Annotated in this window: 49 protein-coding genes and 2 pseudogenes (2 of these 51 cut by a window edge); 32 read left to right on the top strand and 19 right to left on the bottom strand. The window is 35.2% G+C overall.

Annotated features, from left to right (window positions below):
* From C1A40_RS17045 to C1A40_RS16985, 13 genes are all read left to right on the top strand, one after another.
* Positions 1-1,141: the end of a glycosyl hydrolase family 95 catalytic domain-containing protein gene (locus tag C1A40_RS17045; protein ID WP_102996942.1), read on the top strand. It extends 1,784 nt beyond the left edge of the window; the window shows 1,141 of its 2,925 coding nt (coding positions 1,785-2,925); the start codon falls outside the window, past its left edge; it ends in the stop codon at positions 1,139-1,141.
* A 31-nt stretch (positions 1,142-1,172) separates the two neighbouring features.
* Entirely contained in the window at positions 1,173-2,876 is a 1,704-nt protein-coding gene (locus C1A40_RS17040; RefSeq protein WP_102996941.1) for a glycoside hydrolase family 28 protein, read from the top strand.
* Between the two features lie 21 nt (positions 2,877-2,897).
* Positions 2,898-4,220 (top strand): acetylxylan esterase, encoded by a 1,323-nt coding sequence (locus tag C1A40_RS17035; RefSeq protein ID WP_102996940.1) that lies wholly within the window; start codon positions 2,898-2,900, stop codon positions 4,218-4,220.
* 50 nt (positions 4,221-4,270) lie between these two features.
* Complete coding sequence (locus tag C1A40_RS17030; protein WP_102996939.1) at positions 4,271-7,003, top strand: pectinesterase family protein; 2,733 nt, start codon at positions 4,271-4,273, stop codon at positions 7,001-7,003.
* A 98-nt stretch (positions 7,004-7,101) separates the two neighbouring features.
* The gene (locus tag C1A40_RS17025) at positions 7,102-8,358 is read left to right on the top strand and encodes a rhamnogalacturonan acetylesterase (RefSeq protein ID WP_199287724.1); all 1,257 of its coding nucleotides are present in this window, start codon (positions 7,102-7,104) and stop codon (positions 8,356-8,358) included.
* On the top strand, positions 8,327-8,704 hold the full coding sequence (locus tag C1A40_RS17020) for a T9SS type A sorting domain-containing protein (RefSeq protein WP_158651403.1): 378 nt from the start codon (positions 8,327-8,329) through the stop codon (positions 8,702-8,704). Before C1A40_RS17025 ends, C1A40_RS17020 begins: the two co-directional genes overlap by 32 nt.
* A 248-nt stretch (positions 8,705-8,952) precedes the next feature.
* The gene (locus C1A40_RS17015) at positions 8,953-13,008 is read left to right on the top strand and encodes a pectinesterase family protein (RefSeq protein ID WP_102996937.1); all 4,056 of its coding nucleotides are present in this window, start codon (positions 8,953-8,955) and stop codon (positions 13,006-13,008) included.
* Positions 13,009-13,350: 342 nt separating this feature from the next.
* A complete protein-coding gene (locus C1A40_RS17010; protein ID WP_102996936.1) occupies positions 13,351-13,947 on the top strand; it encodes a C40 family peptidase in 597 nt (198 codons plus the stop codon).
* 27 nt (positions 13,948-13,974) lie between these two features.
* Entirely contained in the window at positions 13,975-14,889 is a 915-nt protein-coding gene (locus C1A40_RS17005; protein ID WP_102996935.1) for a hypothetical protein, read from the top strand.
* An 11-nt stretch (positions 14,890-14,900) separates the two neighbouring features.
* Complete coding sequence (locus tag C1A40_RS17000) at positions 14,901-15,767, top strand: TssN family type VI secretion system protein (protein ID WP_158651402.1); 867 nt, start codon at positions 14,901-14,903, stop codon at positions 15,765-15,767.
* Between the two features lie 29 nt (positions 15,768-15,796).
* On the top strand, positions 15,797-16,189 hold the full coding sequence (gene tssD, locus C1A40_RS16995; protein WP_067146181.1) for a type VI secretion system tube protein TssD: 393 nt from the start codon (positions 15,797-15,799) through the stop codon (positions 16,187-16,189).
* Positions 16,190-16,239: 50 nt separating this feature from the next.
* Complete coding sequence (locus C1A40_RS16990; protein WP_102996933.1) at positions 16,240-17,292, top strand: hypothetical protein; 1,053 nt, start codon at positions 16,240-16,242, stop codon at positions 17,290-17,292.
* Positions 17,292-17,708: a hypothetical protein gene (locus tag C1A40_RS16985; RefSeq protein WP_102996932.1), complete on the top strand. Its 417-nt coding sequence runs from the start codon at positions 17,292-17,294 to the stop codon at positions 17,706-17,708. The genes C1A40_RS16990 and C1A40_RS16985 overlap by 1 nt, the downstream gene beginning before the upstream one ends.
* A gap of 438 nt (positions 17,709-18,146) precedes the next feature.
* On the opposite strand, the gene C1A40_RS16975 is transcribed toward C1A40_RS16985, so the two are convergent.
* A complete protein-coding gene (locus tag C1A40_RS16975; protein ID WP_102994338.1) occupies positions 18,147-19,346 on the bottom strand; it encodes an IS4 family transposase in 1,200 nt (399 codons plus the stop codon).
* A 7-nt stretch (positions 19,347-19,353) separates the two neighbouring features.
* Here C1A40_RS16975 and C1A40_RS16970 point away from each other — a divergent pair, with 7 nt between their 5' ends.
* Entirely contained in the window at positions 19,354-19,611 is a 258-nt protein-coding gene (locus tag C1A40_RS16970; RefSeq protein WP_102996930.1) for a hypothetical protein, read from the top strand.
* A gap of 441 nt (positions 19,612-20,052) precedes the next feature.
* On the opposite strand, the gene C1A40_RS16965 is transcribed toward C1A40_RS16970, so the two are convergent.
* From C1A40_RS16965 to C1A40_RS16955, 3 genes are read right to left on the bottom strand one after another with little or no spacing between them, the layout of a single operon-like run.
* Positions 20,053-21,711: an MBOAT family O-acyltransferase gene (locus tag C1A40_RS16965; RefSeq protein ID WP_102996929.1), complete on the bottom strand. Its 1,659-nt coding sequence runs from the start codon at positions 21,709-21,711 to the stop codon at positions 20,053-20,055.
* Complete coding sequence (locus tag C1A40_RS16960; protein ID WP_102996928.1) at positions 21,704-23,002, bottom strand: GDSL-type esterase/lipase family protein; 1,299 nt, start codon at positions 23,000-23,002, stop codon at positions 21,704-21,706. Before C1A40_RS16960 ends, C1A40_RS16965 begins: the two co-directional genes overlap by 8 nt.
* Positions 22,999-24,477, bottom strand: a complete 1,479-nt coding sequence (locus C1A40_RS16955; RefSeq protein WP_102996927.1) for an SGNH/GDSL hydrolase family protein — start codon at positions 24,475-24,477, stop codon at positions 22,999-23,001. The genes C1A40_RS16960 and C1A40_RS16955 overlap by 4 nt, the downstream gene beginning before the upstream one ends.
* 240 nt (positions 24,478-24,717) lie before the next feature.
* Between C1A40_RS16955 and C1A40_RS16950 the strand changes: the two genes are divergently transcribed.
* Together C1A40_RS16950 and C1A40_RS16945 are read left to right on the top strand one after the other, a co-directional pair.
* Positions 24,718-25,389 (top strand): phosphoglycolate phosphatase, encoded by a 672-nt coding sequence (locus tag C1A40_RS16950; RefSeq protein WP_102996926.1) that lies wholly within the window; start codon positions 24,718-24,720, stop codon positions 25,387-25,389.
* 2 nt (positions 25,390-25,391) lie between these two features.
* Positions 25,392-26,825 carry an FAD-dependent oxidoreductase gene (locus tag C1A40_RS16945; protein WP_102996925.1) on the top strand — a complete coding sequence of 478 codons (1,434 nt, stop codon included), beginning with the start codon at positions 25,392-25,394 and terminating at the stop codon, positions 26,823-26,825.
* Between the two features lie 28 nt (positions 26,826-26,853).
* On the opposite strand, the pseudogene C1A40_RS16940 reads toward C1A40_RS16945, so the two are convergent.
* From C1A40_RS16940 to C1A40_RS16930, 3 genes and pseudogenes are all read right to left on the bottom strand, one after another.
* Positions 26,854-27,465 (bottom strand): annotated as a pseudogene (locus C1A40_RS16940) (BamA/TamA family outer membrane protein); the annotation flags it as partial.
* Positions 27,466-27,498: 33 nt separating this feature from the next.
* Entirely contained in the window at positions 27,499-28,377 is an 879-nt protein-coding gene (locus tag C1A40_RS16935; RefSeq protein WP_102994439.1) for an IS982 family transposase, read from the bottom strand.
* A 67-nt stretch (positions 28,378-28,444) separates the two neighbouring features.
* Positions 28,445-28,828, bottom strand: a complete 384-nt coding sequence (locus tag C1A40_RS16930; RefSeq protein ID WP_199287723.1) for a hypothetical protein — start codon at positions 28,826-28,828, stop codon at positions 28,445-28,447.
* A 63-nt stretch (positions 28,829-28,891) separates the two neighbouring features.
* Here C1A40_RS16930 and C1A40_RS16925 point away from each other — a divergent pair, with 63 nt between their 5' ends.
* The 3 genes from C1A40_RS16925 (at position 28,892) to C1A40_RS16915 (ending at position 31,719) form a co-directional block, all read left to right on the top strand.
* Positions 28,892-29,116 carry a hypothetical protein gene (locus tag C1A40_RS16925; RefSeq protein ID WP_102996924.1) on the top strand — a complete coding sequence of 75 codons (225 nt, stop codon included), beginning with the start codon at positions 28,892-28,894 and terminating at the stop codon, positions 29,114-29,116.
* 14 nt (positions 29,117-29,130) lie between these two features.
* Positions 29,131-31,035: a molecular chaperone DnaK gene (gene dnaK, locus C1A40_RS16920; RefSeq protein WP_102996923.1), complete on the top strand. Its 1,905-nt coding sequence runs from the start codon at positions 29,131-29,133 to the stop codon at positions 31,033-31,035.
* 174 nt (positions 31,036-31,209) lie between these two features.
* A complete protein-coding gene (locus C1A40_RS16915) occupies positions 31,210-31,719 on the top strand; it encodes a lipocalin family protein (RefSeq protein ID WP_102996922.1) in 510 nt (169 codons plus the stop codon).
* Between the two features lie 185 nt (positions 31,720-31,904).
* Here C1A40_RS16915 and C1A40_RS16910 read toward each other — a convergent pair whose 3' ends face one another.
* Positions 31,905-32,435: a hypothetical protein gene (locus tag C1A40_RS16910; RefSeq protein WP_102996921.1), complete on the bottom strand. Its 531-nt coding sequence runs from the start codon at positions 32,433-32,435 to the stop codon at positions 31,905-31,907.
* Positions 32,436-32,584: 149 nt separating this feature from the next.
* Positions 32,585-33,277 (bottom strand): Crp/Fnr family transcriptional regulator, encoded by a 693-nt coding sequence (locus C1A40_RS16905; protein ID WP_102996920.1) that lies wholly within the window; start codon positions 33,275-33,277, stop codon positions 32,585-32,587.
* Positions 33,278-33,507: 230 nt separating this feature from the next.
* On the opposite strand from C1A40_RS16905, the gene C1A40_RS16900 reads away from it, so the two are divergent.
* The gene (locus C1A40_RS16900) at positions 33,508-34,737 is read left to right on the top strand and encodes a class I SAM-dependent rRNA methyltransferase (protein ID WP_102997253.1); all 1,230 of its coding nucleotides are present in this window, start codon (positions 33,508-33,510) and stop codon (positions 34,735-34,737) included.
* Between the two features lie 10 nt (positions 34,738-34,747).
* Here the strand turns inward: C1A40_RS16900 and C1A40_RS16895 are convergent, their stop codons facing one another.
* Positions 34,748-35,251, bottom strand: coding sequence for a hypothetical protein (locus tag C1A40_RS16895; RefSeq protein WP_158651400.1), 504 nt, complete (start codon positions 35,249-35,251; stop codon positions 34,748-34,750).
* Positions 35,252-35,406: 155 nt separating this feature from the next.
* On the opposite strand from C1A40_RS16895, the gene C1A40_RS16890 reads away from it, so the two are divergent.
* From C1A40_RS16890 to C1A40_RS16855, 8 genes are all read left to right on the top strand, one after another.
* Positions 35,407-36,354 carry an NAD(P)H-dependent flavin oxidoreductase gene (locus C1A40_RS16890; protein WP_102997252.1) on the top strand — a complete coding sequence of 316 codons (948 nt, stop codon included), beginning with the start codon at positions 35,407-35,409 and terminating at the stop codon, positions 36,352-36,354.
* 114 nt (positions 36,355-36,468) lie between these two features.
* Entirely contained in the window at positions 36,469-37,140 is a 672-nt protein-coding gene (locus C1A40_RS16885) for a hypothetical protein (protein WP_102996918.1), read from the top strand.
* A gap of 94 nt (positions 37,141-37,234) precedes the next feature.
* Positions 37,235-37,660, top strand: coding sequence for a PaaI family thioesterase (locus C1A40_RS16880; protein WP_102996917.1), 426 nt, complete (start codon positions 37,235-37,237; stop codon positions 37,658-37,660).
* A gap of 5 nt (positions 37,661-37,665) precedes the next feature.
* Positions 37,666-38,781: a chorismate-binding protein gene (locus tag C1A40_RS16875; protein ID WP_102996916.1), complete on the top strand. Its 1,116-nt coding sequence runs from the start codon at positions 37,666-37,668 to the stop codon at positions 38,779-38,781.
* Positions 38,782-38,828: 47 nt separating this feature from the next.
* Positions 38,829-40,634, top strand: a complete 1,806-nt coding sequence (menD, locus tag C1A40_RS16870; RefSeq protein ID WP_102996915.1) for a 2-succinyl-5-enolpyruvyl-6-hydroxy-3-cyclohexene-1-carboxylate synthase — start codon at positions 38,829-38,831, stop codon at positions 40,632-40,634.
* Between the two features lie 240 nt (positions 40,635-40,874).
* The gene (locus C1A40_RS16865) at positions 40,875-41,705 is read left to right on the top strand and encodes a CvfB family protein (RefSeq protein ID WP_102996914.1); all 831 of its coding nucleotides are present in this window, start codon (positions 40,875-40,877) and stop codon (positions 41,703-41,705) included.
* A gap of 610 nt (positions 41,706-42,315) precedes the next feature.
* Positions 42,316-43,719, top strand: coding sequence for a tRNA uridine-5-carboxymethylaminomethyl(34) synthesis GTPase MnmE (gene mnmE / locus C1A40_RS16860; RefSeq protein ID WP_102996913.1), 1,404 nt, complete (start codon positions 42,316-42,318; stop codon positions 43,717-43,719).
* An 18-nt stretch (positions 43,720-43,737) separates the two neighbouring features.
* Positions 43,738-44,061, top strand: coding sequence for a hypothetical protein (locus C1A40_RS16855; protein WP_102996912.1), 324 nt, complete (start codon positions 43,738-43,740; stop codon positions 44,059-44,061).
* Between the two features lie 65 nt (positions 44,062-44,126).
* Here the strand turns inward: C1A40_RS16855 and C1A40_RS16850 are convergent, their stop codons facing one another.
* Positions 44,127-45,326: an IS4 family transposase gene (locus C1A40_RS16850; protein WP_102994338.1), complete on the bottom strand. Its 1,200-nt coding sequence runs from the start codon at positions 45,324-45,326 to the stop codon at positions 44,127-44,129.
* 670 nt (positions 45,327-45,996) lie between these two features.
* Here C1A40_RS16850 and istA point away from each other — a divergent pair.
* The 3 genes from istA to C1A40_RS16835 all read left to right on the top strand — a co-directional run bounded on the left by istA (position 45,997) and on the right by C1A40_RS16835 (position 49,626).
* Positions 45,997-47,424: an IS21 family transposase gene (gene istA, locus C1A40_RS16845; RefSeq protein WP_241910443.1), complete on the top strand. Its 1,428-nt coding sequence runs from the start codon at positions 45,997-45,999 to the stop codon at positions 47,422-47,424.
* A gap of 163 nt (positions 47,425-47,587) precedes the next feature.
* Complete coding sequence (istB, locus tag C1A40_RS16840; RefSeq protein WP_102995327.1) at positions 47,588-48,328, top strand: IS21-like element helper ATPase IstB; 741 nt, start codon at positions 47,588-47,590, stop codon at positions 48,326-48,328.
* A 104-nt stretch (positions 48,329-48,432) separates the two neighbouring features.
* The gene (locus C1A40_RS16835) at positions 48,433-49,626 is read left to right on the top strand and encodes an IS256 family transposase (RefSeq protein WP_102994202.1); all 1,194 of its coding nucleotides are present in this window, start codon (positions 48,433-48,435) and stop codon (positions 49,624-49,626) included.
* 70 nt (positions 49,627-49,696) lie between these two features.
* Here the strand turns inward: C1A40_RS16835 and C1A40_RS16830 are convergent, their stop codons facing one another.
* Positions 49,697-50,332, bottom strand: a complete 636-nt coding sequence (locus tag C1A40_RS16830; protein ID WP_102996911.1) for a hypothetical protein — start codon at positions 50,330-50,332, stop codon at positions 49,697-49,699.
* A 239-nt stretch (positions 50,333-50,571) separates the two neighbouring features.
* On the opposite strand from C1A40_RS16830, the pseudogene C1A40_RS16825 reads away from it, so the two are divergent.
* Positions 50,572-50,775, top strand: a pseudogene (locus tag C1A40_RS16825) (IS982 family transposase); the annotation flags it as partial.
* 50 nt (positions 50,776-50,825) lie between these two features.
* On the opposite strand, the gene C1A40_RS16820 reads toward C1A40_RS16825, so the two are convergent.
* From C1A40_RS16820 to C1A40_RS16790, 7 genes are all read right to left on the bottom strand, one after another.
* Positions 50,826-52,022, bottom strand: a complete 1,197-nt coding sequence (locus C1A40_RS16820) for an IS256 family transposase (protein ID WP_102996909.1) — start codon at positions 52,020-52,022, stop codon at positions 50,826-50,828.
* A gap of 488 nt (positions 52,023-52,510) precedes the next feature.
* Entirely contained in the window at positions 52,511-53,068 is a 558-nt protein-coding gene (locus tag C1A40_RS16815) for an REP-associated tyrosine transposase (RefSeq protein WP_102996908.1), read from the bottom strand.
* 151 nt (positions 53,069-53,219) lie between these two features.
* A complete protein-coding gene (locus C1A40_RS16810) occupies positions 53,220-53,969 on the bottom strand; it encodes an IS1595 family transposase (RefSeq protein WP_158651399.1) in 750 nt (249 codons plus the stop codon).
* 224 nt (positions 53,970-54,193) lie between these two features.
* Entirely contained in the window at positions 54,194-55,033 is an 840-nt protein-coding gene (locus C1A40_RS16805; protein ID WP_102996906.1) for an ion transporter, read from the bottom strand.
* 34 nt (positions 55,034-55,067) lie between these two features.
* On the bottom strand, positions 55,068-56,435 hold the full coding sequence (locus tag C1A40_RS16800) for an exonuclease domain-containing protein (protein WP_102996905.1): 1,368 nt from the start codon (positions 56,433-56,435) through the stop codon (positions 55,068-55,070).
* A gap of 99 nt (positions 56,436-56,534) precedes the next feature.
* Positions 56,535-57,194: a YggS family pyridoxal phosphate-dependent enzyme gene (locus C1A40_RS16795; protein WP_102996904.1), complete on the bottom strand. Its 660-nt coding sequence runs from the start codon at positions 57,192-57,194 to the stop codon at positions 56,535-56,537.
* Between the two features lie 175 nt (positions 57,195-57,369).
* Positions 57,370-57,671: the end of a 3-hydroxyacyl-CoA dehydrogenase family protein gene (locus C1A40_RS16790; protein ID WP_102996903.1), read on the bottom strand. Its footprint extends 589 nt past the window's final position; the window shows 302 of its 891 coding nt (coding positions 590-891); the start codon falls outside the window, past its right edge; the stop codon is at positions 57,370-57,372.

The following is a 57,671-nucleotide window of genomic DNA, read 5'->3' as shown; positions in this document are numbered from 1 at the left end:
GCATAGACATATTTCGCATTTATATGGTTTGTATCCAGCTTCGCAAATTTCACCATTCAAAAACCTAGAATTATTTAAAGCGGCAGAGCAAACTTTAGAATATAGAGGCGATAAATCTACTGGATGGTCCATGGGGTGGAAGGTGAACTTTTGGGCACGGATGCTTGACGGAAACAGAGCGTATAAACTTATTAAAACCCAATTAACCTTGGTAGAAGACGGTACGATATCTGGCGGGACATATCCTAATTTATTTGATGCACATCCGCCATTTCAAATAGATGGAAATTTTGGTTGCACGGCGGGAATAGCCGAAATGCTACTTCAGTCGCACGATGATGCTTTGTTTTTACTACCTGCTTTACCAGAATCATGGAAAGAAGGAAGTGTAAAAGGACTTGTGGCCATAGGTGGCTTTGAGGTCGATTTACATTGGGAAGCAAACACATTAGAGACAGTGAAAATTTACTCAAAAAAAGGTGGGAATTTAAGAATACGTACCAATCAAATTTTGTTGGATAAAAACGGGGTGGAATTGCAAAAAGCTACAGGGGAAAACACCAACATGTTTTATCAAAATCCAAAAATAAAAGAGCCAATAGTTTCTAACCATACCAATAATGAGGAGGTTATTGTAACTACATTCAATGTGTACGATGTGTCAACTCAGGCTAATAGTGCATATAATTTCACAACTAAAAAAAATAAAATGAAAAGTAAGTTGATAAAGTTTGGATTGTTGCTATTCGTAGGCGCGTTTTTTATAGCCTACGGTTTGAAAGAAAAACTAGTAACAACAATTTTTTTAATTGGGGATTCCACGATGGCCGATTACTACAATAACTACGAACCAGGTAAAGACTATATGAAAACCAGGTATCCCGTTACAGGATGGGGCCAGGTATTCCAACAATTTGTAGTCGCTGATGAAATGAATGTAGCGTTAATCGATTTAAATAAGGCATCACGAGACCTTTTTACACAAAAAGGACAGGATTATGTAACCAATAATTACTTTATGAATTTACCTGCTGGTAAGTACGAGGCTTATCCAGAGGGACAAAAAGATAATACACATTTTCAGCCTAAGGGAGCCGTTGAGGTTGCTCGAATAGTATTTAATAATCTTCAAAACCTATAAAAAAAGTTAATTGAAAAAATCTTGCAAATACATGAAGTATATCAAAAAAATAACATGGGCTATTTTCGGTGTTTTGTATATCATAAACACAGGGAGCTTTAATGCTCAAAGTCAAAATGTACAATTAGATAATATTTATAATGACATAGAATTTAAAATGCCTAAAGTAAAGGAGGTTTCCTTTCCTGACTATGAAGTGAATATCATCGATTTTGGCGCCATAGGTAATGGACTTTTTAAAAATACCTTGGCATTTGAAAAATCTATTTCTCAAGTTTCTCAAAAAGGAGGAGGAAAAGTTATAGTGCCTCGAGGTATTTGGCTTACCGGGCCAATTACACTTCAAAGTAATATTAATTTGTATCTAGAAAGTGGTGCAATTATACTATTTAGTAAAGATTTTGATGATTATCCTTTAAAAAAAGTCAGTTTTGAAGGTTTAAATACAGTACGATGTATTTCACCTATTAATGCCAATAATGCGCAGAATATTGCTATAACAGGCAACGGGATTATAGACGGTAATGGTGACGCTTGGAGACCAGTTAAAAAAATGAAAATGACCGATAACCAATGGAATAGCCTAAAAAAATCTGGAGGTGTTTTATCTGATGATGGCAAACTGTGGTTTCCTTCTGAAAGCTCCAAACAAGGTTATGAAAACACCACCGACTTTAACGTTCCAAATGCTGAAAACAATGAAGACCTTATCGCTGTAAAGGATTTCCTTAGACCTGTAATGGTTAGCCTTGTTCAATGTAAAAAAGTGCTTTTAGATGGGCCAACTTTTCAAAATTCACCCGCATGGAATATTCATCCCTTAATGTGCGAAGATCTAATTTTTAGAAATTTAACGGTTAGAAACCCTTGGTATTCACAAAATGGAGATGGATTAGATTTAGACTCTTGTAAAAATGCATTGATTTACAATAACACCTTTGATGTTGGTGATGATGCTATCTGCATAAAGTCAGGAAAAAATAAGGATGGTAGAGACCGTAAATTCCCTACAGAAAATGTAATAGTAAAAAATAATGTCGTGTATCATGGTCATGGTGGTGTTGTTGTAGGAAGTGAAATGTCTAGTGGTGTTAAAAATGTGCATGTTTCAAATTGTTCATTTATTGGTACTGACACAGGACTCCGATTTAAAAGTACAAGAGGAAGAGGAGGCGTTGTAGAGAATGTCTTTATTTCAAATATTGATATGATTGATATTAAAGCGGATGCCATAAGGTTTAATCTTTATTATGGCGGAAAAAGTCCTGTTTCAGATGGGCTAACTACAAATAAAGAGGTTAATTCAACTGAGGAAGTTTTAGTTGAAGTTACCGAAGAAACGCCTTCATTTAAAAATATTTTCATGAACAATATTCATGTTTCTGGAGCTGAAAAAGCAGGTTTTTTCATGGGGTTACCAGAAATGAACTTAAAAAACATCAACTTAAGTAATGCTGTGTTAAAGGCAAATAAGGGGGTGGAAATTGTGGATGTAGATGGACTGAAGCTTAAAAATGTTCAAATATTAACGCCTGAAAAAAAAGCGATAACAATTTACAACGGAAAAAATGTAAACCTAGATTCTGTCTCATTTCAGAATAACCAACAAACACAAATTGAATTATTTGGAAGTAAAACTAAAGCAATACGCTTTCAAAATGTAAATTTTGATAATTCAAATTTAGAATTGAAATCGAGTAAAGAGGTAATTAAAAGAGAAGTGTTTATAAATTAATTAAATGAGATTAGTAGAAATATGAAATTTTATGGAACCATATTTAAGAAATTGATTCTTTTAACTGTTTTTCTTATTAACTCTATTGTAAGTTTTGCTCAAAATAACCCCAGTCATGACGATATTTTATGGGTTGCAGAACCGAATCATAAGGATTGGCTTTATAAGTTAGGAGAGGAAGCCAATATTACTATACGTGTTTATCGTTACGGAGTTTTGCTTGATGCAGCTGTTGTAAATTATAGTATTGGTGAAGATATGATGCCTGAAGAAAAACAAGGTAAAGTTACTTTAAATCATGGTGTAGCCACTGTTCCAATAGGTACAATGAATACCCCTGGGTTTAGAGATTGTAAACTTAGTTTAAATTATAAAAATAAACGATATAGTTATCATATTAAAGTTGGTTTTGAGCCAGAAAAGCTAACACCTTATACTAAGTTTCCGAACGATTTTAAAAGCTTTTGGGATGATGCATTAAAAAAGGCTTCTACTTGTCCTATGGTTGTAGAAAGGGAATTCGTTTCAGAATTTTCAAATGATAAAATAAATTGCTATTTACTTAAAATTCAGTCTGTACAAAAGGGACATTTTTTCTATGCATATCTAACGCTACCCAAAAAACAAGGGAAATTTCCTATTGTAATTTCACCTCCAGGAGCAGGTATAAAACCTATGAATCCTTCAAAGGATTTGTTCTATGCAGAAAATGGGTTTATCCGTTTGGATATGGAAATTCATGGTATTCGCCCAAATTTGGATGCGCATACTTATAGTGAGATCAGTAAGGCTTTTGGAAATAAAAATAATAGCTATTTAGTAAATGGTTTAGATGATAAGGAGCATTATTATATGAAGGGCGTTTACCTATCATGTATAAGGGCTGTGGATTATTTAGTGACATTGCCGGAATGGGATGGTAAAAATTTAATAGCTCAAGGTGGTAGCCAAGGAGGGGCATTAGCTCTAATTACAACGGGATTAGATAAACGTGTTACGGCATGTGCGGCCAATCATCCCGCACTCTCCGATATGGCAAGATATAAAATAAATAAGGCAGGGGGATACCCGCACTTGTTTACCACATTTGAAGGTATGGATACACCGGAAAAATTAGAAACTCTAGAATATTTTGATGTGGTTAATTTTGCTAAACTTATAAAAGTTCCAGTTTTTATGACCTGGGGATTTAATGATAATGTATGTCCTCCAACCACAAGTTATATTGTTTATAATACAATACAATCCCCTAAGGAAGCTTTAATTACGCCAGTTAATGAACATTGGATTTCACTAGAAACTAGATATAATATTATGGACTGGATTAAAACGACATTAAAATAACCAATGAATAGATAAATTAATTATTAAACCCAAATATTAAACCAAGTATTATGAAACATTTAAACTTTTATCTTTTTTTTATTGTAGGACTCCTGTGGAGTTCCTTGGGTACAGCCCAAAATTTTAGCCCAGACATTGTAGTGGATGTTAACGGAACAGGCGATTTTACAACGCTTCAAGCCGCTTTTGATGCAGCACCTTCTAACAGTAGTTCTGAAATTATTATTTATGTAAAAAGGGGATTGTATGATCAAGAAAAATTGATTATTCCGCCTTCTAAAACGAATATTACTTTAATTGGAGAAAGCAGAGAGGAAACTGTTATTAGCTATGATATTTATAACTGTAATGATGGAGATGATGGCCTTTGTCCTGATGATAAGGTAGCCCTTTGGAGTAGTAATAGCGAGTTAGTTAGAACAGCAGCAACACTCACTATTCAAGCAAACGATTTTAAAGCAGAAAACATCACTATCGAAAACACTGCTGGTCCTGTTGGACAAGCCCAAGCCCTTACTTTACAGGCCGATAGAAATGTGTTTGTTAATTGTAATATTACAGCATACCAGGATACTATTTACTTTTGGACGGCTGAAACCAACCGAGCCTACTTTAAATCTTGTATGATTTTAGGGCGTACGGATTATATTTATGGTCGAGGAATTGGTTTCTTTGATGAATGCGAAATTAGAAGTTATGGTGGCGCTTGGATTACGGCACCTTCAACAACTATTAACCAAAGTTATGGTTTCGTATTTTATAAATGTGATTTGACTTATCAAGATAATAGCCCTAGACCAGGAGATGATGGTGCTTTAATTAAATTTGGTCGTCCTTGGCATGAATATCCTAAAGTGGCATGGTTATACTGTAACATGCCTGCTGAAATTGATCCTTTAGGTTGGGGGGATAAATGGAACATGGATTATGCAGATACAAGTACCGACTTACATTTATACGAATGGATTAACACAGGAGCTGGTGCCGATATGAGCGGTAGAGCCAATTGGGCTGGTCTTCGTGCCATGACCGACCAAAATGAAGCCAATTTATATGAGCCAGAAATCGTATTAGCTGGTACTGATAATTGGGATCCTACAGCAATTGCACCCGCAGTTACTGTTTACACTTGGGATGGTGGCGCTGCTAACAACGACTGGTTAGAGGCTAATAACTGGAACCCAGATGGTGTACCTGTAGCTTCGGAGGTTGCAAATGTTGATGGTAATGTCATAATAAATGCAAATGGAGGCGATTTTGCTGCAGATTTAAACTTAACAAATGGAGCAACTTTAGAGGTTACAGCTAATAGTACTACCACCTTATTAACTCTAAGTCAGTCAGTAATTACAGCTTCTGCAGATGCAACTTTGGCAGGAACAATAAAGTCAAAAGGGAATTTTGATTTTAATCTTACTCATAACCTTAATCTTGAAGGCTCAATACAAGGTGTTCACCAAATCACGAAAAAAGGATCTGGAATTGTTCAGTTAAATGGTGATAGTGAAGATTATACAGGTGAAATTGTTGTAGAAGAAGGCGATTTGCAAGCTAAAGTTTCTGGTTCTTTAGGTAATACCAAGAATATTACTGTAAAAACCACAGGACAATTAACCATTGATGTAAGTAACGCACTAAAAGTAAATACACCAATTTTTACTGAAGGTAATGCCAAAATTGTTATTAATCAAGATATCACCATTAGCGAATGGTATATTGATAATGTTGTACAAGGTGTTGGACAGTATGACGCCACTACGCATCCGTCTATTATTAGTGGTTCAGGTAAAATAATCATTGGCAGACCAAGTGAATTTATTTTTATAGGTGGAGCTAACGGAAAGTGGGATAATCCAGTGCATTACTCACCGGCACTTCTGCCAGAACTAGGAGAAAAAGTTATTGTAGATGGTAAAACTATTGAAGCTCAAAGCGCTCCTTTTTCTGGAGACATGTATGTGCAGAACGCTGGAAGTATTCGTTTGAGAAGATCGGACTCTAAAAGCTTAGGACCTGTTAGAATGTTTCAAGGTACAAATATCACTTATGCAACAGGTGGAACGGGATTTTATTTTGAAGCTCCTATCATTTTGGAAGGAGATATTTCATTGTTAATGAATGGTTCTAACGCTGCAGGTCATGTTATGGATTTACCTGGTACATTTTCCGGAGATCATAAAATAATCGTTCAAAACACCAGAGATGTTGCAAATACTGCAACAGTAAAATTAGGTGGCGATAATAGTGGGTTTACAGGAACTTGGGATTTAAAAGTGGCTGCTTTTAATGCAGCAGGTGTAGCAGCGATTGACGGAACCGTAGAAAATGCCTTTGGAAACGCTTTAATTGATCTCGATGCTAATAATCAAGCCATTTTTAATCATGCTAAATGTGCTGGTGATAAGCTAGTAATGAATATAGCAGGAAATGCTTCTGCTGTTTTGAATGTTGCTGTGCTGGTTAATCAATTTACTTTAAACGGAACCGATTTAGGGGATGGAACTTATGATGCCTCGACACATCCAGGGCTTCTTTCTGGAAGTGGTTCCATAACTGTAGATACTAGTTTGAGTATTGATAAGAAAGTGTTTTTAGAAAAAGATACTTTAAGAGTTCATGGTGTTCTTCAGAACATGGAAATTTTTAATATGTCTGGACAACAGTTACGTAAAATAACAAAACCTGTTCAAGAAATCGATTTACAATGGCTAAAGTCGGGGTTTTATATTGTCAGTTATAAGATTGATGGAAAAAATGGCACACTTAAAGTGTGTAAAAAGTAAGGAGATACTAACCACGTTTCCTTTGGCTTAATTAATCCTGGGCAAGTCTTCGGATGTGCTCAGGATTTTCCTGCCTAAATAAACTAAACTAAATAAAAATGAGAAAGTTAGCTTACAAAATGCTTATTGGTGCTTTTGTTGCTTTTTGTAATATACATGGTGCAACGGCTCAAATTACATTACATACGATTGGCGATTCTACCATGGCCAATTATGATGAGAACACTTCTGATATAAGAGGTTGGGGGATGATGTTTCAGCAATTTTTTACTTCTGATGTAGTGGTTAATAATCGTGCGAAAAGTGGATCAAGTAGTAAAAGTTTTTACTTGGAAGCCCCTTATTGGACAACTGTAAAAAAACAGATTAGTTCAGGCGATTACGTGATTATTCAATTTGCCCATAACGATGAGAAAAATGGTGGTTTAGACGGGGGAACTGATCCTAACAACCCATTAAACGGAACAGATTATAGAGGAACTTCAGCTCAAGGTACTTACAAAGAATATCTTATAAAATATATCGATGAGACCCGAGCCTTAGGAGCCACTCCTATTTTAGCTACAGCCATTTGTAGAAAATATTTTAGCGGTGGAACCATTACCAGAAAGGGGCGACATGATTTGGGTGAAAACTTTAGTATGCCAGAATCCGATCATTCTTATGATTATAGCTTTGCTATGAAGGAAGTGGCTGTTGCAAAAAATGTTCAACTTATCGATTTAACAACCTTAACAAAGGGGTTGCTAGAATCTTATGGAGATGCCGCTAGTACAACACAACTTTTTGTGTCTTCTGATTCCACCCACCCTTCAGCTCTTGGCGCTACATTAATAGCTCGATTATGTGCTCAAGACATGACCAACCAAAATATTTTAGCGTCATATATTAATACGGCAACAGACTTACTCATTAATCCTACCATATGTGACTTTGGAGATGCGTATTCTGGACAAACTTTGACTAAGGAAGTTACTATAACAGGATTTGATTTAGATCCTTCCGATGGAGATTTTACACTTTCAGTTAGCGATGGTTTCTTAATTGCACCTAGTAAATCTGATTCATTTTCTTCAAGTATAACTTTGAATTATTCTAATGGAAATCTGGAGTTTAAAAAATTCTATGTTTCAGTTTCACAATCCACCGGTGGAAGCAAAAACGGAACGCTTACAGCAACTAATGGTATAATAACAAAGGAAATTCCACTTAAATCAAATTTTATTGAATTAACAGGTGGAACAGAGGTTAATCTTTTGTGGGAATTATCGACTGATAAAAGTTATGTTCTTGATGGTCCAGCTTTAGCTCTTGATCAATCTTTTGTTGGTATGTACACGCAGATCTTATGGTGAAACTCTTAAATTACGTGTTTACCCTTGGTATAGTGGAGAAGCTACGGGAAAGACAATTTGTCTTGCTGATGTCAATATACACGGAGTTGCAACTCCGCTTTCGCTTTCTATTGATGATTTAGATTCTAACAAAATACAATGGGTTCTTAAAGATGATTTAATTAATATAAAAAACCTACCTATAAATAGCCTTGTAACTATTTATGATTTAACAGGCAGAGTTATGCATAAATCTCAAAATGTTTCAAGTACTTTAATGGTAAAAGCACCAAATACTACAGGAATTTATATAGGAAGAATTGAATCAAAATTAGGAGTGAAATCAATTAAGTTTTTTGTGCCATAATTGTTGGTATTTTATACGATTGTCTAAAAACAAATTAAACTTATTCTAAAAACAAGAATATTACATCAACCATTTTGTGTAAATCAAAAATGAGAAATAGTATGTATTAACCTTATTTTTAAACCAAATTGAATCAGGGATTAATACAGTGTAAACAAATAATTAATGATAGTTAAATTAAACATCTTATGAAAAATTTAAACGTATTAATCCTTTTTATTCTAGGGTTATAGTCTAGTTATCAGGGCATGTCTCAGAACTTTACCCCAGATATTGTTGTTGACCTTAACGGAACGGGAGATTATACTTCAATCCAAGCCGCGATAAATGCTGTTCCTGCAGGAACACCAACAACCATATATTTAAAAAATGGTCATTATAATAATGAAAAATTAATTGTTCCAGCAAACAAAACTAACATCACTTTAATCGGTGAGAGCAGGTCGCAAACTATAATTTCTTACGATACTTATAATTGTAATGATGGTGGCGATGGCATGTGTCCAGACCATAAAGTAGCACTTTGGGCCAGTAATAGTGATTTAGTTCGCACTGCCGCTACATTAACCATTAAAGCGAATGATTTTAGAGCTGAAAATTTAACCATAGCCAATACTGCAGGCCCTGTAGGGCAAGCGCAGGCATTAACGTTACAAGCCGATCGTAATGTTTTCGTTAATTGTGATATTACGGGATATCAAGATACTATATACTTTTGGATGGCAGAAACGTCACGTGCGTATTTTGAATCATGTATGATTCTAGGTCGTACAGATTATATTTATGGTCGAGGTATCGGTTATTTTAATGAATGTGAAATACGAAGTTATGGTGGTGCATGGATAACAGCACCTTCTTCTACCATTAACCAAGATTATGGTTTCGTTTTTTATAAGTGTAACTTAACATATCAAAATAATAGTCCGAGAAATGGAGATGATGGTGCTTTAATTAAATTTGGACGACCTTGGCACGAATATCCTAAAGTAGCCTGGTTGTATTGTAATATGCCTTCTCAAATAGATCCTTTAGGCTGGGGGGATAAATGGAATATGACTTATGCCGATACCAGTACAGAACTTCATCTATACGAATGGATGAATACAGGGCCTGGAGCAAATATGAGTGGTAGAGCCAATTGGGCTGGGTTGAGATCTATAAACGGACAAAACGAAGCGGCACAGTATGAATCAGAAATTGTCTTGGCTGGTCAAGATAATTGGAATCCAGCAGCCACTGTTCCTTCTAGGAGCGCTTATAATACTATTGAAGCAGAGAGTTTCAGCTCTCAGTATGGTATTGCAACCGAAAATTCGGGTGAAGGCGGAGAAAATGTTGGGTTTATTCAAACAGGAGATTGGTTGGGTTTTTCTAATGTTGATTTTGGAAATGGCGCTGCCCTTTTTAATGCAAGAGCTGCGACCACTAACTCTGGTAACATTAAGGTGGTAATAGATAATCCTACTTCTGGTACGGTTATAGGAGCTCTAAGCATATCGAATACTGGAGGCTGGCAAACTTATGCTAATTTTTCAACAAATGTTAACCTAATAACAGGAGTACATGATGTATACCTCGTTTTTGAAGGTGGTAGCGGTTACTTATTTAATATAAATCATTTTCATTTTACAGAGTTGCAAGCACCAGCAGAACTAATTAAGCATGGTGCAGGATCATCAAGTCAAACGATAAGCATAAATGAAAGTATTACTAATTTTTATTATAATTGGGAAAATGCTACAACAGTTAGTGTTACTGGCTTGCCAACAGGGATTCAAGTAGATGTCGATAATTCAAATCAAGAGGTATCCTTTAGCGGATCACCAACACAAAGTGGTGTTTTTAATTATACTATTACTACTCAAGGCGGCTCACCTAATGCTGTAAAATCAGGAAGGTTTACCGTAAATGATAACGTTAATATCCAAGCACCAGCTTTTCCAGGAGCAGAAGGTTTCGGGCGATTTACCACTGGTGGTAGAGGTGGTCAAGTTATTTACGTAACCAATTTGAATGATTCTGGATCAGGGAGTTTACGTGCCGCAATTGAAGCATCTGGACCAAGAATTGTCATGTTTAAAGTTTCTGGTATTATAGCTTTAAATTCCGATTTAAGAATAAACAATAACGATATAACCATTGCAGGACAATCGGCTCCAGGTGATGGAATTTGTCTTAAAAATTATTCCTTTATGATAAGCGCAGATAATGTCATTATGAGATATATTAGAAGTCGAATGGGGGATGAATCACAAACAACTAATGATGCACTTTGGGGTAGAAATAACAAAAATATTATTATAGATCATTGCTCATTGAGCTGGAGTACCGACGAGTGTTCTTCGTTTTATGATAATACAAATTTTACTATGCACTGGTGTATACTTTCTGAAAGTTTAAGAAATTCTGTTCATAATAAAGGCAATCATGGCTACGGAGGTATTTGGGGTGGTAAAAAAGCAAGTTTTCATCATAATTTAATAGCACATCACGATAGTAGAAACCCACGAATGAATGGGAGTCGATATTCAAATCAACCAAATTTAGAACTTGTTGATTTTAGAAATAATGTTATATATAACTGGGGGTCAAATAGCGGTTATGCTGGCGAAGGCGGTTCTTATAATTTTGTGAACAATTACTATAAGCCAGGACCAGCAACCAAGTCTAATGTGAATAAACGAATTTTTTCACCAAACGCCGATGGCGGTACAAATAGTCAGGCTGCAGGGGTTTGGGGCATGTTTTATGTAAATGGAAATTACATGTGTGGGAGTTCTTCTGTGACATCCGACAACTGGGAAGGGATTCACCCCAACCCATCCACTAAAAACAAGAACGAGTTAAAGTCACTAACCTCATTTGATTCGGGAGATATTACCACACATTCGGCAGTTTCAGCTTTTAGCAAAGTGCTTGCACATACAGGAGCTAGTTTTAAACGTGATGCTGTAGATGCTAGAATTGTGAATGAAACTAATTCTGGGACGTATACTTATGAATGGTCTAATGGAAGTACAAATGGAATTATTGATACGCAATCTGATGTTGGCGGATGGCCTAATTACAACTCTAATTCAGCCCCCGAGGATTCTGATGGTGATGGGATGCCAAACGTTTGGGAGGCTGCCAATGGATTAGATAGTAATAATGCTTCAGATGGTTCTGCCTACACTTTAAGTGCCATTTACACTAATGTGGAGGTTTATTTAAATAACATGGTTGCTTCAATTACAGAAAGTCAAAATCAAAATGGCGCCCCTAATTATACCGATCCCTCAGATGGATCTTCTTGTATAGCAACAGTTCTAGAAGGTTATACTCAAATTGATGGAGAAGCCTGGCAACAAGTAAATGTGGCAACTGTAAATGAAGGAAGTGCGGTTAAATTTGGACCACACCCTACTTCGGGAGGTACATGGATTTGGAATGGACCAAATGGGTATTCGGCCAATACACGAGAAATTAATCTTAATAATTTACAGGTTTCTCAATCGGGAACTTACACAGCGGTTTATACCAATGATTGCGGTACTCAAAGTACTGAAGACTTTATTATTAATGTTTTAGAGCCAGTTTCAGAAATATCAATAAACGAAAATACCACAGGTTTTTGTTTTGTAGAAGGCACAATTGATAGTAATCATATCGGTTTTCAAGGAGATGGTTTTATGAATTCAACGAATGAAATAGGGGCTGGTATTGAGTGGTTAATAACAACTCCAAATGCAGGGGAATATATTTTACGTTGGAGATATGCTAATGGAAGTGATGCAAGTAGAGGGGCTCAAGTTATGGTAGATGGTAATATTGTAGAGACCACAGATTTTAGTGTAACAGATTCGTGGACAAGTTGGGCTGAGAATTCAAGCGCTACTGTTTCAGTGCCTTTTTCAGCTGGTGTTCATACTATTAGGCTAGAAGCTTTAACCGAGTCGGGATTAGCAAATATTGACAAAATGGAAGTTGAAGGTTATAACCCTCAAGCCACGATTTGTACAAACCTATCTTCTGCATATAAAAACAGTTCTTCTGGATCTAAGGCTCAAAGTCAAATGGATGATTTGGATGAGAATGAAACGATTCAACCGAAATTTTATCCCAACCCTGTAGCAGGCATTCTTAATGTAGAAGCCCAATCTGGATCGGTTTCAATCTATAATATTATGGGACAGAAAGTATTTGAGAATAAAAATTTTATCAAAAAATTAGAGATCAATTTTTCAGAGTTTAACTCAGGTTTGTATTTAGTCATTTTAACTACCGATCAAAAGCAAATTTCGCAAAGAATAATTAAAAATTAGTATAAAGTTTGGTTAATGATAATAAAGTATGGTCTTTTTAAATAATGTTTAATCGTTCCTTTCTGAGATCTATTAATGGTTTTGTTGATACCTTTTGTAGGCTCATAAAAAAGCAAGCTTTCTATGGCTTGCTTTTTTTATGATTTAGTGTTAAAAAAAATACTTTTAAGTATATTTTTTATAGAAAAATTACTACAAAAAATTAAGGTTGATTTATTAAAATATTGTAGATTTGGCAAAATTAGTAAGAAAAAACTTAATTAAATCATACGAAATACATTGTAAAATTTAGTATTTATTGATTTTGATAAGTTTAAATACATGATGTTTACAATAATATAGATGATAAGAATATGTGCTAAATTAATTGTTGGTATTTTGTTTTTATACCTTCCATTAAGCTGTAAGAGTTCCAAAACCACAAATAATAATGATGATATTGTGGTGACTTACAAACCTATTATTCCAGAAAAGACCTTCTTGCCTGTTCAAATTGAATATGCCAAAATTCTCAATACAGTTCCCGATTCATTGCAAAATGTAAAATTATACCAATTTATTGATGAGTGGAAGGATACCAAATATCTTCTTGGAGGCGAAACTAAAGATGGCATTGATTGCTCGTCATTCTCACAGCTTTTGTATATGGTTGTTTTTGAAAAGTATATCGAGCGCACGGCACATAAGCAATTTGAATCTGAATACATTAGCAAATTTAGAGGTAAAGAGTTTTTAGAAGAAGGCGATTTGTTGTTTTTCAATAGAGAAGGCGAACAAACGATAAGTCACGTGGGTGTCTACTTGATGAATAATAAGTTTGTTAACGCGACATCCTATAAGGGTAAAAGTGGTATTGCAGGAGTTAAAATTTGTGACATTACCGAGCCGTTTTGGGAGAAACGTTATGTAGCCGGGGGTAAACGAAATGATTTGCAATAGCTGAGCGCGTTAACGAAATGTCATGTCATGAAAAAGGACCTACAAGCCATACATAACGAACTCAAAGATATTCACTACAATGTAAAAGCGGAAGTGTTGGTTGCTGAAATTGAAGATAAAATTACCGTCACATCAGATCACATTTTGGTTTCAAACCAGAGTGATTTTAATCGGTCTTACCGAAATGACATCATAAATGTATCAATCGATAGTCATGGAGGAGATCAAGAGTTATTGAAGCTGGATTTGTCTCGACATGGGATTTATGATTTACTGCCTGAAGGCGTGTTTCACAGTGTGGAATCAAAGGGCAAAACGTCGTCCTATAAGGAGCTAAATAAGCTTCAAAAGGAGGAAGAGCGGCAAGCACGGTCTTTGTTTGCTCCGCTGGAAGATGCTTTTTTTAGGAGTCGTGTTGAGGCAGAGCAAAAACAAGACAAAACCATACGTGATTTTAGTAATTTAAAGGACCCATTTTTGTTGAATTTTTGGAAAATTGATCCATCTATACCCAAAGATTTAGCGGTTAAATTACTACGATTACTGCCGTACACCCATCAGATTTCAGGAAATTTAGAGCTCACTTTTCTTAGCTTAAAGAAAATTTTAGCTGTTGATATTAATTATAAAAAAGGCTTTGAATCCCTTGAGTTGCGTATTGATCAACCTTCAGAAAGTAAATTAGGCATTAATTTTGTCTTACAAGAAGATAATTTAACCATCCAACAACCTACTTTACACATTAAGGTACAACCTCAATCTAATAGTGATCTTGCTCCAATTTTAGGAAGTCAAGGTTTTAGGCGTTTTCTGCAAGTGTTTTACAAGTTTTTTATCCCTTTTGAGTACCATATTAAAACTGAAATTCAGGTTAAAGAAGCCGATGACTTTATTCTGGGAAGCGCATATGATGCATATTTGGGGATGGCTACCAGAGTTTAAAAATGATAATTATGATGACAAGTTTCGCTCACAGTGATGTTTTTAAGATTAGTTTAATATTGCTTTTAATAAGTTCTGTACTTATGGTTTTGGTTAAAAAAGTGAGAACTATTTTCTCTAAGAACAAACTCAAAGCATTAATTTATGCGGTAGTTTTAGCGCTTCTTTTTGCACTTACAGGATTTTTAGCTTACGATAAAGTTTTAAATAATTCGCCTACCCAGGCTTTTATGGCTATCGAGCTTATCTTTTTTATTTTAGGTATCATTCATGTGTTTACCATGCGTAACACCTTTAAAGCCGTGATTGGACAAAAGCTCGAGTTTTTAAATGAGTTTATGCTGACTCTCGTTTTCCTAGGTGTAGCCTTATTCGTTTTTATTCAGGTTGTTAGTCGGTTTAGACCAGAATTTGTTAGTATTTACATGACAGCAGGACTTGTTTTTATCACGCCGTTTTTGGTTCTAAAAACGTTCGAATATGCCATGGCTATTCCGGTTCAGGTTTATAAAAAATGGTTATTCCCAATACGTCAAGAAATTAAAGAGCCTACAGCATCGGAGCTGAGTAACCCCCTGGTGATATCCTTAGAATTTAAAAAGAAAAGCGGAGATAAAGAATTAAGTCGTTTTAAAGTAAAAGCACCAGAGCAGATGGAGTTTGGTAAGTTGTTTTATTTTTTTGTTGACGATTATAACGCTTTGCACCCCGAACGTAAAATTGAAATTACAGATAATGAAGGTGGGGCCTCGGCTTGGATCTTTTATTTTAAGCCACGATGGTGGCGTGCTTTACGACATATTGATGCTAATAAGACCATTGAATGGAATGGCATTCGGGAGGAAAATAGTATCGTAGTACAACGTGTTGAAGCTTAAACTCAAACAATAATTTAATATCAATAGTTATGTCATTTTTATCTAAATTGAGCATTGAAGGCGATGAAATGAATGTGCTAGATTGTGCATTCGAATTTTCTCAGCAAGCCGATTATAACGGTCGTCCAGCTGAAAATCCACGTGGCGGACAAATACAACTACTTGTAGAATCGACCTCTAAAACCGATTTTATGGATTGGGCCATTTCGCCAGAAATGGTAAAAAACGGTACCATTACTTTTTACAAACGAGAAAATATGGCAAGCCTAAAAAAAATAGAGTTTAAAAACGCTTATTGTTTGCGTTATCATGAACATTTCAATGCGCATGATACAGAGCCTATGCAAACCCTATTGATGATTTCGGCTCATGAAATTACTATAAAAGGAACTACTTTTTCCAATAATTGGCCTATAAAATAAGGCATTAATGTTTTATGGTATGGTAGCTTAATTGATTTATATTTTACTTTATGGAAAACGGAAAACTACAAAAACTAAAAGACTTAGTACAAAGTCAAGCTGATTATGCTTTAGAACTTAGTTTAAGTGATAATCAGAGCGGTTTTAGTTGTACAGGCATGGGTAAGCACCTTGAGTTTCTTTTGAATTCTAGAAATCATGAAATTAATTTCCTTTTAAGTGAAATAGCAAAAGAGCAATTAAAGGATCAAAAGAAAACTCCTGAGCCACCTGATTTTACGAAATATATTAGATATTCAAGTACTCTATTATCACATAAGGAGGTTTTTGTTGGTGATAAATGGGTGCTTGTCCCTAATGATGCTTGTGTCGATTTTAAAACGACTTCTTTGAGTAGACAACGCGCATTTTCGGTGACTATCAGTCACGGAAGTAACTATGCAACATTTACTTCTACAGAGCATTTAAAATCGTATCAAGAACAGAATAAAGCATTATATGGGCATGATATCTCTATACAGCTGGAAGATGATTATATCAGTAAAGAAGAACACGATTGGATGAATTTAGCTTCTCAGGCTTATGGTGCTACAAAAAAGCATACAGGCGGGTTAGATAATCTTACCGAACTTTATAACAGAATTCCAAAAGAATTTAAACGTAGTTACGCTTATAAAATATCAAAGCTTACCAAAAAAGTGGGAAAACCGGCAAAAGCGGGTAAAATATTTCAAGGGACTGAAAAAGTTATGGGTAAGGTAGGAAAAATAGCTAAAGTTGGACCTTATTTGTCTGCGGGAACAATTGGTTATGAGTTGATTACAGATAGTTGGGATGCTCATACAGCTGTTGATGGTACTTTATTAGTAGTGGGTGTTGTTGCTACATTGGTTGGTGGTGCTCCATTAATTGTAGTAGGAATTGCAATCTATGGTATTTTAGATTATGCTTTTTGTATTAGTGAAGGTTTAGATAGAGAGTTCGGAAGGAACTCTGATATTTGGAATAAAAATTCAGTTTTGAATTTTCCAAGACAAAGCACTCCATTATTTAATGAAGTCAAAATTGATAATACTTATGTTGCACCAAAATTTAAATATTAATGTATAAATTTTTTTTTAGACGTTTGTTGCTTGCAGATTATTGTGCAGCAAAATGGCTTGTAAATAAAAAAATGCCTGAACGAATTATTCCTTCTACGTTACACTTTTTTGCAACACCGTTCGCTTTTATTGGAGCGGGATTATATTTTGTAATTATAGGCACAATTAGTTATAGGTTTGAGACGTATTTACCTATTTTAATAGGGTTAGGGGGAGTCATGTTACCATTACAATTTTATATAGAGAAAAGGGCTAAAAAAGTAATTTTTAAATGGGGAATTGAAAAGGAATTTAATACCCTCTCTAAAAATGAACGTTTGAATAAAAACATTTTTGCTTTCTTGTTTTTTTGGGGAGCTTTTTTCTTGTTTTTCTATTTGGGAGTCACATATGTTGGGGGATATTTAATTGAATAGGAATAACGTTAGAATGTATAAAAAAAGAAAAAAAGACCATACTTACGTAGCTCCGAAATTTAAAAAACTATCAAATACTTTTAAAGATTAAATGTTTAAAATTTTATTTGAAAACTTATTGTTAGCGAACTATAGTTTTGCTAAACGTTGGGTTAACAAAAAAAAACCTGAAAGAATTATTCCAGCAACACTTCATATTTTTACAACTCCTTTTAGTTTTATAATGGCTGGCATATATTGTTGGATATTAGGTTTTTTAGATTTTAAGTTTACATCTTTCTTGCCGACCTTCATTGGGTTAGGAATAATAATGTTGCCATTTCAGTTTTTTTTAGAAAAAAAAATATTGTTGTCCGATAAAAAACAGAATTAGCTAAAAAAGCTTTGGTGTTGGCCTTTTTTATTGATCGCACTCTTTATTTTGAAAACAGAACCTCCTTATGGGTCAAAAAGGCTTAATTGCCCAATGTTTTTGGTTGTAATCTCTTCCCAATTAGCTTCTGGGTTTTTCAGGAATTTGAACAAATCGATATATGTCATCAAATGGTATCGTATGACGGACATCATATTGGAATAAGCCCAGTTTCTTTGGGCTTTTCTTTGGATCACAAGCATAATGAGCTGGATTATCAAACTGACCCAGATTTGTATTTCGATGGCATTTTGATTGTCTCCCAAAAAATACTTTAGCGGAAAGTTCTGTTTAAGCCGCTTGAACATCGTCTCAATCTGCCACCTATTTTTATAGATGTCGGCTATTTTGTCTGCATCAAGATCATAATTATTAGTGATGAACTCATAAACTTTTTGGTGCTTTTCGTGCCAAAAAGCGATTCTCCTCAGGGAAAAAGCGTTGCCGTTTTTGTCCGTAAGCCCTATTTTTTCGTCCTTTAGGACAGCATCGTCCACTTTATTGGAGATATCAAACTCTTCAAGGCTTGTATAGCGAGCATTGTCCTTTTGCCGAGTCACAAAGTAAACATCTTCCAGTGTCCATTTTTGGTATTGCTCATAATCCACATACCCTTTGTCAAAAACCACATAAGAGCCCTTCTTGAGTTCCAGGTCTTTTAAAAAGGTGTGGTCGTGCGTGGCCGCGCTTGAAAACTTAATCAGACAAGGAACGTCTTCCATGGCGTTTATCATAGTATGCATCTTGATACCTCCTTTCTTTTTGCCGTTGAGCGGGTTCCTTCCTACACCTTTAAGAATGTCACTAAATAGGGGGATGGTCGAGGAATCAACGATTTTAAGGTTCTTCACTGCAGGTTCTAAGGGTCTGCTGTCCGATAAAAAGCGATGGTAACGTTTGTAGAGTAAATGATAAATATCGGCAAATACTTCAGAGCTTCTTCTCCTGTTAGCATCTGACAAGGTACTGCGTTTTGGAAAGTCCGTGAGTCCTAGATGGTTGATCTTTCCCTCGCAGGCAAGCATAATACTGGAAACCTCACGAAGTGAGCTACAGCCACTGATCACGGTAAATACCATAGTGGCCAAATGCTCATAGGTGGTAAACTTTTTGGTATAGCGATCGCTGTTGTGCTTTTTGGCTGTCCGATGAACATCTTTGGGCAAAATGAAATTTAATACCTGTTTGATTATGGGTTGTCCGCTAAAGTTTTTACTTTTATTCATATCTTGGATGTGTGATAACTTCAAGATACAAAATAAGCGGGAAATCCTATCTTGGAAATCCCGCTTTTTAAATCTTTTATCGGACACTAATGAAAAAAAAATAAAAAAAGCAATTCATCAATGGCATATAGAGAAGGAATATAAGACACTTTCAAAAAATGAACGTTGGAATAAAAATACACTTGCTTTTCTGTTTTTTTGGATTGGATTTGGTGTGTTTATATGTCTTGGAGCAAAGTTTATGGGAGGATATTTGATAGAATAATAATTGTTAGATAACTCAATGACTTTATAAATGAGGTTTTAATTATGACCAAAACTATATTTAAACCATTATTGCTGGCGTTTTACTGTACCTCAAAATGGCTTGTAAATATAAAAACGCCTCAAAATTTGGTGCCATCAACTATATTGACTTTCTCCTTTCCTTTTACCTTTATAGCTACAGGAATATTTTGTATGTATATATTAGAGCGTATACTGAATACCATTAAAAGTCCTATAGTGTGTGTTGTAGGTGTATTATTATTTATTAGTCCCGTTTATTATTTTTCTGTAAAAATTGCTAAAAACGGTATTTTTTGTCCAAACTTATCCATACCAAAAGATGTGTATTCAAGGAAAAAGAATCTAGAATTCTAATACGATTTTAATAGGTGTTTTTCTTTGTTTATGCTTCAAAATATAAGTTAACTTTTTAATTCTATTAAAACTGAAAATATATAAATGGTTGGAAATCGGTTGAAAAGGCTTGATAACAAATAACACCTACAATAACAGACGCTACAGCTTTTACATAAATAGGGCTGTTCGCGTATAGATTTTCAATATAGCTTTTAGTCGAAGATGGTAACCAATGTGTAATGTACCCAATAAGCATCACAATAAAAACAGATTTGTAACTTACTAAGACATCCCAAGCATAATGCCAGTCCATATGATACGCCACTTGGTTGTACCACTTTGCAATATGATCCATGCTTTCGCCTCTAAAGTAAATCCGTGTAAACGTTATAAATATTAGAGTAATTAATATTTTCCACCAACGCACATACCATTGGTTGTAGTTTTCATACGGACTAATTTTACGCCAGTATTTGTAAACTACAATGCCTAGTCCGTTTAGGCCGCCCCAGATCACAAACTTCCACGAAGCCCCATGCCATAAACCGCCAATAAGCATGGTAAGCATCAGGTTGATGTTGGTATTAATATTGTTTTCTACAGTTTTGTTATACTGAGCCAGAATAAAAATGGTTAAACAAATCCCTAAGGTGATAAATACTACCAGTAAATTTTGATACGCATATAAAGTTCCTAAAATAATGATCGATAGGATAATGTAGGATCCCACAGAACCCTTTCTATTTCCGCCTAAAGGAATGTATAAGTAATCGCGTAGCCATGTGGATAACGAAATGTGCCAACGCCTCCAGAAATCACCAGTATTAATAGCTTTATAAGGCGAGTTAAAGTTAACAGGGAGCTTAAATCCCATGAGTAAGGCCAGCCCAATAGCAATATCGGTGTAGCCCGAGAAATCGCCATAAATTTGTAAAGAGTATCCAAACATAGCCATCACATTGGCGAAACCGGAAAACATATCGGGAGTATCGAAAACACGATCCAGGAACTGCATGGCTATAAAATCGGCAAAAATCATTTTTTTTATGAGTCCTTTTAGAATCATGAATGTGCCTTTATCGAAGTCTGATTTCGTTAAAACCGTAGGTGCAGAGATTTGAGGTACAAAATTTTCAGCGCGTACAATAGGACCCGCTACAAGCTGCGGAAAGAAACTTACGTAAAATCCGAAGTCTAATATAGATTTTAAAGGCACTAATTTTCTACGGAAAATATCAACACTATAACTTATGGTTTGAAAGGTGTAAAAGGAAATCCCCACAGGTAGGATAATTTTATCCACCGTGAAATAATTTTGATCATTAAAGCTGTTTCCAAACTGGGCTAACCAATTCATCACTTGGTAATCGGTATGGAATAGCATGTTAAACGAATCGGTAAAAAAGTAAGCGTACTTAAAATAACATAACACACTAAGGTTTGTAATAACGCTTATGGTCACTAAGGCATAACGTTTTTTACTGTTTTCACTGTTATAAATGCTTCTTCCAATAAAGAAATCGACTATGGTGCTAAAAATCAAAATACCAATAAACAGCCCGCTAGTTTTATAATAGAAAAACAAAGAAATTAGAAATAGATAGGCATTTCGCTGTTTTATTTTTTTATAAAATACAGCGAATAGGGTATAGGCTACTGCAAAGAATATCCAGAAATTAACCTGTGTAAAAATTAACGGAAATTCTTCCGAAAAGGTAAAAATGTCGTAAAGCCTATTCATCTAAGTGTTTAAAATAATTAAGTAATTCTTCTGCGTTTCTTCCGGTTGATGCCGCCCAAGCCTTGACCAGTGCTACCAACATTAAATCGGCTTTAACACTATATCCGAAAAGTGTAAAATGTACACGGTCTTTGGGCATTAAATTGTTTTTATACCATTTTTGGGAAGAACCCAAACCGCCCATAATTTCAAAGCAATCCCAAACTGCCATGTTGTATTCTTGAGCTAATTCTAAAATAATTTGTTCTTGTGTTATGGTATTAGGGTTGGGTTTTCTACGCTTATAATAGCTATCGTTAGGAACGGTAAGCAGTATGGCACAATCGGGATTTTTGCGCTGTATCATGTCTATAAAAGACTTGTAATAATACCTGAAATTTTCTGCATCAAACTTGTCTTCTGGCATATAGGCATCGTTAGTTCCTATTGAAATGATAAACAAATCGGGATGATATAAGTCAAATTGCTTTTCAAAATACGCACTGCGATCAAAGAGTTTAAAGCTTGCCCCATTAACCCCAATGGAGGTGTATTCTATACCAGGATTGTTATTCATAAACTCCATGCCCATCATGGCAAATTCTGGATGAATATTCGTGGTGTCTTTAAGTTGAAGAGCAATAGCGACAGAGTCTACCGCAGTCTTAAAACGAAACTCACGGTACATTTTGTTGTAATTAATCGTATCAGAAATCACCAAAGTACTATCCAGAACATTTAAATAATAATCATCTTTCCAGGTGTTGTAAAACACACGTAATTTATTAAAGTTATAGCGATCTCTATTATAGTTTCTGTGGTTAGCTTTTACAGTTATCGTGTCGCTAACATCACGAAAGGCACCTGTAATACCTGCTAAACCCCAAGTAATACTATCGGAAGTAATAGAACAGCGGTAGCCCTGCCATTTACTTTCGGTATTTGTTGATATTCTATAACTTAAAGGGTTGTTGGTATGTGCGAAGTGATACGGAAAAACAAAACCTCGTTGCCCTGTGCTATTGGCGTTCATGTTTTGTAAATAGGTTCTCATTTTATTCGAGTAAAAATCACCTTGAATATGTGAACCTCCAATATGAAAGATATGTAGTTTGTCTTTTTTTCCAGAGTAAATACTGTCTAATTTTGCGAAAAAACGATCAAAAGCAGGTGATTTATCAGCAAATTTTAAGGTGTTTGCTTCAAAATTTATAAGATGACCTAAGCTTGGCGTGATGCTGTCCAACACATAATGTTGAGCAAAAATCGACGAGCTTAAAAACAGGGAGAAAATTAAAAGAACTATTTTCATTTAATATCTGTTAGGTCTAAGTAAAGGGACAGAAACAATATTTCGGAAATAATTTTAGTTCCCGAGGGCGAAAAGTGGGTATAATCATTTCCTGCAAGTTTTTGGTCTACCCAGTATGACATGGAATTTTTTCCACCCATAGCATCATAAATACTCCAATATGCAGCTCCGTTTTCAGTCATAATATCCTTTAAACAGGTGTTTAGGTAAGGTAAAAGCGGGTAGGTTACCATATTTCCATTTTCGGATGTAGACATGTCACTAGGGCCTATAAACAAAATACTGGCATCATTAGTTTTACGTTTCACCCAATTCACATGATTTTTAATATATCCGGCATAACGTTTTACATGCAGCGAATCTTCAAAGTATGGTACCGAGTTTCCGCCGTATTGAAAAATCACCAATTTAGGATCCAATTTCTTGTACATCCGATTAAAATTCGTAGAGTTTGTTCCAGCGAAGACCGTACCTGCCGATCCACGCATGGCAACATTGTCTAAATTTATTCCGCCATCACCATCTAATGTAAGTCCGTAAAAATCCGGACTAATTTTACTAGCGAGTTCTATTTTTAAATTAGTAGGCGTTGTAGCTAGGTTAATTTTATATTCATGATAATCACCATCATTAATAAGTTCATCCGTTTTTATGAGTTCTCCATTTTTATATACATTTACGGTGGTCGGTGTTACCGAATTACCATAGTGTAAACCAATTTTGGTAAACGTTTTTAATCGACTATAGGATTTTGACGGCTGACTGATATAAATATTCCCTATAGCAATAGGTAAGGAGTCTAATAGAGCTTCATTGATGCTGTCATGACTTTGAGTAAACCTTGAAAATGACGAATAAGCCCCATATTTTTTGTGCTCAAAAGGCTTTTCTCTTCTATCGAAATAAGCATGGCGTGTCCAATTTTCTGAAGCAGCCACCTCATTACTAATTTGCTCGTATACCTGTACAATAGGCACAAAGCCTGGTCCGGTACCACCATAAATACCTTGAAGCCTGTTTCTTAAATAAGCTGAAATTCTATCGCCTTCCAATTGGGAATCTCCGTAATGGATAATGCGGCACTCACTTGAGCTTAAGCTATTTTTTAGTTTCTCTAAGTATTCAAGTTTATTTTCAGGATAGACAATACGTTGCACTTTTGAAGTGTCAATTTTTCTGAAATTTGGTGGTGGTGGAAGATCTTCAACTTCGGCTATTTCAACCTCATTAGTTTCAATGAATGTTTCTACATTGGTTACAATACTGTCAATAGTCGTTACCTGGGGTTCTGATATGTCTTCCTTCTGAAGAAAGGTGTCCGATTTGGGATACTTAACGGTAACATCTCCAATAAAAAAGCCTTCCTGAAATGTGCCATTAGGCAGCGGCTTGGAGTCTGTAAGGAAGGTTAATCCTAATAAAATCAACAAAACGATGATTAGGTATACAGAAATTCTTAACGGTGTGTATTTCAAGTCGGTTTAAGTTTGGTGTTTTAATAAAACGTGGTATCAGGGCATAAAGATACATTTATCAATTAAAATTATCAATGTGTAATATTAAAACCAAAATAATATTCTTGTAAGGTTTTATCATGTAACGGTCATTTAAAAGCGTGCATCCCTATTGTTTTAACAAGAACTTAACCCTATAAAATGGCTGAATCCCTTAATATTTAAGGAAAACTTCCGCATCTTTGCCTTAAAATTAGAACGATGAATTTTAAAGATAAAAACCTTATCATATTTGATTTTGATGGCACCCTCATCAATAGTATTCCAGACCTTACTTTAGCGGTAAATAAAATGTTGAAGCATTACAAAGCCTCAACATTAACTATTGAAGAAGTAACGCCTTTTATTGGAAATGGTGCAATGCCTTTGGTAAAAAGAGCGTTTGCTAAAGGTTTGCCTGAAAAAGAGCTTACAGAGCTTTTTCTTGAAGAAGCCTTTAAAGTATACATTGCGGCTTATGAAGAAGAACTATGTAAAGATACTTTTATGTATCCTGGGGTGCTAGAAACCTTGAATGACTTAAAAAGTAAAGGATATAAATTAGCAATTTGTACCAATAAGCCATACGGATTTATAGAACCTATTTTAGATAAGTTAGAGATTAAAGCGTTTTTTGATCTTTGGGTTGGTGAAGATTCCTTGCCAGAGAAAAAACCGCATGCGTTACCACTTCATCATTTAGTAGAGGCCATGCAAACTACAGTTGAAAATAGTATCATGGTTGGTGATTCTAAAAATGATATTCTAGCAGCACAAAATGCAAAAATGGATAGTATAGGTGTTAGTTATGGTTATAATTACAATGAAAATATTGCAGATTATCACCCAACGGTTGTGGTGGATACATTTGCCGAGTTGCAAAACCTGTTATAGCTATGAGTAAAATTTATAATGTTGGTATTATCGGTGCGGGTGTTTCGGGAGTCGTCACGGCATTACAATTGGCAAAGCATAACATAGATTCTGTATTGTTTGAACAGGAAAAAAGTGTGGTTAACGGGCCTCCCTTTTGTCATTTACATGCTGGCGGAAACCTTTATCCCGATATTTCAATAGAACAATGTAAGTTACTTATGAAGCAATCTATAGAAATGGCGCGTTTATTTCCAGAGTCTATTGATGAACGACCAACATTTATAAGTGTACCAAAAACCGAAAAGTACGAAATAGCACAACTAACCAAACGTTTGGATGCGCTTGTTGCTTATTATACTTCGCTTATAGCGGAAGATCCAGCTAATGCCATTCTTGGTAAGCCAGAAGCCTATTATAAAGTGTATTCTCAATCCGATTTAATGGCCTTAGCGAAACATCCTGTCGTTGCGGTGCCAAAATCGGCTGATCAATGGCTCATAAACACCCTACACCTCGTAGATTTTAACAAGTTAAAAACACCAGTAATTTTAGTACAAGAGTTTGGTTGGAATTTATTTAGGCTAGGGGCACAAGCACAGTTAGCTTTAGAAAAAAGCCAATATTGCGATTTAAAAATGCAAACTAATGTGCGCAGTATTAAAGATGTTAGACATAAAAATCTTGACCATAATTGGGAAATACAAACCAAGGATACTGTTGTTAAAACGCGTTATTTAGTAAATTCATCGGGTTTTAAGGCAGGTGATTTTGATGCGTCTTTACGCATAAAAACGAAACATCTCATAGAGTTTAAGGCGGCTTACGTATCGAAGTGGCAACCTATTTCGGGCTTAATACCAGAGCTTATATTTCATGGTGAGCGGGGTACACCTAGAGGTATGGTGCAGCTTACACCGTATCGCGATCACTACTACCAAATACATGCCATGACCAATGCTATCACCTTATTTGAAAAAGGATTGGTAAAATCGGATGCCGAAATAAAACTTGAATTTGATAGAGCCATTACACAAAAATTAAAACATGGCTGGGAAACTAATGAAGTAAATGAACGTACAGAAAAAGCCATTGCTTCGGTAGCTCAATTTTTGCCAGCGTTTAAATCGGCAACAGTGGGTGGTCCTCCATTATTTGGCGCTCAGCAAATACCTGGCGATGATCCTAGTTTTAGGGTTGGCGAAGTCAGTTTTCCATGTAAAACTTACGCCCGGAGTGAAATTGTTAAAGCCTCTTCCGCTTTAACCGTAGCCCGACAAATTATGGATCAAATTAAAGCACTTGGAATCATATCAAATTTAGAAAAAAGAGGAGATGAAAATGCGCTATTAGAAAGTATCTCAAAAGATGATATAGATGCGCTTGCACGCCGGTTTGCGATGCAGCGCGGTTATCCTGAGGCGCTATCCCAATTGCTTATTCCAAGGAAATCTTAATTAAAACAAGATTTTTAAAATCGTTATTTTAGAAAGATTCACCTATTCTAAAATAGATGCCCCAATCGTCTTTTCCAACAGCAGCATCTAACCCGATATTAAATTTCACTTTCTTAAAAGCGGCATAGCGGTAGCCAATACCTAATCCAGGGTAGGTTTTCCAGTTAAATTCTTCGGTGTCAGAACCATACATGGTGGCAATATCAGCAAAACCAACAAGTCCCATTTTGTCATTAAAATTAAAACGATACTCCCCTTGTAGAGCCATTAAACCATCGCCACGATATTTGCCTTTAGAATAACCACGAATATCATTTCCACCAATAGTTACCTGCTGTTGGAAGGCAATGTCACCTAATCCAAACTGACCAGAAAAACGTGCCGCAATAACATCTTTCCCGGATCTTGTAGAGAAATAGGTGTTGTATTCCGATAAAATTTTATGAGCACTTACCTCGTTACCAAACCAGGTAGGAAAAGATAAATATCTTAATAAAGCCTTAGAGCTAGATGTTGGGTAGTACAGAGCATCTCGAGAATCGTATAAGGTGTTTAACTCTATAGCGTTAGTGTCGGTAATATCTTCGGGCTGCACATCATCTTCAAATTTTGTGTCATAATGAGCATAATTATAGGTTAGACCGGCATATAAATGTTTAACCCGTTGTGCATTTTAAATAATGCTAATTTTAATATTATTAATGTTTCTCCCAAAAATAAACTTATTGATATACTGAATAGTTGTTAAAGCAGTTATCTTAGCTACGATTCTTGTTTTAAAACCTTCAAAAGTTTTAGCATAATTGCGTCTTATCATAAATTGGTCACAAAGTTGTGAAAATAATGTTTCTATCCTTTTCCTCTTTTTTCTAAATACATAAGGCTGTACTTTGTAATTTTTTTGATTGCTTCTCATAGGTGTATTTAGCGTTATATTACAGGTTTCAAACAAGTTAAGTTGTATTTCTGTTGATAAATAGCCTTTATCACCAATTAATGTACAATCGCTTATTTGCATCTTAATATCTTTAAGATAATTAATATCGTGTACAGATGCTGGACTCAAATCGATACTTTGAAAGACACCATTTACAGAACAAACAGCGTGCAGTTTATAACCGTAATAATTAGAACTTTGAGCTGCACAATAACCTTTATCTGGAAATGCATAAGTGTTTTCTTTACAAATCTTTGAACGAGAACTGCGTGATAATTTACAAACTTCTAAGGGCATACTATCTACTACAAAATAATCTTCAAATTCATTAAAATGGGAAGCTAAGCTTAACCTGATACTGTTGAGCTTATTAACTAGTTTTCGTCTTCTTCTATTGTAGACACTTCTCTCTATTTTTGATAATAGGGAATCTGGAAGTTTTCTAAAAAGGTCATTTTCACTATCTATTCCCATAAATTCGGCAGTAAGACTCAAACTGATAAGTTCTAAATCACTAAGCTTTGGTTGTCGTCTTTGATAACTTAAAAGTTGTTCTTTCGATATTTTTCTTAATACTTCCAATATTCTTTCGTAATTTGCACTCAAGTTGTTCATTATTAATGATTTGTAGTTAAATCAATTTACTGATTTTCAGTAAGATGAACAACTTTTTTCTTTTAAATCATAATGCACAACGGGTATGTTTAATAATTTTTCGTTGTAAACCAACACTAACTGCGGTGATATGGGTGCCGTAATTATAAAAACCAGGAGCTTCTAAATCTGTCATAAAAAACTGCGAGTTTTTATTTCCAGTTAAAACGAAAAATTTACCACGCCATGTGTCTTCTTTAAAATACCATTTGTTAAAAAGTGCCATAAAATACGAGCCATTAGTAGTGTAAACTGCAGAAAGCCCTGATAAAGATTTGGGAGAAATAGTATCCTGACCGTCTAATTTATACATCATCATAGGAATGGCACCTATCATAAAATCTAAATTCCTATTGTAACTTACGAATGGCATAATACTAAAATCTACTTTTTTTTTGTTTAAGAGTGTCATGCTGTTTAGTAGCTTGTTCTTTCTCTTGCTGTGTATAAAAGTTTGTGAGAAAAAAGGTGAAGCATGCAAGAAATAGGATATGCTTTTTCATGGTTTTTCGTAAATACTGGTTTAATAAGTGAGTTTACTATGAATTTAGTTATTAATGAAAGATTGGGCGCATTATTTGTTAGGATTAAGAAATTTAAAGTGACAGCTTGTCAGTTTTTTTGTATTGGCATAAAGATTGACTTATACAACTCGAAAATAAAAATGAACACATGTTTCCGTGAAGACGGAAATCTATAAACAAATAAAAAGTTATGAGTAAAATTATTGGAATTGATTTAGGAACAACCAACTCTTGCGTTTCTGTAATGGAAGGTAATGAGCCTGTAGTTATTCCTAATGCAGAAGGAAAAAGAACAACACCATCTGTAATTGCCTTTGTTGAAGGCGGCGAAATTAAAGTTGGTGATCCAGCTAAAAGACAAGCAGTAACAAACCCAACAAAAACGGTTTATTCTATTAAACGTTTTATGGGAAATAAATATTCTGAATCTAAAAATGAGGCAGAACGTGTACCATATAATGTAGTAAAAGGTGATAATGACACACCTAGAGTTGATATTGACGGTCGTTTATACACGCCTCAAGAATTATCGGCTATGATTCTTCAAAAAATGAAGAAAACAGCTGAAGATTATTTAGGTCAAGATGTATCTCGTGCTGTAATTACAGTACCAGCTTACTTCAACGATTCGCAACGTCAGGCTACTAAAGAAGCTGGAGAAATTGCAGGTTTAAAAGTAGAGCGTATTATTAACGAGCCTACTGCCGCAGCTTTAGCTTACGGTATGGACAAAAAAGGTACAGACCAAAAAATAGTAGTATTCGATTTTGGTGGAGGAACACATGATGTATCTATCTTAGAATTAGGAGATGGTGTATTTGAAGTACTTTCAACAGATGGTGATACACACTTAGGTGGTGATGATGTAGATGAAAAAATTATTAACTGGTTAGCTGATGAGTTTCAAGCTGAAGAAGACATGGATTTAAGAAAAGATCCAATGTCACTTCAACGTTTAAAAGAAGCTGCTGAAAAAGCGAAGATTGAATTATCATCTTCAGCGCAAACAGAAATCAACTTACCTTATATCACAGCTACAGCTAGTGGACCAAAACACTTAGTGCGTACTTTAACAAAATCTAAATTCGAGCAATTAATCGGCGATTTAGTAAAACGTACTATTGCACCATGCGAGTCGGCTTTAAAAGCAGCAGGTTTATCAAAATCTGATATCGATGAAGTGATTTTAGTAGGTGGTTCTACACGTATTCCTGCGGTACAAGAAGCTGTTGAGAAATTCTTCGGAAAAGCACCAAGTAAAGGTGTAAATCCAGATGAAGTTGTTTCTTTAGGAGCAGGTATCCAAGGTGGTGTATTAACAGGAGATGTTAAAGATGTATTACTTTTAGATGTTACACCTTTATCTCTTGGTATTGAAACAATGGGTAATGTATTTACAAAACTTATTGAAGCCAATACAACCATTCCAACAAAAAAATCACAGGTTTTCTCTACAGCAGCAGATAACCAGCCATCAGTAGAAATTCACGTATTACAAGGTGAGCGTGCTATGGCAGCCGATAACAAAACTATTGGACGTTTCCACTTAAGTGATATTCCACCAGCAAGACGTGGTACGCCACAAATCGAGGTAACTTTCGATATCGATGCTAATGGTATTATTAAAGTATCTGCGGAAGATAAAGCAACAGGTAAGAAACAAGATATCCGTATTGAAGCGTCTTCAGGATTAAGTGAGGAAGAAATCGAAAAGATGAAAGCTGATGCTGAAGCAAATGCTGAAGCAGATAAAGCTGCAGCTGAAAATGCTCAGAAATTAAATGAAGCTGATTCTATGATTTTCCAAACAGAAAAGCAATTAGAAGAGTTTGGTGATAAATTATCTGATGATAAAAAGAAACCAATCGAAGAAGCTTTAGAAGAATTGAAAAAAGCTTACGAGTCTAAAGATATCGCGGTAATCACACCAGCTTTAGATAAAATTAACGAGGCTTGGAAAGTAGCTTCTGAAGAAATGTATAAAGCGCAAGCTGAAGCTCAAGGTGGACAACCAGGACCAGATGCTGGTGCAGGTGAGCAACCACAAAACGAAGGAAGCGACGTTGAAGACGTAGACTTCGAAGAAGTCAAGTAGCCTGTGCTGAGCGAAGTCGAAGTATAGACTTCGAAGAAGTAAAATAAATTTAGATATTCCTTCGAAAACAGGAATCTCACTCCATAAAAAAAACGCAATCATTCATTTGGTTGCGTTTTTTTTTATAAGCCTAATTCTTGTAATATTGTAGGCTAACTAAATGATCCCATTTTTATGAAACATCTAACCCTTTTATTTTTTGTTTTAATAGTATTATCATCCTGTTCAAACGACGACGGTGACTCCCAATTTTCAGGTGATTTGGTAGGAGCCTGGGTAGGAACCGAATTAACTTACCAAGGCACTGCAGAATCCTCACTTCAAGGTTTTCCTATCACTACAAATTTTGAAGGTGAAGCTTACGATATGACCAGTACTATAACCTTTAACGAATCTCCAAATACCGTCGTTTCAGAGGGGGCTTATAGTCTTAAATTCACCTATAATTTTAATGGAGTATCAAAAACTGAGTTTATTGAGGATGTTCAATTTCTTGAAAATGGTACCTGGGAAGTTGATGGTAACACATTAATTATTAACAATAATGGCCAAGAAAGTATGGCTGATATCTTATTCCTAACAGAGGATAAACTGGTTGTTGAAATAAATCAGGTTGAAGAAACTGAAGTCGATGGACTCACCGTTATTGCTACAATAAAAAGCATCGCAACCTTTAAAAGGTAAAATACAAGCGTAATTACTAAAATTAATAAAGGCGTTCTGAAAAGAAGACTTGATGTCATATGCAGCTTGTTGAAATCGATCTCGCTAGATGGATAATCCATTTTAGTTTCGACAAGCTTAACCTGACAAATCAAATTTAACCGACTTTTCAGAGCGCCTTTAGTTATTAGCAACAATAACAAAATTTACATTAAATTACCTTGGGGATCAACTCTTAGGGTTTCGTACGATCCTTTCGAGGTAAGCACTTTAATTTTATAAATTTTTTCGGTGCCTTGTTTTAATGAATAATTCACGTAATACGTATTGTTTTTAAAAATACAATCAGGATAGGCAAGACTTACGGCGTATCGTACTGTATAGGGTAAAATAACATCTTTAAAACGTTCATTAGATTTTGTTAGATTGCCTCTAGCGTCAAAATGTGCAGTAATACTTCCTTTATAATCATTTTGTTCTTCAAAAGTAACATGATATGCTCTTGATCTATTGTCAAAGATAGATTGCTTAGTAATATCATACTGTGCTACCTTGCTTTCTAACGCATCAACTCGCTTCGCGATTCGTGGTTCTAGCACAGCGCTTAAATAATGGCTGTTAACGGCAGTTGCAGTTTTGTACTTTAATAAAATTAAGTCATCCGATTCGTAACTTGATTGAGAGAACATGAGGTTGGTAAAGCCTAAAAATAGTAGACCAATTAATAAATTTTTCATAGCAATGTTGGATTTAAATTAAACAGTTTGTTAATGGAAATTTATTCTTGAGAGAGAGGAACTATTTAATAGTTAACGCAAATTATAAATAATATCACAACTAAAACGCTATCTAGGTAGCAATTTTGTAACATTTTATGTTAAAATGCTTATTTTTTTGCTTTGTTAATGAGTAAGTTCATATTGGTGATTTCAATCTGCTTATTTTTAATTTCGATAATGCCGTCCTCTTTAAATTGTTGAATGTTTCTATTTAAAACAGCCCGTGTTGTGCCTATTAATTGCGCCAATTCTTTATGTGGTAACCCGTTTATGATTTCAATTTTTTGTGTTGTTTCATTGGTGTGTTGTAACAACAATTTAGCTAGTCGGGTGGCAGTAGTGTCTAAATTGGAACTTGTAACCGAGCTCTCTAAGGACTTCATTTTAATAATTATATATTGTAATGCATTTTTGTAAAAAGCAACATGATCTCGCATCCATTCTTGTAAAAAAGGTAATGGTAGGGCATAGATTTGAAGGTCGTCTAGAGCTTCATAATTAACATCATGGTGGTTCCAGTTAAGGAGGTGATAGAGGTCGAAAACATCATGTTTTGTAATGATGAACAATGTTATTTTTCGGTCTTTTTCAGGGTTATAAAAATAAACTTTGAGGCGACCACTGCGTATAATATAAAAATAACGCAGGGTTTTAGTACTTCCTAAAAAGCAAAATCGTTTTGGCCAATTTTCTAAAACAGCATGTTCCAATAAGAGGTTTAAACCGTTATCGGAAACATCATTAAATAAAGGATTTGCTTTTAGTTCATTTAAACCATCATTGGCATGACTTAACCTCATAATAATACAGCACTTAGGTAATAGGCTAATAAAAGAATTGGGGAATGCTGTTATTAATAATTTGAGAGAGAGAGAGAGTAAAGGTAATCATTTAATAATCAGTATACTAATGTTGTATTTAATTTTATAAAATATTTAATTTTTCAAAATTTTATATATTGGTCTGTATTATAAAACTGTTTAAGCCATTTAAATTATAAAAACGCCTACTTTTGTTTTAAAAATAAATGATGCTTTTTTCTCCAAAAATTGAATACAAAAATCAACCCAAAAGATTAGCTGTAAAACTAAATGGTAAAGGAGAACAGTTTGTCCTTCAGGGACATCCTTGGGTGTTTTCAAATAATATTATAAAAATTAACGACGGCGCCAAGTCGGGTGATTTAGCTATTATTTTTGGAAAAAGTAAAAACCGTGTTATCGGACTAGGGTTGTATGATGCGAACTCGCCTATTCGGATAAAAATGTTACATAGTGGTTACGAAAAAGTAGAAATTAATGCCGATTTCTTTCAAAAGAAAATAGAAGAAGCTTTTTCAAAAAGAAAAGGACTGTTAAAATCAAATACCAACAGTTACCGATTGTTATTTGGTGAAAATGATGGTTTTCCAGGGCTCATAGCCGATGTTTATGCTCAAGTTTTAGTGGTTAAAATTTACTCCGAAATTTGGTTGCCTTACATAAAAAGTATTATTCCGAGTTTGCAACAAACAGCAAAAGCAGAAACTGTCGTGTTGCGTTTAAGCCGTGGTTTAGAACAATCAAAACTGCATCAATTTGAAAACGGCGAAGTAATTTATGGTACATTAGAAAATGAAGTGGTAAAGTTTGTAGAACACAACGTTAACTTTTCAGCAAACGTAATTAAAGGTCATAAAACGGGCTATTTTTTAGATCATCGTGCCAATCGTAAACAAGTAGGGCAGTGGAGTAAAGGCAAAACGGTTTTAGATGTGTTTTCTTATGCTGGCGGATTTTCGGTACATGCCTTGTATAACGGCGCAAAGGAAGTCACTAGTTTAGATATAAGTGCACAGGCTTTAGAGGTTGCCGTGCAAAATGGAAAACTCAATGATTACAGCGGAAAACATAAAGTGATTGCTGGCGATGCTTTTGAAGCGTTGTCTGAACTTATAAAAGATAAAGTCACGTTTGATGTGGTGGTTATCGATCCACCAAGTTTCGCTAAACAAGCTTCAGAAATTAGTCTTGCTAAAAAGAAATATGCACAATTAGCCCAGTTAGGTGAACGGTTAACGGCAAAAAAAGGGCTACTCGTTTTAGCTTCTTGTTCTTCACGGGTGCATGCTCAAGATTTTTTTGAAATTAATCGAGATGTCTTAGATAAAACGAAGCGCCCCTATAAAATGATTTTAAAAACAGAGCACGATACCGACCACCCTATAGGATTTCCAGAAGGAGCCTATTTAAAATGTGGTTATTACCGTTTTCTGGATTAATGTATATGGATTATAAAAATTTTCCAATTTCATTGGTTTTAAGCGATAAAATTTCAGACTCTTTTTTTATTTTTATTTTATATACTTGGTTTAAAGTATCATTTTCATGATGATATTTTATAAAATGGAGCCCTTCAATTATACACCAATCTGGATAATTTTTAGATATTGCTTGCATCACTTCAAGAGGTAGCCTATTATTTTTATACCTTTCATGGGTTTTAATAAGCTTCCCTTTTTTGTTATATGCAGCCTCAATTTTTCCAGAAGAGGTGTAAAACGATACGGTATATAAATCATTTTCATCATCGCATAGATCTTCGAGATCTGCTGTATAATTAGAGGTTATGAGGTGACTTTCTACGTCTTTAATATGCTTTGAAATCAGGTCTCGGCTTGTCGTATTTATATAATTTTGATGTTGCGAGATGTAAGTGTCAGATAAAGCAATGGTTTGGCTATTAACTTCAAACATCAAAAATGAAACGAGTAGTAAAGGATAAATCTTTTTCATGAGTATCGGTTTTAGTACGTCTAAATTAACTATGCATGCATAATAAAAAAATGATAAATGTCATAAGATGCATTTGGTTTCTTTTTTTAACTAACAATTTGATTTTTAGCTGTTATGCGCGCATAATATTTTGTTATATTTGAAAAAAATGAATGATGCCTACTAAACTTACACAACTTCTAGATATTAAATACCCTATTATCCAGGCACCTATGTTTCTCGTTTCAAATGTAGACATGGTTAAGGAGGCTATGAACTGTGGTATTGCAGGCTGTATACCGGCACTAAATTATAGAACTTTAGACGAGCTAAAAATAGCCATCAAGGAACTTAAAGCGGCAAAACCTAAATATGGTGCTTTTGGTTTTAATCTCATTGTAAACAAATCTAACGTAAAGTTTAACGGCCAATTAAGTGTTATTTGTGAATTGGGTTGCGATTTTATTATCACGTCGCTTGGTAGTCCAGAAGAAACCATTAAGGAAGCTCATAAAGCAGGAATAAAAGTGTTTTGTGATGTTGTGGATCTAAAATATGCCAAAAAAGTAGAAGCTTTAGGTGCCGATGCGATTATTGCTGTTAATAATGAAGCCGGTGGTCATCGCGGGCAATTAACACCACAAGCTTTAATAAAGGAGCTGCACCAACATTGTAATATTCCTATTATTTCAGCTGGGGGTGTGGGTTGTAAAGATGATATTGAAAAAATGCTAAGCTATGGCGCTAGCGGGGTTTCGGTAGGAAGTTTGTTTATAGCATCGGAGGAAGCAGGCGTTACGCAAGAGTATAAACAAGCCTGTGTGGACTATGGTAAAAACGATATTGTCATGACCAAACGCATTTCAGGGACTCCATGTACCGTTATTAATACACCTTATGTACAGCGTATAGGGACCGATCAAACTTGGTTAGAGTCTATTCTAAATAAAAATAAAGTGCTTAAAAAATGGGTGAAAATGATTCGCTTTATCATAGGTATGAATGCTACAAAAAACGCTGCGACTAAGGCTACATATAAAACGGTTTGGGTTGCTGGACCAAGCATTGAATACAGTAATAAAATTTTGCCCGTAAAGGAAATTGTTAGGCGATTAGTAAGTTAAAAAGTTAGAAGCTCTTAAATCTTTAATAAGATTAATTAAGCACATAAACTTAATGCTTATATTTGATTTCAAATTTAAATTAACACCATAATACTTTTACAAAAACAACAAACAATGAAAAGAAAATTATCAGTTTTAAGTACGCTTCTACTCACCATCTTTTTCTATAACTGTGGACCTTCCATAAAAGTTACCGATACTTGGAAAGCTCCAGATATTAACAATGTTAAAGGAGATAAAATTTTAGTGATTGCTAGAATGGACGATATGGCTTCCAGACAATTATTTGAGCAAGAAATTTCGAGTGCGCTTAAAGAAGCTGGCATGGATGCTACGGCTAGTTATATAGCCTATCCAAATACGACCGTGAATAAAAAAATCAACGATGCCGAGGTAAAAGAACATATCGTGAAATTTAAAAGTGATGGTTATCAAGCAGTTGCTTTAACTGTGGTAAAAGATGTAAAAACAGAAATTAATACTCAAGAATCTGGAGGTTATGTTTCTGGAGGTTATTATCCTGGTTTTTACGGTGGATATGGTCGATTTGGTGGTTATTATGGTTCTTTTTATTCTCCTTATGGTATGGGAGGAACATATGTACCAAGCTCGCAACGTACTTACGAATCGGATATTTATAAGTTAGAAACGGTAGTTTACGATTTAAGTAGAGATGATAACAAACAATTAGTAGCCGTTGTGGCTTCAAAAATTACAGACCCAGATTCAGCTGCTGGTATCGCTAAACCTTATGCAAAGAAAGTATTAGCACAGTTTACTAAATAAGAAGCTGCTTTAAAATAGATTAAAATACCGTTTTCAAAACCCTTTATTTTGGAAACGGTATTTTTTATTATAAAACTTAAAAAAATTGATTTCAATGAAATTATCTAAAGAAGCTGTACTCGCTAGGGCCAATGCCGTTTGTAAAAACACTTTAATGGAAACCTTAGATATAGAAATTATCGATTTTGGTGATGATTTTATACTAGGTAAAATGCCTGTAACTTCAAAAGTATATCAGCCCGATGGTGTGTTACATGGCGGTGCTACTGCAGCACTTGCTGAAACCATGGGGAGCTTTGCTGTACAAATTTTAATGCATAATAAAGATGTGTTTGTTAGAGGTATCGAGATTTCTGCAAACCACCTAAAAAGCGTAAAAGAAGGGTTTGTTTATGCACGTGCTGTATATCTGCACAAGGGAAGAACTACTCAGCTCTTAGAAATACGTGTCACAGACGACCATGATAATTTGATTTCGTTGTGTAAATTGACTACTATTGCACTCCCAAAATCTAAATAATTCTCATGACTTCTGAAGTTTTTTTTGAACGTATTAAAACACAGTACGAAAACCAATTGCCTTTTGTGGTTTATAGGAAGCCTAATGTCTTGAAAGTGCAAGCGGTGTTTCAAAAAAAAGCCGACCTGTTTTATGCAGAAGACTATTCTGAAAAAGGATTTGTATTTGCGCCTTTTGATAATGCCCAAAAAACGGTGCTACTGCCATATGATGTTTCAGAAGTTTATGATACCTTTTATGAAGCTTCAGAAAATTTACAAACATCAAAAATTCAAGACACTACAGAAGCCTCTTTTAAAAATTTTCATATTAACTTGGTAAATAAAGGGGTTAAAGCTATAAAAAATAAGACCTTTAAAAAAGTTGTCCTGTCGCGAAAGGAAGAAGTTGAGCTTTCTGATTCCAATCCTATTAAAATTTTAAAAAACCTTTTAAGCCGCTATAAATTGGCATTTGTATATTGTTGGTTTCATCCTAAAGTTGGACTTTGGCTAGGCGCTACTCCAGAAACTTTAATTAAAATTGAAGGGAAACGCTTTTCTATAATGGCTTTGGCAGGTACTCAAAATTATTCAGGTGATTTAAATGTTACTTGGCAAGATAAAGAAATTCAAGAGCAGCAATTTGTTACTGATTTTATCCTAGATCATATCAAACCTTTATCAGAAAGTTATAAGACTTCAGAGGTAGAAACCGTAAAAGCAGGGAATTTGGTGCATTTAAAAACAATGATTTCAGCTCAACTGAAAGATGATATAGCCCTGTCTAGTATCATAAATATCTTGCATCCCACTCCAGCGGTTTGTGGCTTACCCAAAAAAGAAGCTAAAGAATTTATAGTTAATCAAGAAAACTATAACCGCGAATTTTACACCGGTTTTTTAGGTGAATTAAATTTAGATAAGAAAATAGCACCGCGTTCTGGCCAACGTAATATTGAAAACAGAGCCTATGCCTTAAACCGAAATAGCACACAATTATATGTGAATTTACGTTGTATGCAGTTAAAAAAAGGCACCGCTATTATTTATGTGGGTGGCGGAATTACACAAAGCTCGGATGCCGAAAAGGAGTGGCAAGAGACTGTTTTAAAATCTTTAGTCATTAAAAGTGTCATTTAATTAATCGATTTCTTACTTTTGATAAGTAACCAAAGATTATTAATTCAATGATTTATTCAAAAATTCCTCTAGCCCAAACTGTAGTTTCTCTTTGTAAGTCTAAAGGTGTTAAGCACATTGTGATTTCTCCAGGAAGTAGAAATGCGCCGCTAACCCTAGGTTTTACTAACGATTCATTTTTTAAATGTTATAGTATAATTGACGAGCGTTGTGCTGCATTTTTTGCTCTAGGGATTGCACAACAATTACAAGAGCCCACAGCTGTGGTTTGTACTTCTGGTAGTGCTTTGTTAAATTATTATCCTGCTGTGGCAGAAGCCTACTACAGTAATATTCCTTTGGTAGTGTTATCGGCAGATCGGCCAAAAAACTTAATTGATGTGGGTGATGGCCAAACCATTAACCAGAAAAATGTTTTTGAGAGTCATGCTTTGTTCTCAATAGATTTGAAGTTGGATTTAAAAGATGAAAAACACATTCATGCCAATGAGAATGTCCCTGTTTTAGTTAAAGTGGAAGACCGGTTTGAACGTTTATTAGGTTTGCAGAAAAATATTCAAACCAATAATGAAGAAGAAATTAATATGGCCATTAATATGGCCATTATGAAAAAAGGCCCTGTTCATATTAATATTCCTTTTGATGAACCTCTTTATGATGTGGTTGAAAAACAAACCGTATCACCAAAAACCATTGAAGCGGTGGCTAAGCCTCACAACCTAGAGGATTATGTTTTACAATCTTGTTTGGAACAATGGGACGTGTCTCCTAAAAAAATGATCTTGGTAGGTGTTAACATGCCAAATCAAGTTGAAATGAAATGGCTGGATGAATTAGCACAAGATGACAGTATCATTGTTTTAACAGAGTCGACTTCTAATTTACATCACAATGGCTTTTTTCCTAGCATCGATCAATTAATTGACGGGTTAACTCCCGAGGAAAAAAAGGCTCTTCAACCAGATATTTTAATAACCTTTGGAGGCTTAATTGTTTCTAAAAAAGTAAAACAGTTTTTAAGAAACTATCAGCCAGCTCACCACTGGCATATCGACAGAAAAAGAGCTTACGATACTTTTTTCTGCTTAGATAACCATATTGAAGCGACTCCAAATGCCTTTTTTGAATCCTTTTTACCAAAAATATTACACTATGTAAAAAGTCATTATAAAACGAAATGGTTGGATGTAAAAGCCAAGCGCCTAAAAAAGCATAAAGATTATATTAAAAACATTCCGTTTTCCGATTTAAAGGTTTTTAATAAGGTTTTAAAATCGATTCCAGACGATAGCATATTGCAAGTAGGGAATAGCTCGGCGATTAGATATACGCAGTTATTCAAAGTAAATAAAACTCTAGAAGTTTACTGCAATCGGGGTACCAGTGGTATTGATGGATGTACATCAACAGCAATTGGATGTGCTGTGGCCCGAGAAGATAAACCTACAGTTTTGTTAACAGGCGATTTAAGTTTCTTATATGATAGTAATGCGCTTTGGAATAATCATATCCCGAAAAACTTTAGAGTTATTATTGTAAATAACCAAGGCGGAGGTATCTTTAGAATCCTTCCTGGACATAAAGACACCGAAAATTTCGATACCTATTTTGAAACCAACCATAACTATAGCGCAGAGCATTTATGTAAAATGTATGGCATGGCTTATCAGTCGGTTGACAATGAAGATGCTTTAACTTCGGCCTTAACAACGTTTTTCTCTGAGGCCAATCAGGCTAAAATATTAGAGATATTCACTCCTAAAAAAGTGAACGACGATGTGCTTTTAAAATATTTTGAACACTTAAAAGAAACGCCTAAAGAAAAAGCAGATACAGATAACCCTAAAAAATAATCTGTTAATTCTATAAAACAGGGTGTTATTTCACTTTTTATATTATAAAGTTTAAAATAAAGGAGGCTGTTCGAAAAGTATACTTGATGGCATATGGAGCCTGTCGAAATATCTTAATTTACTCATATACAGTATGGGTTTCGACAAGTTCAACCTGATAAATCAAATTTAATTTACTTTTCAAAGCCTCTTTTATTTTTTCATAAACCGAACTTTCGTTAATATCATTACCTTTGCAGCATGATAACACTCGGACAAGTAAATACTTTAGAAATAATACGTGAAACCGATCACGGTATTTATTTAATGGATAACGAAGACAATGAAGTCTTACTTCCTAATCGCTACGTGCCAACAAGCTTTAAAATATGGGATAAAATAGATGTTTTTGTCTATTTAGATAATGAAGAACGCCCTGTAGCTACCACCGATATGCCTTATATTAAATGCGGTGAATTTGCTTTGTTACGCTGTAATCAAGTCACCGATTATGGGGCCTTTTTAGATTGGGGCCTGGTTAAGGAGTTATTTTGTCCGTTTAAAGAACAGGCCTTCAAAATGAAACCTGGAGGTTGGTATTTGGTACACTGTTATTTAGACGAAAAAACGAACAGGTTAGTCGCTTCAAGTAAAACCAATAGCTTTTTAGATAATACCAATTTAACGGTTCAGCAGTTTGATGAGGTAGATATTATCGTTTCTCACCCATCAGATATTGGTATGAATGTGATTGTCAATAAAATCCATTCAGGTTTAATTTATAAAGATCAAATCTTTAAAGATATAAGTGTAGGTGATAAGTTAAAGGGCATCGTTAAAAAAGTGCGTCCTGGTAATAAATTAGACATTTCTTTAGGTCAAATCGGATACCGTAATATCGAGCCTAATGCCGAGCGTATTTTACACGAATTGCAAGATAATTCGGGGTATATGAATCTTACCGATAAATCGAGTCCAGAAGCCATCAAGGAGCAACTTCAAATGAGTAAGAAGAACTTTAAAAAAGCCATTGGAGCGCTTTATAAGGAGCGCCAGATTGAAATTAAATCAGATGGCATTTATTTGCTATAATCTATTGGTTTAAAGCGTTTTATACCCAAGAGACCACTTCTGTTAAAGATAAAAAGTTACGTTTGTTAAATTTAAAGAAGTGACTTTCTAGTTCAAATGATTTTTGTGAAAAATGGTTATAGGTTACTGTAGCATAAGCTTTCGCATGAGGAAAAGCCTTATTAAAAAGGTATACTTCAGAAATCACAATGGAGTAGGAGTTTATACGATTACTAATATATCCGAAATCCTTCTTTCCAAAGAACTGTTTAATAAGTGTTTGGCATGGTTCAAAACTTAAATAATCGATATCTACGCCTTCATTAAATTCTGTAATAACATAATTTTAAAAAAAATACAGATCACCTAAATTTGTTTTTTCAATTTTAATATGATGTGTAATTAAGGGCGATTTGGCTACCAACATGTTGCGATTTTTAGTAAGATTTAAATATACTCTTGCTCTTCTAGAAGAGGTTTTTATAGAAGTATTAAGGTATTAAATTAATTTGGTATTAAAAAACTGATGGTTTAATAGGTTGATTACATGTGCTTTGAAATCTTTTAACACTGAGAGAAAGAATCGAAAGTCTTACAGCAATGCTTCGTTAATTATAATTATTTTTGTGCTATGATTAATCAAGATACCATAGTCGCTTTAGCAACGCCTTCGGGAGCAGGTGCTATAGCTGTAATTCGTTTGTCGGGAAAGGATGCGATCACTTTAGCAGAAGCTCAATTTAAATCGGTTTCTGGAAAACGGTTGGCAAAACAGCCCACCCACACCATCCATTTAGGACATATTATTGAAGGCGATAGAACCATTGACGAGGTTTTAGTATCGGTTTTTAAAAACCCGAATTCGTATACCGGCGAAGATGTGGTTGAAATATCTTGTCATGGTTCCCAATATATTCAGCAGGAAATTATTCAATTATTTTTGCGACATGGTTGCAGAATGGCCACTGCAGGGGAGTTTACTTTACGCGCTTTTTTAAATGGTAAATTAGATTTAAGTCAGGCAGAGGCTGTAGCCGATTTAATTTCTTCTGATAATGAAGCCAGTCATCAAATCGCGATGCAACAAATGCGAGGAGGTTTTTCTTCGGAAATTGCTAAACTCCGTGAAGAACTTCTAAATTTCGCCTCTTTAATTGAGTTAGAATTAGATTTTGCCGAAGAAGATGTCGAATTTGCCGATAGAAGCCAGTTTAAGGAACTCATTTCAAGAATTACCTTCGTTTTAAAGCGTTTAATAGACTCGTTTGCTGTTGGTAACGTGATAAAAAATGGTATTCCGGTGGCTATAGTAGGTGAGCCCAATGTGGGGAAATCCACTTTACTAAATGCGCTTTTAAATGAAGATCGTGCCATTGTAAGTGATATTGCTGGAACGACTAGAGATACCATTGAAGATGAATTGGTGATTGAAGGTATCGGTTTCCGTTTTATTGATACGGCCGGAATTCGAGAAACCAAAGATGTGGTTGAAGGTATCGGAATTAAAAAGACTTTCGAGAAAATAGAGCAATCGCAAGTGGTTTTGTATTTGTTTGATGCGACGCAGTTTGTTGAAAATGCAGCACAGTTTCAAGTGGAAATTGAAAAAATAAAAAACAAATACCCTTTAAAACCACTATTAATTGTACCCAATAAAATTGATAAACTTTCTGAAGCTGAAGTGGCGCAATTGGAAGTGTTTTTAAGTGGTATCGAAAATTCTAAATACATATTATTATCCGCTAAGGAAAATAGGGGTGTAGAGGCTTTAAAAAATCAACTGATTGGTTTTGTAAATACAGGCGCTCTACGAAACAATGAAACCATTGTTACCAATACGCGTCACTACGATTCCCTAATAAAAGCTTTTGAAGAAATCCAAAAAGTTCAAGAAGGCATCGATACTAATTTATCGAGCGATTTAATGGCTATCGATATCCGTCAGGCACTCTACCATTTTGGTGAGATTACAGGGCAAGTCACTAACGATGAGTTGCTTGGTAATATTTTTGTTAATTTCTGTATCGGTAAATAACTACACAAAAGTATTTGAATGAAAAGTAAATATTATATCGGCATATTATTTTTGTTAACCATTTTAGCATCTTGTAGTACCTACCACCCAGAAAATATTTACAATTATTATAATGGAAGTTCTTTTTATAATGATAGCTTAAGTATTAGTGTTAATTTTTTTGGAGACACAAAAATTAGTAATCCAAAAATAGAGGATAAAAAATTTATAAAGTCTTCAATAAAAGGTTTAAAAGATATTAAGCTTAGAAATTTAATAGTTTTTGGTACTTGCTATGACCCTGATTACAATGTCTTTTTATTCTATAAAAAATTATTGTTGTCCGATAAAAAACAGAATTAGCTAAAAAAGCTTTGGTGTTGGCCTTTTTTATTGATCGCACTCTTTATTTTGAAAACAGAACCTCCTTATGGGTCAAAAAGGCTTAATTGCCCAATGTTTTTGGTTGTAATCTCTTCCCAATTAGCTTCTGGGTTTTTCAGGAATTTGAACAAATCGATATATGTCATCAAATGGTATCGTATGACGGACATCATATTGGAATAAGCCCAGTTTCTTTGGGCTTTTCTTTGGATCACAAGCATAATGAGCTGGATTATCAAACTGACCCAGATTTGTATTTCGATGGCATTTTGATTGTCTCCCAAAAAATACTTTAGCGGAAAGTTCTGTTTAAGCCGTTTGAACATCGTCTCAATCTGCCACCTATTTTTATAGATGTCGGCTATTTTGTCTGCGTCAAGATCATAATTATTAGTGATGAACTCATAAACTTTTTGGTGCTTTTCGTGCCAAAAAGCGATTCTCCTCAGGGAAAAAGCATTGCCGTTTTTGTCCGTAAGCCCTATTTTTTCGTCCTTTAAGACAGCATCGTCCACTTTATTGGAGATATCAAACTCTTCAAGGCTTGTATAGCGAGCATTGTCCTTTTGCCGAGTCACAAAGTAAACATCTTCCAGTGTCCATTTTTGGTATTGCTCATAATCCACATACCCTTTGTCAAAAACCACATAAGAGCCCTTCTTGAGTTCCAGGTCTTTTAAAAAGGTGTGGTCGTGCGTGGCCGCGCTTGAAAACTTAATCAGACAAGGAACGTCTTCCATGGCGTTTATCATAGTATGCATCTTGATACCTCCTTTCTTTTTGCCGTTGAGCGGGTTCCTTCCTACACCTTTAAGAATGTCACTAAATAGGGGTATGGTCGAGGAATCAACGATTTTAAGGTTCTTCACTGCAGGTTCTAAGGGTCTGCTGTCCGATAAAAAGCGATGGTAACGTTTGTAGAGTAAATGATAAATATCGGCAAATACTTCAGAGCTTCTTCTCCTGTTAGCATCTGACAAGGTACTGCGTTTTGGAAAGTCCGTGAGTCCTAGATGGTTGATCTTTCCCTCGCAGGCAAGCATAATACTGGAAACCTCACGAAGTGAGCTACAGCCACTGATCACGGTAAATACCATAGTGGCCAAATGCTCATAGGTGGTAAACTTTTTGGTATAGCGATCGCTGTTGTGCTTTTTGGCTGTCCGATGAACATCTTTGGGCAAAATGAAATTTAATACCTGTTTGATTATGGGTTGTCCGCTAAAGTTTTTACTTTTATTCATATCTTGGATGTGTGATAACTTCAAGATACAAAATAAGCGGGAAATCCTATCTTGGAAATCCCGCTTTTTAAATCTTTTATCGGACACTAATGATATAAAATATAATTAAACAACTGATTTTCAGGTGTTAATTTACCGTGTAAATTGCGTTTGCATGGAATCCGTAGCCGCATGAGTGAGTGAAGTCCGATTTATTTGGTTTTGATAAACGCAATGTTTTTCAGTCCGCCGTAATATTTGCGTATTACTTTGGTTCGAAATCGTCTGAGTAATAAATTCCGAATTATATCGTTTTGCTTTGCCATGCAGTTTATCAGTCCGCCATCCAGATTGCGTATTGCTATGATCCGAAATCGCAAGAGTGAGTGAAATCTAAATTATTCCGGTTTGTTTTGCTGCAAAGTTTGTTAGTCTGCAGTACGAGTTTCGTATTGTTATTGTCCGAAATCGGCTGAGTAAGAAAGTCCGATTTGTTACGTTTTGCTTTGCTGGCTAACACGGTTCGATTTGTGCCAGTGATTTCGGAGTTACTGTGCCGTTGATTTCGGTTTAAATTGTGCCACACGGAAATTGAGTTAGCTAAAAACGGTTTGATTTGTGCCAATGTTTCCGTTTCGATTTGTGCCACTTTAAGAGATCAAGTAATTACCTTATTGCTCTAAAAAGCGATATGGCCAACACACTTGATCCAATGGACCTAAAACAAATTATCAACTTAAAACAAGATGGTTATAGTAACCGTCAAATTGGAGCCACACTTGGCATTTCCCGCAACACTATAAATAGCTATATACACCTATTTAAAGGTAGTGGTTATAGTTTTAAGGAGTTATTAAAGCTAGACAACCACACCCTAGAAAAGCTCTTTACATCTCATACAACCATAAATAACAAACGCTATGATGAATTGATGTTTTATTTTGAAAGTATTAATAAGGCTCGGAACCACCCAGGATTTACTTTTTTGTACCACTACACAGAATATAGTCAAAAGGTTAAAGACCCTTATAGTTACACTCAATTCATGGAGCATTACCATCGTAAATATGCCAAGATCAAGGGATCTATGAAACTTGAACACGAGGCAGGGAAAGAGATGTTCGTGGACTTTGCTGGAAAAAAACTTCAGATAGTAGACAAAATCACAGGCGAGATACTTCCAGTAGAGGTCTTTGTTGCCATGCTCCCTAACAGTCAGTATACCTATGTTGAGGCTTGTATGAGCCAAAAGCGTGAAGATTTTATAAGTTGTTGCGAAAACGCCCTTCATTTCTACGGGGGAGTACCCAAGGCCATCGTATCAGACAATCTAAAATCAGCCGTTACCAGATCTAGTAGATACGAAGCTCAGGTTAACCGTAGTTTTAAAGACTTTGCCCGCCATTACAACTGCGTGGTCAATCCAACGCGTAGTTACTCCCCTCAAGATAAAGCGCTGGTGGAAAACGCGGTGCATCTAGCTTATCAACGGATTTATTATCCCCTTCGGGAAATGACCTTTTTTTCTTTAGCAGATCTAAACAAAGAGATAAAACTTCTGCTAGAGTGCTACAACAACCTATTATTCCAACGCAAAGAAGCTAGTCGTCTGGAGCTCTTCCAAAGCGTCGAACGAGAGTATCTAAAACCCTTAAGCAGTACACGCTACGAGATAAAAGAATATAGAAGAGCTAAGGTTCAGAAAATAGGCTATATCTATTTTTCACCAGATAAGACTTACTACAGCGTTCCATATCGTTACATTGGCAAGGAAACCACGCTACACTATACCAAAGGCATGGTAGAGGTGTATTATAATCAACAGCGCATAGCTATACACCAACGTAGCGGTTCCAAAGGCGCATACATAACCAACAAGGATCACCTTAGTAGTTCTCATAAACAATACAGCCAGTGGAGTCCGCAATACTTTAAGAACAAGGCAGCTGTCCATGGTAGTTATGTTGCAGCATGTGTCGAGCGGATTATTGCTGCGTTGGATTATCCTGAAACAGGGTATAAAAGAGCTATGGGCGTTATACAACTCCATAAGTCTTATGGCTCCCAAAGGTTAGATAATGCTTGCAAAAGAGCCATACAGGCTGATGCTGTAAGCTAGAACAGGATAACCAACATACTGAAGAATAATCTAGATCAAAGCTCCTTATTCCTACAAGAAGAAACAGACCGAGGTTCTCATATCCCCAAGCATGCGAACATCCGTGGGGCATCCAATTATAAGTAAAAACAACACGAAAAAATCACTTAAATTTTATACATATATGAATACAAATCACACCATCGAAAAACTCAGAAAAATGAGATTAACAGCTATAGCTGAACTCCATCACAACCACCTTAGTGATAACCGAATAGAGTGTCTTACGCCAGATCAATATCTAGCATTGCTTACCGATCACCAATGGGAAGACCTTCAGAATAGAAAGATAAAAAGGCTTACAACGCAAGCAGCCTTTAAGCAGGGAGCTACACTTACAGATATTAATTACCTGCACAACAGAAGCTTGGACAGAAATATGTTCGAGCGTTTGGCTACTCTAGATTTTGTACAAAAAAAGGAAAACTTGATTATCACAGGATCCTCTGGAGTGGGTAAAAGTTATATAGCTCAGGCATTGGGACATCAAGCTTGTATGATGAATAAAAGAACCCTATACACAAATACTGCTAGACTGATGAAACGATTAAAACTAAGTAAAGTAGATGGCACTTACCTTAAAGAACTTGCAAAACTATTAAAAGTAGATCTGCTTATCCTTGATGATTTTGGTTTACAGAGCTTCGACAATCAGAACAGAGAGGCGCTTATGGACATAATCGATGAAAGACATGATAAAAAAGCAACGATTGTAGCTTCACAAATACCTGTATCCGCTTGGTACGATATTATCGGCGAAAGCACTATCGCTGATGCGATACTAGATCGTATTGTAAATTCATCGCATAGGATAAACCTTACTGGAGAATCCTTGAGAAAAGGTAAGTTGAAAGAACAGTATTAATTAAATTTAAGGGACTGTAAACTATTTTGTGTTTTTGCTGTTAGTTAGTTTAAAAATGATTTTGAAATTCATAGGCAAAAAATTTACTTTTAAATTTTTATTTTATGAACTCAGACTTAGAAAAACAATTAGACGCCTTGATCGGCAAAATCAGCAACAAGGAGGACTTTGACCAGGTCAAGGAACAGTTGCTTAAACGTGGTATTGAATCACTTTTAAAAGCAGAAATGACTGCCCACTTAGGGTTTCAAAAAGGAGGTTCTGTAATTGAGAACAACCAGCGCAATGGTTTCTCAGAGAAAACTATCAAGACTCATAACGGCGAACAACGCATCAAAATCCCCAGAGATCGTCAAGCGAGCTTTGAGCCTGTTATTGTCCCCAAACATCAATCGATTAGTCAAGAATTAGAAGATTGTATTCAACTGCTTTACGCCAAAGGTATGAGCAATAGCGATATTATTGATTTTATTGAAAGTACCTATGGAGTGCAGTATTCCACATCACAGGTATCCATTATCACCAATCAATTATTGGAAGACATCAAACAATGGCAGAATAGACCTTTAGAAGACGTATATCCCATTGTCTGGATAGATGCTATTCATTATAAAATACGTCAAGAAGGCAAGGTAATATCTAAAGCCTGTATGATAGTTTTAGGGGTGAATACCGAAGGGCAACAAGATATTTTGAGCATGAGTATTGTGGAGACAGAAAAGGCAGCTGCTTGGATGTCCATTTTAGACGATCTGCGCTCTAGAGGCGTAAAAGATATCTTCTTTCTGTGTTCGGATAACCTCTCTGGATTAGATAAAGCTGTAGAAGCTATTTTTCCAGGTAGTATACGTCAAATATGTATCGTACATCAAATTAGAAACTCTTTAAAATATGTGAGCTATAAGGACCGTAAATCAATAATGGTCGATATTAAAGCTATTTATCAAGCCGATAATGAGAAATTCGCTTTAGAGGCTTTCGAAGTCTTTAAACAAAATTGGGAAGATAAATACCTCTCTGCCGTACAGTCTTGGGAAAACAATTGGGATAATTTGACCGCGTTTTTAAACTACCCAAAAGAGATTAGAAAACTTATATATACTACCAATATCATTGAGAGTTTTAATGCCAGTTTAAGAAAATATACACGCAACAAAAAAGTCTTCCCTCATGATGATGCAGCACTGAAATCCATATATTTAGCAGCTCAAAGCATCAGCAAAAAATGGAAGAAAACACGATTTAAATGGGGCCAAATTTACAATCAATTGTATATTTGTTTTCCAAACAGGTTATAATCTATATTATTTTAACCTATGAATTTTGAAATTATTTTTCAAAAACACAAAATTTTGGATAAACTCAAATTTAACTATTATTGTATGATCTCTTAAAGTGGCACGGTTTGACCGAAATACGTGCCATGGTCACTCCGAAATAGCCAGCAACTTCTTTTGCGTAATAATCCGGATATAAACCCGTAATAGAATTAGGGAAATTCTTTGAAATAATACGGCAAGCATTTATTCTAAAATTATTTTGTGAAATCCGCCTTTCTTTTTCTATTGGATCATTATTTCTTGCTGGATCCCATAATCTTGTCATAAAGATAATCCTCCCACCATAATCATTGATTTCATTACTCCATATTGTATTTAGGTCTTTTGATTTGTGAGAATCATTTGTTACAAAGCTGAAATAATCTAATGCTCTAATTAGTTCAGTTTTCGATTCTTTAAGTTTTAAAACATCAAAAGGTATTTTCGTTATTAATTTTAAAGGCTTAAATGAAAAATTAATTTGAAAATTTAAAGGCTTAATATTCCCTGAATATTTTTCTAGTAATAACGAACGTTTGAAATAGAAATCAAAATTTTCAGGTTTGGTAATAAAATTTACATCATCTGAATAATCAAAAAAATATTTTATTCCACTAAAAACCAATTCCATCCCGTTATTTGGTATTTCATATGAGTATTTAATTTTTAAATCAATCTTATTCAATTCACAATAGTAAAACAAACTATAAATTAATTGATTGTGGTGGGAAGTCCATTTGTTTATCGTAAGTGTCATAAATTGCAAGTAACGGTCTCGGGTATGAAAAGTAGCGTGAAAACATGCAAGACTTTTCGATTAATAATTAATTATTAAATATACCCGTTGTGCATTATGATTTAAAAGAAAAAAGTTGTTCATCTTACTGAAAATCAGTAAATTGATTTAACTACAAATCATTAATAATGAACAACTTGAGTGCAAATTACGAAAGAATATTGGAAGTATTAAGAAAAATATCGAAAGAACAACTTTTAAGTTATCAAAGACGACAACCAAAGCTTAGTGATTTAGAACTTATCAGTTTGAGTCTTACTGCCGAATTTATGGGAATAGATAGTGAAAATGACCTTTTTAGAAAACTTCCAGATTCCCTATTATCAAAAATAGGACACTATCCCGAAAAGTGTGTAAGTTATAAATCGAGGGTTTAGCTTTTTTAAAGTTGAACCCTTTTTTCAAATATAGTTAAAAACTGGTTTAAAATAATGCCCCAGTTCCTAATAGGCATCGACCATTTTTTGGTAGCCTCTCTAAGGGCTAAAAAAGTGGACTTCATAACAGCCTCATCTGTTGGGAATGAGAGCTTGTTTTTAGTGTACTTTCTGATTTTTCCATTAAGGTTTTCAATAAGGTTGGTAGTGTAAATGATTTTTCTAATTTCAACAGGAAATTCATAAAAAGCAGTAAGCTCATCCCAGTTGTCTCTCCAGCTTTTAATAGCATAAGAGTACTTGTGTTCCCATTTCTGAGCAAAGTCCTCTAGAGCAGCTTTTGCTGCGTTTTTGGTGGGTGCATCATAGATATTTTTCATGTCTTTTGCAAATTCCTTCTTGTCTTTCCAAACAACATAGCGACAAGCGTTACGAATCTGATGTACCACGCAAATTTGGGTTTTAGATTCAGGAAAAACATTTTTAATGGTGTCGGTGAAACCGTTAAGATTATCTGTGGCCGTGATAAGCAAATCCTGAACGCCTCTGGCTTTCATATCGGTTAGTACACTCATCCAAAAGGCTGCCGATTCATTCTTACCCAGCCAAAGTCCTAAGACTTCCTTTTTACCATCTCTACGGAGTCCTACGGCGATGTACATGGTTTTGTTAATGACTTTAGAGTTCTCCCGAACCTTAAATACAATACCATCCATCCAAGTAATTAAATATACGGGCTCCAGGGGTCTGTTTTGCCAAGCAATAATATCATTGGTAACTTTATCTGTGATACGTGATATGGTAGATGTAGATACATCAAAATCGTAAACTTCTCGGATTTGCTCTTCAATATCAGAATTACTCATACCCTTGGCATAAAGGCTGATAATGACGTTTTCTATGCCGTCAACCATGTTTGTGCGTTTAGGAACCAGCATAGGGTTAAAAGAAGCTTCTCGGTCTCTGGGAACTTTAATATTAGTCTCTCCTAAAGCTGTTTTTATCCTTTTAGATCCATAGCCGTTACGGGTATTGCTATTATTGGATTGCTGATGTTTCTCATAGTCTAAATGAGCGTCAAGTTCTCCTTCTAGCATCTTTTCAATACCTCGCTTTTGGATGGATTTTAGAAAGGAGGTTAGTTCGTCTCCTGTTTTGAACTGTTTTAAAAAATCGTCGTTTAGAAAATCTTCTTTCTTCATAAGTGTGTAAATTTTAAAATTAAACAAAAAATATCGAGGGTTGCAACCCTCGATATTTTTTGTTTACACACTTTATGAGATACTGCACAATAAAAGTAAGATATCTTATACTATTGTTAAAAGTTTGGAAAAAAAAACTATATTTGGCAACCACTAAATTTTATTTGGTGGTAATTTTTCTTTTTCATAGCAATTTTTTTCCCATCCTTAATTTTTTTTAAGGGTGGGTTTTGTTTTTATAGCGAACCGTTTTTTCTAAATTTTATAGGCTTTTAGAACTGCTCCCGCCAGTTTGCAACTGGTGGTTTTCATACCAGCAATTTACACTCGTTTTAAAATTATAAGGTTTTTTTGTTTACTCTTGCCTCCACTAGTCACAGACTAGCGGTAGCGGTGTGATTTTATTTTTACAACGAATACTTTTTATAAATTTTCAGCTATTTAGAGTAGCTCCCGCCAGTTTGTAACTGGTGGTTTTCACGCAGCAATTACCCCAAAAAACCTGCATCATCAATTTTTAAAACAGTATCATCATCCTGAAAATTTCTAGCACTTGAATATTTCCAATCAATTGAATTAACAACAAGGCCACTTTCTACAGGATTATTATGAATGTAATCAATTTTTTGATTTATTACGGATGTGGAATATAATTCTATTGGTTTATTATGATGTTGCCAAAATTGATATTTACTAACATTACTTTTCTTTTTGCCAGCACGTTCAAACATCCAAAGTAACCATTCTTTTCGACTTTCATGCGGATTGGTTTCAATAGCCTTTATAACTTTCTTAGCAGTATATTTTTTAAAGTCTCGAATCAAATCCATTGGTTGCTCTGTTGAAGATCTAAATATCAAATGTATATGACTTGGCATAAAACAATAACAATATAGCTCCATAGATTTTTCTTTTCGGCAATAATTTATACTATCTGCCAAAACATTAAAATAAACGTCCCTTGTAAATACATCTATCCAATAAACAGTTGCAAAAGACACGAAATATAGCCCAGATTTGTTATGGAATTTATAATTTCTACTCATTGTATAAATGTAGTTAAAAAACTATAAAATAGTAAAGTTGTGGAGTTGTTTTCTTAATATGCCCACCAGTTGCAAACTGGCGGGAGCGTAGATAATTTTTCTTTTTCATAGCAATTTTTTTCCCACCCTTAACCCGTTCAAGGGCGATTTCCTAGGTAACGGCAATTCTTGGTTCTTGTTGAATAATTCTAGTTATTAGAAGACTAAATAAATCCTCTTCTCTATTATTGAACTTGAAGGCGATTTCATCTAAATAGCTCTGTAAATGTTCAGGGCTTACTCGGTGATACTGACCCACAATAGCCCTTTTGATTGTTGTCCAGAAAGAATCCAATCTAGAAGTATTATATTTTCCTAATGACATTATGTTTTTTGAATGATTGAGCTTAACATGTTTTGCATGTGTCTTATGAAGCATTCTATAAGCTCCAAAACCATCTGTAACTACCTCGCTTGCTGTATCAATGTGCTTGTTTAGCAATGGTCTAATGGTTTTTGCATCAGCCTTATCAATCACTATAACTTTCACTAACCCTTCCCGCTGCATCATCCCAAGAACGGGCTTTTTGTGTTCCATTCCTCCAGGATAAATACCGAGTTCCTTTTTATAAGACTTACGCATATTAGTCATGCTTCCTCCAACATAGCTCTCATCTACCTCGACAATACCCTTTAATAGATCATCTGAATCAGAATACATAGCTTCTCGTATGCGTTTTTGCATATACCATGCTGTATTTTTGTTAACATTAATATCACGAGCAAGTTGTAGTGAAGAAATCCTTTTTTTAGCATTAACAATTAAAAATATTGCTGCAAACCATTTGGGTAATGGTAATTTTGAAGCGTGCATTATAGTGTCTACCGTAACGCTAAAAGAACTATTACAGTCCCTGCACAAATGTCTATTTGAATTTTTTCGATTATGAATATGCATGCTTCCACAATGAGTTCAAACAGGCCCATTAGGCCAACGAATAGACTCAAGGTGCTCTATACACGCTTTCTGAGTACCAAAACGTGAGACGATTGAAAGTATTGATTCTTGTTCCATTTCTCTAAGATATATATTTTTTGCCATATTCTAGGAAATCGCCGCCAGAGCGGGGTAACGCCCAAAAGGCCTTAAAGTTTTTCGCTACATTGGTAACAAAATTTTGCGCCTTCCCGATGGTTCTCAGCCAAACAGTTGGGGCAAATTTTTTGAGGGATTTCTGCTGGGTTTTGGTCGCTATTTTTGGTGCTCGATGCTTGGTTGCTGTATTCTACAGATACGATACCCGTTGGAACGGCAATAATGCCATAACCTAAAATCATAATAAGGGCGGCAATAAATTGTCCTAATGGGGTTTGTGGCGCAATATCGCCAAAACCTACGGTGGTAAGGGTTACGATACACCAGTATACACTTTTCGGGATGTTAGAAAAACCATTTTCTTCGCCTTCAACCATGTACATAATGGTGCCTAATATAACGGCAATTATAAGTACGGCAAACAGGAAAACTGAGATTTTGGCGCGGCTGGCTTTTAAGGCGTTTAAAAGGTTATTGGAAGCGCCTAAATACCGACCTAGTTTTAAAATTCTAAAAATACGAAGTAACCTTAGAGCACGTAAAGCCGCTAAGGCATGAATTCCTCCTAAGAATAAAGAGATGTATTTTGGTATGGTAGACAGTAAGTCGATGAGCCCGTAAAAACTAAAAATATATTGCCAAGGTCTTTTTGCTGTTACCACTCTAAGAATGTACTCGACGGTAAAGAGAATGGTGATAATCCACTCCGAAATATTTAAAAAGGTATGATAATGCTGGTCGATACTTTTCACACTTTCTAGCATAACAAGTAAAATACTAGCGATTATGGTATAGAGTAAAATAACATCAAACAGTTTTCCAGCTGGTGTGTTTGTACCGTAGATAATAACAAAAAGCTTGGTTTTCCAATTTTTTTTAGGCGTCGTCATAACATCAAAAATAAGAAAAGTATTGTAGGTTTTGCTATTTGTCTATGACTACAATTTTTAAACGCTTGTTTCTTCGCATATAGCTTTGGATAATATGTTGTGCATCGCGATTATTTTCCATGGGCGTGATAATGGATTCGAGAACTTCGAGATTATTAATTTGGTAGTTTAGGTTGAAGAACCCGATGCCTTTAAAAACGCCGTTTTCAATAAGAATTGCGCTGCGCTCATCAACTTCGCGACCCCGATCTACAATTACCATGTTTTTATTGGCGTAACTGTATTTGTCGATTAAGGCAAGCACACGTTTGTTATAATCTTCGGGCGATTCCTCTTGAATACAGGCACCATGACAGCTTTTTATATCGTAATGAAAGCAACTGGTTTTAGTTTTATATATACCTGCAAGTTTCTGGCAGAGTTGAAATTCTTCAACGGCTCGGGTGATAAAGCTTTTACCACTTTGCATGTTGCTAAAAGTGGTTATGGCTTTTTTTCGACCATCGGCCTTATCTATTTTTAAATTGATATAACCGTTTTCGTCTACAAATTGATAAAGTGCATAATTGAAAATGGAACGACGTAAAGCACGATTAAATCTGGGCTTTAAGCGTTTTATAGCTTCGCTCTCTTTTAACAGTGCCACCAATTCACTGCCTGTGGCTTCGTAGGTAACAGAGGCTACTTTAGCTTGGATACGTTTTGCTTTGGTATTGTTATTTGTAAAATGCTGATTGATGCGTTTTTTAATATTATTGCTTTTGCCTATATAAATAATCTCGCCATCTTCTTGGTGTATGTAATAAACGCCTGTAATGGATGGCATCTCGGCAATAATATCTAAATGTTTAGGTTCTAGTTTTTGTTTCGGACTCGTTTTTATAGCGTTTTTAATGATGGTTTTATTGGTGTCTTTATCCAGAAGTAATTTGAATAATTTCACCGTTGCCAAAGCATCACCCGAGGCACGGTGTCTGTCGGTAACAGGAATGCCTAAAGAACGCACTAACTTGCCGAGACTGTATGAGGCTTGTCCGGGAATTAAATCTTTAGCCAGTTCTACAGTACATAAGGATCGGCGTTCGTACTCAAAACCTAAGCGTCTAAATTCTGTACACAGAATGCGGTAATCGAATTGGGCATTATGAGCGACTAGAATACAATCTTCGGTAATTTCAACAATGCGTTTGGCGACTTCGTAAAATTTAGGTGCATTGCGTAGCATGTTGCTGTTTATTCCGGTAAGATTCACCACAAAGGGCTGAATTTCACGTTCCGGGTTAATCAAGCTTATAAATTGATCGACCACTTCATGACCGTCATATTTATAGATGGCTATTTCGGTAATGCCTTCTTCATTAAATTTCCCTCCCGTTGTTTCTATGTCTAATATGGCGTACAAAAATTGTTTATGCGTTTATTTGTTTTTTGTTTAACTGTCTGACTTCATTGTGAAATCAATACTCTTTTTTTAAATTCACTATTCACTATTCACTATTCATTATCGAACTCCAAATATACTACTTCCAACACGAATCATGGTGCTGCCACAAGCGATAGCTAATTGATAATCGCCACTCATCCCCATGGAAATGGTTTGCAGTTTACAGTTTTCGTTTTCTATGTGTTTTAGGGATTCAAACACCGATTTTAAGCTGCTGAACTCTGCCTTTACTTGGTTTTCATCTTCCGTAAAAGTTGCCATACCCATGAGCCCGGTTACTCGAATATTTTTTAATGCTGAAAAGGCTTCCGATTTTAAAATCGCTTCAGCATCACTTGGCGTCATACCAAATTTTGAATCTTCCGAAGCTATTTTTATCTGAAGCAAACAATCAATAATGCGGTCGTGTTTTTTGGCTTGCTTATCAATTTCATTTAATAGCTTCACATTATCCACACCGTGAATTAGGTTGACAAATTCGGCCATGTATTTCACTTTATTGCGTTGCACATGGCCAATCATATGCCACTGAATATCTTTAGGCATGGTTTCGTGTTTTTCAACCATTTCCTGGATTTTATTTTCTCCAAAAATGCGTTGTCCAGTCTTGTAAGCTTCCATTAAATCGCTTACAGGTTTGGTTTTAGAAACCGCTACCAAAGTAACATGCTTTGGTAAGGTTGCTTGTATGTGTTTCAGGTTTTCTGAAATAGTCATTATTAGCTTTTTTTTCTCGAAGCTTTAAAAGCAACAAGGGTTTTAAGGTTTAGCTGTCATTCAGACGAAGTATGAGGAAGAATCTCTATATAGTGAGATTTCTCGTCTTTCGTTCCTCCTTCCTTCGAAATGACAAAAAACTTAAAATATATTATTTTTTATATTGTAGTTCAGGTCATTTTAAAAACTGAGTAGCAATTTTTTCGGCTTTTTTACTTTCCGAGTAATCGTAAAAACCTTCGCCAGACTTAACGCCTAATTTTCCAGCACGAACCATATTTACTAATAGGGGGCAGGGAGCGTATTTCGGGTTTTTAAAGCCGTCGTACATCACATTTAAAATAGATAAACAGACGTCTAAACCAATAAAATCGGCTAATTGTAAAGGTCCCATAGGGTGCGCCATGCCCAGTTTCATTACGGTATCGATTTCATAAACGCCAGCTACGCCGTTGTATAAGGTTTCAATCGATTCGT

It is taken from the genome of Tamlana carrageenivorans, from assembly GCF_002893765.1.
Taxonomy (GTDB): Bacteria; Bacteroidota; Bacteroidia; order Flavobacteriales; family Flavobacteriaceae; genus Pseudotamlana; species Pseudotamlana carrageenivorans.
The sequence above is the reverse complement of the archived record's forward strand: the minus strand, read 5'-3'. Positions and strand labels throughout refer to the sequence as shown.

Coding starts and splice junctions, on each gene's coding strand:
- C1A40_RS16910 (WP_102996921.1), bottom strand. CDS start 32,435: ATGAAAAATTTATTAATTGGTCTACTATTTTTAGGCTTTACCAACCTC.
- mnmE (WP_102996913.1), top strand. CDS start 42,316: ATGATTAATCAAGATACCATAGTCGCTTTAGCAACGCCTTCGGGAGCA.
- dnaK (WP_102996923.1), top strand. CDS start 29,131: ATGAGTAAAATTATTGGAATTGATTTAGGAACAACCAACTCTTGCGTT.
- C1A40_RS16970 (WP_102996930.1), top strand. CDS start 19,354: ATGTGTGATAACTTCAAGATACAAAATAAGCGGGAAATCCTATCTTGG.
- menD (WP_102996915.1), top strand. CDS start 38,829: ATGATTTATTCAAAAATTCCTCTAGCCCAAACTGTAGTTTCTCTTTGT.
- C1A40_RS16835 (WP_102994202.1), top strand. CDS start 48,433: ATGAACTCAGACTTAGAAAAACAATTAGACGCCTTGATCGGCAAAATC.
- C1A40_RS17030 (WP_102996939.1), top strand. CDS start 4,271: ATGAAACATTTAAACTTTTATCTTTTTTTTATTGTAGGACTCCTGTGG.
- C1A40_RS17005 (WP_102996935.1), top strand. CDS start 13,975: ATGAAAAAGGACCTACAAGCCATACATAACGAACTCAAAGATATTCAC.
- C1A40_RS16990 (WP_102996933.1), top strand. CDS start 16,240: ATGGAAAACGGAAAACTACAAAAACTAAAAGACTTAGTACAAAGTCAA.
- C1A40_RS16855 (WP_102996912.1), top strand. CDS start 43,738: ATGAAAAGTAAATATTATATCGGCATATTATTTTTGTTAACCATTTTA.
- C1A40_RS16930 (WP_199287723.1), bottom strand. CDS start 28,828: ATGACACTCTTAAACAAAAAAAAAGTAGATTTTAGTATTATGCCATTC.
- C1A40_RS16895 (WP_158651400.1), bottom strand. CDS start 35,251: ATGAAAAAGATTTATCCTTTACTACTCGTTTCATTTTTGATGTTTGAA.
- C1A40_RS17010 (WP_102996936.1), top strand. CDS start 13,351: ATGATAAGAATATGTGCTAAATTAATTGTTGGTATTTTGTTTTTATAC.
- C1A40_RS16865 (WP_102996914.1), top strand. CDS start 40,875: ATGATAACACTCGGACAAGTAAATACTTTAGAAATAATACGTGAAACC.
- istB (WP_102995327.1), top strand. CDS start 47,588: ATGAATACAAATCACACCATCGAAAAACTCAGAAAAATGAGATTAACA.
- C1A40_RS16850 (WP_102994338.1), bottom strand. CDS start 45,326: ATGAATAAAAGTAAAAACTTTAGCGGACAACCCATAATCAAACAGGTA.
- C1A40_RS16885 (WP_102996918.1), top strand. CDS start 36,469: ATGAAAAGAAAATTATCAGTTTTAAGTACGCTTCTACTCACCATCTTT.
- C1A40_RS16945 (WP_102996925.1), top strand. CDS start 25,392: ATGAGTAAAATTTATAATGTTGGTATTATCGGTGCGGGTGTTTCGGGA.
- C1A40_RS17025 (WP_199287724.1), top strand. CDS start 7,102: ATGAGAAAGTTAGCTTACAAAATGCTTATTGGTGCTTTTGTTGCTTTT.
- C1A40_RS17035 (WP_102996940.1), top strand. CDS start 2,898: ATGAAATTTTATGGAACCATATTTAAGAAATTGATTCTTTTAACTGTT.
- tssD (WP_067146181.1), top strand. CDS start 15,797: ATGTCATTTTTATCTAAATTGAGCATTGAAGGCGATGAAATGAATGTG.
- C1A40_RS17040 (WP_102996941.1), top strand. CDS start 1,173: ATGAAGTATATCAAAAAAATAACATGGGCTATTTTCGGTGTTTTGTAT.
- C1A40_RS16985 (WP_102996932.1), top strand. CDS start 17,292: ATGTATAAATTTTTTTTTAGACGTTTGTTGCTTGCAGATTATTGTGCA.
- C1A40_RS16935 (WP_102994439.1), bottom strand. CDS start 28,377: ATGAACAACTTGAGTGCAAATTACGAAAGAATATTGGAAGTATTAAGA.
- C1A40_RS16820 (WP_102996909.1), bottom strand. CDS start 52,022: ATGAAGAAAGAAGATTTTCTAAACGACGATTTTTTAAAACAGTTCAAA.
- C1A40_RS16950 (WP_102996926.1), top strand. CDS start 24,718: ATGAATTTTAAAGATAAAAACCTTATCATATTTGATTTTGATGGCACC.
- C1A40_RS16925 (WP_102996924.1), top strand. CDS start 28,892: ATGCAAGAAATAGGATATGCTTTTTCATGGTTTTTCGTAAATACTGGT.
- C1A40_RS16890 (WP_102997252.1), top strand. CDS start 35,407: ATGCCTACTAAACTTACACAACTTCTAGATATTAAATACCCTATTATC.
- C1A40_RS16875 (WP_102996916.1), top strand. CDS start 37,666: ATGACTTCTGAAGTTTTTTTTGAACGTATTAAAACACAGTACGAAAAC.
- C1A40_RS17000 (WP_158651402.1), top strand. CDS start 14,901: ATGATGACAAGTTTCGCTCACAGTGATGTTTTTAAGATTAGTTTAATA.
- C1A40_RS16915 (WP_102996922.1), top strand. CDS start 31,210: ATGAAACATCTAACCCTTTTATTTTTTGTTTTAATAGTATTATCATCC.
- C1A40_RS16960 (WP_102996928.1), bottom strand. CDS start 23,002: ATGAAAATAGTTCTTTTAATTTTCTCCCTGTTTTTAAGCTCGTCGATT.
- C1A40_RS16805 (WP_102996906.1), bottom strand. CDS start 55,033: ATGACGACGCCTAAAAAAAATTGGAAAACCAAGCTTTTTGTTATTATC.
- C1A40_RS17015 (WP_102996937.1), top strand. CDS start 8,953: ATGTCTCAGAACTTTACCCCAGATATTGTTGTTGACCTTAACGGAACG.
- C1A40_RS16795 (WP_102996904.1), bottom strand. CDS start 57,194: ATGACTATTTCAGAAAACCTGAAACACATACAAGCAACCTTACCAAAG.
- istA (WP_241910443.1), top strand. CDS start 45,997: ATGGCCAACACACTTGATCCAATGGACCTAAAACAAATTATCAACTTA.
- C1A40_RS16965 (WP_102996929.1), bottom strand. CDS start 21,711: ATGAATAGGCTTTACGACATTTTTACCTTTTCGGAAGAATTTCCGTTA.
- C1A40_RS16905 (WP_102996920.1), bottom strand. CDS start 33,277: ATGAGGTTAAGTCATGCCAATGATGGTTTAAATGAACTAAAAGCAAAT.
- C1A40_RS16975 (WP_102994338.1), bottom strand. CDS start 19,346: ATGAATAAAAGTAAAAACTTTAGCGGACAACCCATAATCAAACAGGTA.
- C1A40_RS16900 (WP_102997253.1), top strand. CDS start 33,508: ATGCTTTTTTCTCCAAAAATTGAATACAAAAATCAACCCAAAAGATTA.
- C1A40_RS16880 (WP_102996917.1), top strand. CDS start 37,235: ATGAAATTATCTAAAGAAGCTGTACTCGCTAGGGCCAATGCCGTTTGT.
- C1A40_RS16815 (WP_102996908.1), bottom strand. CDS start 53,068: ATGAGTAGAAATTATAAATTCCATAACAAATCTGGGCTATATTTCGTG.